General features: G+C 66.6%; 50 protein-coding genes. 49 read left to right on the top strand and 1 reads right to left on the bottom strand.

The genetic code is table 11. The features are described from left to right. Positions 1 to 37 precede the first annotated feature (37 nt). The 5 genes from MTBLM5_RS14220 (at position 38) to MTBLM5_RS14200 (ending at position 6129) form a co-directional block, all read left to right on the top strand. On the top strand, positions 38 to 1012 hold the full coding sequence (locus MTBLM5_RS14220) for a glycosyltransferase family 2 protein (protein WP_173976741.1): 975 nt from the start codon (positions 38 to 40) through the stop codon (positions 1010 to 1012). A gap of 21 nt (positions 1013 to 1033) precedes the next feature. Beyond that, positions 1034 to 2578 carry an MBOAT family protein gene (locus MTBLM5_RS14215; RefSeq protein WP_173976740.1) on the top strand — a complete coding sequence of 515 codons (1545 nt, stop codon included), beginning with the start codon at positions 1034 to 1036 and terminating at the stop codon, positions 2576 to 2578. Positions 2579 to 2588: 10 nt separating this feature from the next. Next, a complete protein-coding gene (locus MTBLM5_RS14210) occupies positions 2589 to 3518 on the top strand; it encodes a hypothetical protein (RefSeq protein WP_217425036.1) in 930 nt (309 codons plus the stop codon). Further along, a complete protein-coding gene (locus MTBLM5_RS14205) occupies positions 3407 to 4489 on the top strand; it encodes a lysylphosphatidylglycerol synthase transmembrane domain-containing protein (RefSeq protein WP_256367179.1) in 1083 nt (360 codons plus the stop codon). The genes MTBLM5_RS14210 and MTBLM5_RS14205 overlap by 112 nt, the downstream gene beginning before the upstream one ends. A gap of 122 nt (positions 4490 to 4611) precedes the next feature. Next, a complete protein-coding gene (locus MTBLM5_RS14200; RefSeq protein WP_173976737.1) occupies positions 4612 to 6129 on the top strand; it encodes a B12-binding domain-containing radical SAM protein in 1518 nt (505 codons plus the stop codon). 28 nt (positions 6130 to 6157) lie between these two features. Here MTBLM5_RS14200 and MTBLM5_RS14195 read toward each other — a convergent pair whose 3' ends face one another. Beyond that, complete coding sequence (locus MTBLM5_RS14195) at positions 6158 to 8257, bottom strand: hypothetical protein (RefSeq protein ID WP_173976736.1); 2100 nt, start codon at positions 8255 to 8257, stop codon at positions 6158 to 6160. 170 nt (positions 8258 to 8427) lie between these two features. Between MTBLM5_RS14195 and MTBLM5_RS14190 the strand changes: the two genes are divergently transcribed. From MTBLM5_RS14190 to MTBLM5_RS13975, 44 genes are all read left to right on the top strand, one after another. Next, on the top strand, positions 8428 to 9072 hold the full coding sequence (locus MTBLM5_RS14190) for a winged helix-turn-helix transcriptional regulator (protein WP_173976735.1): 645 nt from the start codon (positions 8428 to 8430) through the stop codon (positions 9070 to 9072). Then, on the top strand, positions 9069 to 10274 hold the full coding sequence (locus tag MTBLM5_RS14185) for a polysaccharide biosynthesis protein (protein WP_173976734.1): 1206 nt from the start codon (positions 9069 to 9071) through the stop codon (positions 10272 to 10274). The genes MTBLM5_RS14190 and MTBLM5_RS14185 overlap by 4 nt, the downstream gene beginning before the upstream one ends. Before the next feature lie 7 nt (positions 10275 to 10281). Then, on the top strand, positions 10282 to 11415 hold the full coding sequence (locus MTBLM5_RS14180; protein ID WP_173976733.1) for a DegT/DnrJ/EryC1/StrS family aminotransferase: 1134 nt from the start codon (positions 10282 to 10284) through the stop codon (positions 11413 to 11415). After that, positions 11412 to 12596, top strand: a complete 1185-nt coding sequence (gene neuC, locus MTBLM5_RS14175) for a UDP-N-acetylglucosamine 2-epimerase (RefSeq protein WP_173976732.1) — start codon at positions 11412 to 11414, stop codon at positions 12594 to 12596. The genes MTBLM5_RS14180 and neuC overlap by 4 nt, the downstream gene beginning before the upstream one ends. After that, positions 12587 to 13657 carry an N-acetylneuraminate synthase gene (neuB, locus tag MTBLM5_RS14170; protein ID WP_173976731.1) on the top strand — a complete coding sequence of 357 codons (1071 nt, stop codon included), beginning with the start codon at positions 12587 to 12589 and terminating at the stop codon, positions 13655 to 13657. Before neuC ends, neuB begins: the two co-directional genes overlap by 10 nt. Then, complete coding sequence (locus MTBLM5_RS14165; RefSeq protein WP_173976730.1) at positions 13654 to 14304, top strand: acetyltransferase; 651 nt, start codon at positions 13654 to 13656, stop codon at positions 14302 to 14304. Before neuB ends, MTBLM5_RS14165 begins: the two co-directional genes overlap by 4 nt. Further along, positions 14301 to 15350 (top strand): nucleotidyltransferase family protein, encoded by a 1050-nt coding sequence (locus MTBLM5_RS14160; protein ID WP_173976729.1) that lies wholly within the window; start codon positions 14301 to 14303, stop codon positions 15348 to 15350. Before MTBLM5_RS14165 ends, MTBLM5_RS14160 begins: the two co-directional genes overlap by 4 nt. Positions 15351 to 15367: 17 nt before the next feature. Continuing rightward, the gene (locus MTBLM5_RS14155) at positions 15368 to 16681 is read left to right on the top strand and encodes an N-acetyl sugar amidotransferase (RefSeq protein WP_173976728.1); all 1314 of its coding nucleotides are present in this window, start codon (positions 15368 to 15370) and stop codon (positions 16679 to 16681) included. A gap of 6 nt (positions 16682 to 16687) precedes the next feature. Beyond that, positions 16688 to 17449 (top strand): imidazole glycerol phosphate synthase subunit HisF, encoded by a 762-nt coding sequence (gene hisF, locus MTBLM5_RS14150; protein ID WP_173976727.1) that lies wholly within the window; start codon positions 16688 to 16690, stop codon positions 17447 to 17449. Then, positions 17446 to 18078, top strand: a complete 633-nt coding sequence (gene hisH, locus MTBLM5_RS14145; RefSeq protein WP_173976726.1) for an imidazole glycerol phosphate synthase subunit HisH — start codon at positions 17446 to 17448, stop codon at positions 18076 to 18078. The genes hisF and hisH overlap by 4 nt, the downstream gene beginning before the upstream one ends. 5 nt (positions 18079 to 18083) lie before the next feature. Further along, a complete protein-coding gene (locus tag MTBLM5_RS14140) occupies positions 18084 to 19985 on the top strand; it encodes a hypothetical protein (protein WP_173976725.1) in 1902 nt (633 codons plus the stop codon). 19 nt (positions 19986 to 20004) lie between these two features. Next, positions 20005 to 20985 carry a radical SAM/SPASM domain-containing protein gene (locus MTBLM5_RS14135; protein ID WP_217425035.1) on the top strand — a complete coding sequence of 327 codons (981 nt, stop codon included), beginning with the start codon at positions 20005 to 20007 and terminating at the stop codon, positions 20983 to 20985. A 2-nt stretch (positions 20986 to 20987) separates the two neighbouring features. After that, positions 20988 to 21674 carry a cytidylyltransferase domain-containing protein gene (locus tag MTBLM5_RS14130; protein ID WP_173976723.1) on the top strand — a complete coding sequence of 229 codons (687 nt, stop codon included), beginning with the start codon at positions 20988 to 20990 and terminating at the stop codon, positions 21672 to 21674. Continuing rightward, a complete protein-coding gene (locus tag MTBLM5_RS14125; protein WP_173976722.1) occupies positions 21671 to 22609 on the top strand; it encodes a polysaccharide deacetylase family protein in 939 nt (312 codons plus the stop codon). Before MTBLM5_RS14130 ends, MTBLM5_RS14125 begins: the two co-directional genes overlap by 4 nt. Next, the gene (locus MTBLM5_RS14120) at positions 22606 to 23400 is read left to right on the top strand and encodes a methionyl-tRNA formyltransferase (protein ID WP_173976721.1); all 795 of its coding nucleotides are present in this window, start codon (positions 22606 to 22608) and stop codon (positions 23398 to 23400) included. The genes MTBLM5_RS14125 and MTBLM5_RS14120 overlap by 4 nt, the downstream gene beginning before the upstream one ends. Beyond that, positions 23397 to 25460, top strand: a complete 2064-nt coding sequence (locus MTBLM5_RS14115) for a hypothetical protein (RefSeq protein WP_173976720.1) — start codon at positions 23397 to 23399, stop codon at positions 25458 to 25460. Before MTBLM5_RS14120 ends, MTBLM5_RS14115 begins: the two co-directional genes overlap by 4 nt. After that, complete coding sequence (locus tag MTBLM5_RS14110; RefSeq protein WP_173976719.1) at positions 25457 to 26512, top strand: N-acetylneuraminate synthase family protein; 1056 nt, start codon at positions 25457 to 25459, stop codon at positions 26510 to 26512. The genes MTBLM5_RS14115 and MTBLM5_RS14110 overlap by 4 nt, the downstream gene beginning before the upstream one ends. Next, positions 26512 to 27561, top strand: coding sequence for a phosphotransferase (locus MTBLM5_RS14105; RefSeq protein ID WP_254431072.1), 1050 nt, complete (start codon positions 26512 to 26514; stop codon positions 27559 to 27561). The genes MTBLM5_RS14110 and MTBLM5_RS14105 overlap by 1 nt, the downstream gene beginning before the upstream one ends. After that, positions 27545 to 28648 (top strand): hypothetical protein, encoded by a 1104-nt coding sequence (locus tag MTBLM5_RS14100; protein ID WP_173976717.1) that lies wholly within the window; start codon positions 27545 to 27547, stop codon positions 28646 to 28648. The genes MTBLM5_RS14105 and MTBLM5_RS14100 overlap by 17 nt, the downstream gene beginning before the upstream one ends. Beyond that, complete coding sequence (locus tag MTBLM5_RS14095) at positions 28645 to 30447, top strand: ABC transporter ATP-binding protein (RefSeq protein WP_173976716.1); 1803 nt, start codon at positions 28645 to 28647, stop codon at positions 30445 to 30447. Before MTBLM5_RS14100 ends, MTBLM5_RS14095 begins: the two co-directional genes overlap by 4 nt. Before the next feature lie 87 nt (positions 30448 to 30534). Beyond that, entirely contained in the window at positions 30535 to 31626 is a 1092-nt protein-coding gene (locus MTBLM5_RS14090) for a histidinol-phosphate transaminase (protein ID WP_173976715.1), read from the top strand. Continuing rightward, positions 31623 to 32714 (top strand): Gfo/Idh/MocA family protein, encoded by a 1092-nt coding sequence (locus tag MTBLM5_RS14085; RefSeq protein WP_173976714.1) that lies wholly within the window; start codon positions 31623 to 31625, stop codon positions 32712 to 32714. Before MTBLM5_RS14090 ends, MTBLM5_RS14085 begins: the two co-directional genes overlap by 4 nt. After that, positions 32711 to 33754 (top strand): Gfo/Idh/MocA family protein, encoded by a 1044-nt coding sequence (locus MTBLM5_RS14080; protein WP_173976713.1) that lies wholly within the window; start codon positions 32711 to 32713, stop codon positions 33752 to 33754. The genes MTBLM5_RS14085 and MTBLM5_RS14080 overlap by 4 nt, the downstream gene beginning before the upstream one ends. After that, positions 33751 to 34521, top strand: a complete 771-nt coding sequence (locus MTBLM5_RS14075; RefSeq protein WP_173976712.1) for a 3-deoxy-manno-octulosonate cytidylyltransferase — start codon at positions 33751 to 33753, stop codon at positions 34519 to 34521. Before MTBLM5_RS14080 ends, MTBLM5_RS14075 begins: the two co-directional genes overlap by 4 nt. Beyond that, complete coding sequence (locus MTBLM5_RS14070; protein ID WP_173976711.1) at positions 34518 to 35594, top strand: class I SAM-dependent methyltransferase; 1077 nt, start codon at positions 34518 to 34520, stop codon at positions 35592 to 35594. Before MTBLM5_RS14075 ends, MTBLM5_RS14070 begins: the two co-directional genes overlap by 4 nt. Then, complete coding sequence (locus MTBLM5_RS14065; protein ID WP_173976710.1) at positions 35591 to 36310, top strand: SDR family NAD(P)-dependent oxidoreductase; 720 nt, start codon at positions 35591 to 35593, stop codon at positions 36308 to 36310. Before MTBLM5_RS14070 ends, MTBLM5_RS14065 begins: the two co-directional genes overlap by 4 nt. Continuing rightward, a complete protein-coding gene (locus MTBLM5_RS14060; protein ID WP_254431057.1) occupies positions 36303 to 37382 on the top strand; it encodes an AroB-related putative sugar phosphate phospholyase (cyclizing) in 1080 nt (359 codons plus the stop codon). Before MTBLM5_RS14065 ends, MTBLM5_RS14060 begins: the two co-directional genes overlap by 8 nt. Next, on the top strand, positions 37372 to 38334 hold the full coding sequence (locus tag MTBLM5_RS14055; protein WP_173976709.1) for a phosphoglycerate dehydrogenase: 963 nt from the start codon (positions 37372 to 37374) through the stop codon (positions 38332 to 38334). Before MTBLM5_RS14060 ends, MTBLM5_RS14055 begins: the two co-directional genes overlap by 11 nt. Further along, a complete protein-coding gene (locus MTBLM5_RS14050; RefSeq protein WP_173976708.1) occupies positions 38331 to 39008 on the top strand; it encodes a trans-aconitate 2-methyltransferase in 678 nt (225 codons plus the stop codon). The genes MTBLM5_RS14055 and MTBLM5_RS14050 overlap by 4 nt, the downstream gene beginning before the upstream one ends. Then, a complete protein-coding gene (locus tag MTBLM5_RS14045) occupies positions 39005 to 39874 on the top strand; it encodes a methyltransferase domain-containing protein (protein ID WP_173976707.1) in 870 nt (289 codons plus the stop codon). Before MTBLM5_RS14050 ends, MTBLM5_RS14045 begins: the two co-directional genes overlap by 4 nt. Before the next feature lie 7 nt (positions 39875 to 39881). Then, entirely contained in the window at positions 39882 to 40019 is a 138-nt protein-coding gene (locus tag MTBLM5_RS14040) for a hypothetical protein (RefSeq protein ID WP_173976706.1), read from the top strand. Positions 40020 to 40021: 2 nt separating this feature from the next. Beyond that, entirely contained in the window at positions 40022 to 41929 is a 1908-nt protein-coding gene (locus tag MTBLM5_RS14035; protein ID WP_173976705.1) for a glycosyltransferase family 39 protein, read from the top strand. Between the two features lie 105 nt (positions 41930 to 42034). Beyond that, positions 42035 to 43939: a hypothetical protein gene (locus tag MTBLM5_RS14030; protein WP_173976704.1), complete on the top strand. Its 1905-nt coding sequence runs from the start codon at positions 42035 to 42037 to the stop codon at positions 43937 to 43939. Beyond that, the gene (locus tag MTBLM5_RS14025; RefSeq protein ID WP_173976703.1) at positions 43939 to 45501 is read left to right on the top strand and encodes a hypothetical protein; all 1563 of its coding nucleotides are present in this window, start codon (positions 43939 to 43941) and stop codon (positions 45499 to 45501) included. Before MTBLM5_RS14030 ends, MTBLM5_RS14025 begins: the two co-directional genes overlap by 1 nt. Then, the gene (locus MTBLM5_RS14020; protein ID WP_173976702.1) at positions 45498 to 47192 is read left to right on the top strand and encodes a heparinase II/III family protein; all 1695 of its coding nucleotides are present in this window, start codon (positions 45498 to 45500) and stop codon (positions 47190 to 47192) included. The genes MTBLM5_RS14025 and MTBLM5_RS14020 overlap by 4 nt, the downstream gene beginning before the upstream one ends. After that, entirely contained in the window at positions 47192 to 49066 is a 1875-nt protein-coding gene (gene asnB / locus MTBLM5_RS14015) for an asparagine synthase (glutamine-hydrolyzing) (protein WP_173976701.1), read from the top strand. The genes MTBLM5_RS14020 and asnB overlap by 1 nt, the downstream gene beginning before the upstream one ends. After that, on the top strand, positions 49063 to 49947 hold the full coding sequence (locus MTBLM5_RS14010) for a glycosyltransferase family A protein (protein ID WP_173976700.1): 885 nt from the start codon (positions 49063 to 49065) through the stop codon (positions 49945 to 49947). The genes asnB and MTBLM5_RS14010 overlap by 4 nt, the downstream gene beginning before the upstream one ends. Before the next feature lie 32 nt (positions 49948 to 49979). Continuing rightward, positions 49980 to 51110 carry an SGNH/GDSL hydrolase family protein gene (locus MTBLM5_RS14005; RefSeq protein WP_173976699.1) on the top strand — a complete coding sequence of 377 codons (1131 nt, stop codon included), beginning with the start codon at positions 49980 to 49982 and terminating at the stop codon, positions 51108 to 51110. Further along, positions 51107 to 52372: an O-antigen ligase gene (locus MTBLM5_RS14000; RefSeq protein WP_173976698.1), complete on the top strand. Its 1266-nt coding sequence runs from the start codon at positions 51107 to 51109 to the stop codon at positions 52370 to 52372. Before MTBLM5_RS14005 ends, MTBLM5_RS14000 begins: the two co-directional genes overlap by 4 nt. Positions 52373 to 52409: 37 nt before the next feature. Then, positions 52410 to 53888: a hypothetical protein gene (locus tag MTBLM5_RS13995; RefSeq protein ID WP_173976697.1), complete on the top strand. Its 1479-nt coding sequence runs from the start codon at positions 52410 to 52412 to the stop codon at positions 53886 to 53888. A 12-nt stretch (positions 53889 to 53900) separates the two neighbouring features. Continuing rightward, the gene (locus MTBLM5_RS13990) at positions 53901 to 54890 is read left to right on the top strand and encodes an NAD(P)-dependent oxidoreductase (RefSeq protein WP_173976696.1); all 990 of its coding nucleotides are present in this window, start codon (positions 53901 to 53903) and stop codon (positions 54888 to 54890) included. A 5-nt stretch (positions 54891 to 54895) separates the two neighbouring features. Further along, on the top strand, positions 54896 to 56140 hold the full coding sequence (locus MTBLM5_RS13985; protein ID WP_173976695.1) for a class I SAM-dependent methyltransferase: 1245 nt from the start codon (positions 54896 to 54898) through the stop codon (positions 56138 to 56140). Between the two features lie 2 nt (positions 56141 to 56142). Then, entirely contained in the window at positions 56143 to 56925 is a 783-nt protein-coding gene (locus MTBLM5_RS13980) for an NAD-dependent epimerase/dehydratase family protein (RefSeq protein ID WP_254431071.1), read from the top strand. A gap of 1 nt (position 56926) precedes the next feature. Beyond that, positions 56927 to 57671 (top strand): glycosyltransferase family 2 protein (locus MTBLM5_RS13975; protein ID WP_173976693.1); only part of this gene is annotated, 745 nt, incomplete at its 3' end.

Below are 57671 nucleotides of genomic sequence, written 5' to 3'. Positions count from 1 at the left end.
CCGCGGTGGCTCGCTTTTCTCAGGGCATGGAGGTGGCGTGACCGACAGCAGCGACACTCTGGATATCAGTATCGTCGTTCCCGCTTATAACGAACGCGAGACGCTGGCCGCGCTGGTGGCGGGGGTGCGTGCGAGTCTGCAGCCGTTGTCCGGCCGAACCTGGGAAATCCTGTTTATCGACGATGGCAGCCATGACGGCAGCTGGGACGAGATGACCCGTCTGGCTGCCGAGGATGGCGCCGTGCGCGCCATTCGGATGCGGCGCAATTTCGGCAAGGCGATGGCTCTGTCGGTTGGGTTCCGGGCGGCGCGCGGCCGGACGATCGTGACGATGGACGCCGATCTGCAAGATGACCCGCAGGAGATCCCGCGTTTTCTCGACAAGCTCGATGAAGGCTACGACCTTGTGTCCGGCTGGAAGGAGCGCCGTCAGGACCCGCTGGACAAGACCTTGCCGTCGCGACTGTTCAACGCGGTAACGTCGAAGGTGTCCGGCGTAAGGCTGCGGGACTTCAATTGCGGTTTCAAGGCTTACCGGGCCGGCGTAGTGCGCAACATTCGGCTGTATGGCGAGCTGCACCGTTATATTCCGGTTCTGGCCCACGCCCAGGGCTTCCGGATCGGCGAGATTCCCGTTCAGCACCATCCCCGTCGCTTTGGTATCTCCAAATACGGGCTGGAACGCTATGTCCGCGGTCTGCTGGATTTGCTGACCGTGGTGGCGCTGACCCGCTACTCGACCAGGCCGGGCCATTTGTTTGGCGGTATTGGTGTGGCGTTGGGCTTGGTCAGCGCCGCGGCTCTGACGTGGTTGACCGGCGTTTGGTTGTTCACCGACAGCGCCATCGGGCACCGGCCGCTGCTGTCTTTCGGGGTCATGACCGGGGTGATCGCCGTGCAATTGGTCTGTTTCGGCATGTTGGCCGAGTTGATCGTCGCCAAGGGTGAACTTGTCGATCCCGCCTGTCTGGTGGCGGAGACCAGCCGAAATGAACCATCCGGCGGCAACTGAGACGACACGGCGGACGGCGCGATGCTGTTCAACTCATTCGAGTTTCTCTTCCTTTTCCTGCCGCTGACGCTGGCGGTGTTCTTCGCCCTGGGGCGGGCCGGCCGCACCGTCGCCGCCGAAACGTGGCTTCTGGTCGTCTCGGTGCTGTTTTATGCCTGGTGGGACTGGCGCAATCTGCCCATCCTGACGCTGTCCATCGCCGTCAACTTCCTGATCGGCCGCCGCCTGGCCCTGTTCGCCGCGGTCGATTCGCCGGCCTTGCGGCGGCTGTGGCTGACGGCGGGAATAGGCGTCAACCTGACGGCCCTGGCTTATTTCAAGTACGCCGCATTTCTGGCCGACAGCTTGGTGCCGCTGGTCGACATGCGCGCTCAGGTCGCCGGCATCGAGCTGCCGTTGGGCATATCGTTCTTCACCTTCACCCAGACCGCCTTCTTGATCGATGCCTACCGTCGTCAGGTTTGCGAGGCCAATCCCCTGCATTACGGCCTGTTCGTCACCTATTTCCCGCATCTGATCGCCGGCCCGATCCTGCACCACAAAGACATGATGCCGCAGTTCGCCGAGCCGGAAACCTATCGGATACGGCCACACGACCTGGCGGTCGGCCTGACGGTCTTCACCATCGGTCTGTTCAAGAAGGTGGGGCTGGCCGACCATGTGGCACCCACCGCCAGCGCGGTGTTCGACGCCGCACGGGACGGGACGGCGCTGACCCTGGCCGACGCTTGGCTGGGGGCGCTGTGTTACACCCTGCAGATTTATTTCGATTTCTCCGGCTATTCGGACATGGCCGTGGGGCTGGCCCGGATGATCGGTGTCCGGTTTCCGTTGAACTTCAATTCGCCGTACCAAGCGTTGTCGATCATCGATTTTTGGCGGCGCTGGCATATGACCCTGTCGCGCTTCTTGCGCGACTACCTGTATTTTCCATTGGGCGGCAACCGCCGGGGCAGCGCCCGGCGCCACGTCAATCTGATGCTGACCATGCTGCTGGGCGGGTTGTGGCATGGGGCCAACTGGACCTTCGTGGTCTGGGGCGGGCTGCACGGAATCTATCTGATGGTCAACCATGCCTGGCATGGGCTGCAGGACCGGATGGGGCGCCGCCTGCTGCCCGGAGCCGGCGGGCGGCTGGTTGCCGGCACCTTGACCTTCGTGGCGGTGATGGTGGCCTGGGTGTTTTTCCGGGCCGACTCGGTGGTTTCGGCGGGGCGTGTCCTGTCGGCGATGGCCGGGCTGGACCAGTTGCGGCTGCCGCGCCGGCTGGCCGACCTGCCTGGAGCTGGCTGGCTGGAGGCGCACGGTGTAGAATTCGGCACGGTGTTTAGCGAGCAGATCGTGACCACGCCGATCGAGACGTCCGGGCTTGCCGCGCTGCTGCTGCTGATTTGCTGGCGGATGCCCAACACCCAGCGGATCGTGCCCGAGATTGCCGGAGAACCGCGCCATGATTCCTGGCGGTGGCGGCCGATTCCATCCTGGGCGGTGGCGGTCGGCTTGATTCTGGCAGTGGGAATCCTGGGAATGTCGCAGGTCAGCGAATTCATCTACTTCAATTTCTGAGCAGGTCGCGGTGATGCAGACTCCCTCTTCCGCCGGTTACCTGCGGATCGCCCTGTCGGTCACTGCCGCGGTATGCGCGGCGGCCGCGGTGCTGACGGCCGTGGTCGATCCGTTCGGACGGCTGGGCCGCGCGCCGTGGGGGCTTTACGCGTCCACCGAGCGCGACGCCAAGCCGCATCTGGCCCGACTGGGTCGCCATGACGCCCTGATCATCGGTTCGAGCAAGACTGCCATCATCGACCCGGCGACGCTGCCGGCAAGCTGGCGCTTCCTCAACGCGTCGTTTGCCTCGGCGGTGCCCGAGGAGATCGCGGACTTTCTCGACAGCTACGCGGGCCAGACGCGGTTGGTTCTGATCGGGCTTGATTTTTACATGATGAACGAACAGGGCTTTCCGGCCAGCCGGGGCGCCTTTGCCGCGCGCGGGGGACAGGCGGTCGCCAGCTACCTGCTCAGCGGTTCGGCCGCCATCGCGAGCCTGGACACGCTGTGGCGGGCCGTGGTCAAGGGCGAACCGCCGGGCGTGGCCGTTCCCGCCGGTAACCGGGTGAAGGCCGACGACGCGCCGGGGGCGCAGATCGACGACCGGGCGACCTTGGCCATGTTGCGGGCCCGCCATTACCGCAACGTCCGTTACGCCGAATGGCGGTTGGCCCGCCTGGCGGAAACTGTCGAGCGCCTGCAAGCGCGCGGCGTTACCGTCAAGGTGTTCATCAATCCGCTGACACCGGTGATCTATCACCTGCTGCAATCCTTGCCGGCCTGGCAGGATTTCCTGCGGTTCCGTGCCGATGTGGCGCGATACTTCCCGGGCTCGAAGGATCTGTCGTGGTCGGACCTGTCAGACCGGAACGGTTTTTATGCAGCCGATCCGTTCCATTACAAACCCGAGGTCGGTCGCCGACTGGTTGCCGCCGTCTTGGGCGAGGTGGCACCGTGAAGGCCCCGGGATCGTTGAGCCGGAACGTCTGGCTGCGGTTGGTCGTAGCGGTGGTTATCACCGCCGGTATGACCGCCCTGATCGCCGCGAAGGTCGATGTTGGCGCCATGGGTGGGTACCTCGCCGCCGCCCGACCGGGGTGGTTGGCGGCGGCAGCGTTGTTGGTGCCGGTGATCAGCCTGCTGCGCGGAATACGCCTGGCTATCGTTGTCCGGCGTCCGCCGACTCCGCCGCTGCTGGCCATTTCGGTGCTGCATAATTTCATCGCCTCGGTCGCACCGATGCGGTCGGGGGAGCTGGCCTTGCCGTTGCTGCTGCGGCGGCTGGGCATCGACACCTGGCATTCGGCCGGGCTGTTGCTGGCCCTGCGCGGGTACGATCTGCTGGCGGTGCTATTCTTCGGCGGCGTCGCCACCGCCTGGCTGGGGCCGATGATCCCGGCATTGGACCCGTTGGTTCCGGCCGCGGTGGCGCTGGCCATCGGCGCCACCTTGGCGGCGTTGTTGTTGCCGCGCGTGGTGGCCGCCCTGCACCGCCTGGTGGCGTCATTTGCCGAGCGTCCATGGATGGCCCGCCTGGATCGGCCGCTGTGCGGCATCCTGAGCGGCGTCGATCGGCGTCGCGGATTGTGGGTTCTGTATCTGGTCAGCCTGCTGACGTTCGCGGTCAATTTCACCTTCTTCCATTGGTGCGCCATCGCCCTTGGCGCCGACCAGCACCCGATGGTGACGATGTTTTGCGGCTGCGCCGCGGTTCTGGCCTTCGTGCTACCCATCAATGGGCTGGCCAGTTTCGGCCCGATACAGGGGGCGTGGACCGCGACGGCGGTGCTGGCCGGCGTGCCGGCGGAACTGGCCTTTGCCACGAGCGTTCTGATGCATGCCCTGTTTCTGGCGGCCTCGGGGGGGCTGGCCCTGATTTCGCTCGTGCTGTTGCCGCGTCCCGAGCAATCCGGGCCGGGCGGCCCTTGAGATGGTCGTGCTGCAAAGCCGGTTGACGCAAATTTCAGCAGTTTCCGGCGGCCCACCGCCGCGATGACCCCACACAGGATGTGGTGGATTTGTGGTTCGCTGCCATGCAATACTCCGCCCCCATGAAAATACTCTTCGTCACATCCCACCTGTTCTATTCCGAGCCCTTGGGCGTCATGCTGTTGTCGGCGATTGCCAAGCGCAAGGGCCACCAGACGCGGCTATGCGTCCTGACCCGCCAGCCGATGGAAGAGGCGTTGCGCGAGTTCGAACCCGACGTGATCGGCTATTCGACGATTACCGCCAACGAGCAGTTCTTCATCGATGGCGACAATGAGGTGAAGGACTATATGCGCCAAACCGGGCGCAAGGTCTGGCGCGTCATGGGGGGGCCGCATCCGACCTATTTCCCGGAAGTCCTCGACAAGATGGGCCTCGACGCCATTGTCGTCGGGCATGGCGACAACGCCTTGCCGGCGATTTTGGACCGGATCGAAGCCGGGCAGGATTTTTCCGGCATCCCCAACGTGTTGCAATCCTCGACCGACACCTTGATCAAGGAAGTGATCGAGGATTTGGACTCGCTGCCGTTCCTCGACCGCTCGCTGATCTATGACTTCGATCCCAACCTGCAGCGCGTCGGCATCCGGTCGTTCCAGACCCAGCGGGGCTGCCCCTACAAGTGCACCTATTGCTTCAACCATGCTTTCAACCGCATGTTCAAGGGCGACGGCCGCAAGCTGTTCGTCCGCCGGTCGGTGGATCACCTGCTGGCCGAAATCAAGCATGTCCGTGAGACCTATCCGGAATTGCGGTTCATTCGCTTTTCCGACGACGTGTTCGCGATTCGCGCCGATGCCTGGCTGGAAGAATTCGCCGAACGCTATTCGGCGGAGATCGGTCTGCCGTTTTATTGCCTGATCCGCGCCGACGGGTTGACCGACGATGTCGGCCGGCTGTTGAAGAAGGCCGGCTGCTGTTCGGTGTCGATGTCCATCGAGACCGGGGTTCTTGAGGCCCGGATGACCGTGCTCAAGCGCAACATGCCGGACAAGGTGATGCTGGACGCCTACGAGGTGTCGCGCAAATACGGCATCTACACCCATTCCAACACCATGCTGGGGCTGCCCGGGACGACGTTGGAAGACGATTTCACCTCGATCAGCTTTGCTCGCAAGGCGGCGCCGACGGCGACGACCTTCAGCGTGTTCTGCCCGTTCCCGAAGACGGAACTGACCGAATACGCCAAGCTGAAGAATGTTCTTCCGGACGATTTCGACTATAACAATACGTATAGAAACGAGTCCGTCCTGACCAACTACACCCCGATCGAGCGCCGGATTCAGGTCAACCTGGTATATCTTGGGCCGATCTTCTGCAATCTTCCGGACTTCATGCAGCCGCTACTGAAGCCACTGGCCAGTTTGCCGATCACCAGCGTCTATAATTTCATCGGTTCCATCTTCAATACGTATCTGCTGAGCTTCCGGATTTTCCGGGGTGCGCAGCCGTCCGATCCGGTCAGCTGGATCAAGGCGGCTTGGCGGGCGGTCTATTACTACTTCTTCAGCGGCCAGAAGCAGAAGCGGCGCAACAAGACCGCTTCGGTGGCGACCGCCGCGACGGACGCCGCGTCGTAATCTCGGGACCGGATCGAGAGCTGGGGCTTCAGTGGAGCCCCAGTTTTTCCCGCAGCATGGGTCGATGATAGCGAAGTTCGACCGAACGGGTGCCGGCCGGAATGGCCGCGGCCATCTGTGAGCCGTTGACCGGCTGGAGAACCGCCGGACTTCCGTCGGCCTTGGCGCTCCAGTACGGCGAGAACGGAATCGACACGACGACCACGCCACCATCCGGGGCATCGACCTGGGCGACAATTCCGTCCGTAATCAGATCGAACCGCGCCACCGACAGGCTATTGGTCGGCCGCAGGCTGGCCAGGGTGTCCTGGGGGGCGACGATGCCGCCGTCTGGGCCGTGCTGGCGGACCAGTTCGTAGAATTCGGGATGACGATCGTTCTCGGGACTGACGACGGCACGGCGCGCGGGATACAGCCGAGGCGCTGGATTGCCGATGGCATAGACCCGAATCCGCGGAGCCGACACCATTTCGCGCAGATAGCCGATGACGCGCTGGCGGACGGGATCGGTGCGGCGACTGGGAAGGTCCTGGTCCGGCGGCGGTCCCCAGACCTGCCGGACATCGGCCCCTGTCAACGGCAGGGCGCTCAGGACATAGCCGACATTGACCAAGCGCAGCATGGACAGATCGGCATGCACAGTCAGGTCGATGCTTGCGCAACACTTCATGTCCAACGCCGCAGTCTCCAGCGTGATATAGCTGGATTCAGCGTCGCCGGGATGCTTCAGGACGGCATGCAGCCAGAAATACGAATAGTTGGTCAGGTTCAGGTTGAACATTCCGTCGAAACTGCTTAACCCGGCGGCGGCGGCCAGGTTGTTCGGCATGCGGTAGGGCAAGGTCACGACCCGAACCGGTTCGGCGGTGGGCAACCGGATGGCGGCAACATTTTCCAGCCCGGCGACGTCGTTGGCCAGACCGCCCAGGCTGATCCAGGTGCTGAGATTATAGGCCTTGCACCAAACCAGGTTGGCGACGGCCAATCCGCCGACGGCGGCAAATACGGCATGGCTGGCGCGTCGACGGCCGGCAGCCGCCAGGGCGGCGGCTCCAAGGCAGACGGTCATCAGGGCCAGGACGTCCAGGGACAGCCGGACCCGGTCCCAGTTGAGGCTGGCCAGCGGCTTCAGCTTTCCCAAGTTGGCCCAAGGCAGGTTCTGGATGACCAGCCCGCCGACGGCGCTGATCAGCAGCACCACCGCCATCCTTCGCCAACGTGGCGACCGGGCCAGCCCGAGCGCGGCTAGGCTCACCCAGAGGCAGGCGATACGGTGGTCGGCAAGGTCGGTGATCTGAATCGTCGCGTGAACCAGAGTGTCGACCGGGGCGAGAGCGAGAACGGTTTCCGCCGAGCGGAAGGCGTAGGGCGACAGTTGCGCCTTGGCCCAAAGGGATTCGTGCCAATTCAGGATCAGCAGGCCGCCCAGGGCGCCGATCCCCATCATGCTTTTCAGTGGCCGGCAGCGTGGCACGATTGCGAGTGACAGGACCAGGGCGCCGAAGGCCGCCATTCCGCTGTGGGTGGGCGTGCTGGAAATGGCGTGCAGCAGGCCGATTCCAACGAGCGGCGGCCAATAGTTCTTGCGCGCCGAGCGTCCCACCGCCACGTGGATCAACAGCGGGATCAGGGCAAATCCCAGGCCGTGAACCCAGGTCAGCTTGACGAAATACTGGTTGCTCAGGGTGTAGACCGCCGCCGCGGCCAGTGCCATCAGCCGGTCGGCGCCCAACGATCGGCGCGCGAGCAGGTACATGCCGACCAGGGCCACCCCTTCCTGGGCGATGCGTAAGATCGCGCTTGTCGCCCACAGGGGCAGCGCGGACAGCAGCAAGCGGTCGAGCGCCACATACTGCCCGGTGAACAAGCCCAGGGCGGCGACATCGTTTCCGCCGGCGAAGGCATGGGCGAACTGTCCGCCCGGATGCTGGGCGACCAGATAGGTCTGCACCAGCGGGGTGAAATCCAGATCGGCATAGGTGGCAAGATAAGAGGATGGTCCGAATATCCAGAATTCCAGGCTCACCAGGGCGGTCCAGCCGATCATCAGGGCACGCGCGCCTTGTCGGGACGGCTCGGCCGGCGGGTGACGGAACAGTCCGGCGAAGGTCAGCGCCAGAGCTACCAAGGCGACAGCCGCAAGCGTTAGACCGTAAGAGGTCGTGGGAAGGGTGGGGAACATACCGGCCTTCATGCCGTATCGGCGGCCAGGGCGGCAAGACCAAAATGCGGCCGGAGCGGCGGATTGACGTTCATGGGATGAACATGGTATGGCTGGGCATCCTCGCAGGGGTACCCATGCCAGAAACCGTCGACAAGGCGCTTACCGGGGACGAACCCGGGCTTCTGTTGAAGCTGCTCTCCACCATCGAAAGCAACAGCCGGGTCACCCAAAGGACCATTGCCCGCGATCTCGGGATCGCCCTGGGCTTGGCCAACGCCTATCTCAAAAGGTGCGTCAAGACCGGCCTGATCAAGGTGGCGATGGCCCCGGCCAATCGCTACGCCTATTATCTGACGCCGACCGGCCTGGCCGAGAAGGGGCGCCTGACCGCCGAATTCCTGCGACAATCCTTTTATCTGGTCCGGGCCGCGCGCCAGGAATACGGCGATATCTTCGCCGCCTGCACCGGTCGCGGCTGGAAGCGGGTGGTGTTGTGGGGGGCGTCCGAGATCGGCGAGATGGCGGTGCTGGCGGCCTTGGATCATCCCGTCGAGATTTTGGGATTCGTCGATGACGCGGCCGAGAGGGAACGGTGCGTCGCGCTGGCCGTCCAGCGCTCGGCCAAGGCGTTTCCCACCGCCGAGGCGGCGATCATCACCGATCTCAAGGCGCCGCAGGCCACCTTCGACCGCGCCAAGGCCTGCATGGGACCCGAGCGCGTTTTCGCTCCCCGCCTTCTTGGCATTTCCGTCCGCTCTGGCGTCGAGGATCGTCCGTGACCCATTTTCATACCGCCGACCCGTTGATGTCTCGCATTCTTCGGCGCACCCGCGCCCTGTTCGCCGACGATATCGACGCCCATTCCCCGGCGCTGCGGGCAGCCATTGACGGCAAGCGCCTGCTGGTGGTCGGCGCCGCCGGCTCGATCGGCGGGGCGTTCGTCAAACAGGTGGTCCGCTTCCGGCCGGCCAGCCTGCATCTGGTGGACGTCAACGAAAATACCCTGGTGGAAATCGTCCGCGACCTGCGCTCGTCCTCGGACCTTGCGCTGCCCGAGGATTTCAAGACCGTCAGCGTCGATTTCGGCACCGACGAGTTCCTGCGCTTCGCCGCCGATCACGGCCCTTACGACGCCTTCGTCAACTTCTCGGCCGTCAAGCATGTGCGGTCCGAACGCGACGTCTACAGCCTGTTGCGCATGGTCGATGTCAATGTCGGGGCGCTGTCGCGTTTCCTGGATCACCCGTCGGCCCGGGGGCTGTCGCGAATCTTTTCGGTCTCGACCGACAAGTCGGTGCGCCCGGTCAACCTGATGGGGGCCACCAAGAACCTGATGGAAAAGGTGCTGTTCGAGCAGGCCGGCCAAGCCGTGGCCAGCTCGGCCCGTTTCGCCAACGTCGCCTTTTCCGCCGGCAGTCTGCTCGAGGGCTTCGAAAGCCGCCTGGCCAAGGGACAGCCGCTGGCGGCACCGTCCGATGTGCGCCGCTATTTCATCTCGCACGAGGAATCCGGGCAGCTGTGCCTGCTGGCGGCCTTCCTGGGGCGGGCCAACGAAGTGTTCTTTCCGCGCTTCGACCCCGACAGCGACCTAATGACCTTTTCCGACATCGCCGTGGCCTTCTTGCGCCATCATGGTCTCGAGCCGATCCTGTGCGCCAGCGAGGACGAGGCCCGGGCGATGACCGCCATTCCCAAGGGCAGCTGGCCGTGCTGGTTCGCCCCGTCCGACACGACCGGCGAGAAGCCGTTCGAGGAATTCCACCGGACCGGTGACCGCATCGACACCTCGCGCTTCACCGCCCTGGGCGTGGTGGTCGAGACGCCGCCGCCGGCCGGGACCGTGGCGGCCTTCCTGAAGGATATCGCGGCGATCCGGGACTCGGCGCACTGGGCCAAGGACGAGGTGGTGGCCGCGGTGCGTCGCGCCGTCCCCGAGTTGGTCCACGAGGAGCGGCATAAAAGCCTGGAACAGAAGATGTGAGGGGCCAATGATTCCGTTGTGCGTACCGAATCTGGGCGGGAACGAGGCGGCCTATCTGCAGGAATGCATCACCTCGACCTTCGTGTCGTCGGTGGGGCCGTTCGTCGATCGCCTGGCCAGCCTGACCGCCGAAGCGGCCGGTGCCGCCCATGCCGTTCCCACCTCCAGCGGTACGACAGGGCTGCAATTGGCCCTGGTGGCGGCGGGAGTGGGCCTTGGCGATCTGGTGGTGCTGCCCAGCTTCACCTTCATCGCCAGCGCCAACGCCATCAGCCATTGCGGCGCGCGGCCCTGGCTGATGGATGTCGATGCCGGGTCCTGGACCCTGGACCCGGTCCTGCTGCGCCGGATGCTGGAAACCCAGGCCGAACGGCGCGGCGGGGCCCTGCGCCACAAGGCCACCGGGGCACGGGTCGCCGCGATCATGCCGGTCTACACCCTGGGTCAGCCGGCCGACATGGATGCCATCGGCGCCATCGCCCGCGATTTCGGCCTGCCGGTGGTGGCCGATGCCGCCGCCGCCTTGGGTGCCCGCTACAAGGGGCGGCCGGTGGGGGCGATGGGGGCCGACCTGTCGGTGTTTTCCTTCAACGGCAACAAGACGGTGACCTCGGGCGGCGGTGGCGCGGTGCTGGGCAACGATCCGGTCCAGATGGCGCTGGTCGGCCATCTCAGCACCACCGCCCGGGTGGGCTCGGCCTATGACCACGATCGGGTCGGCTTCAATTTCCGGATGACCAATATTCAGGCCGCGGTCGGGGTGGCGCAGTTGGAGCGGGCCGACGCCCTGGTTGCCGCCAAGCGGCGGATTTCGGCGACCTATGACCAGGCCTTCGCCGGCCTGGCCGGGGTCGGGCGCTTTCCGGTCCCCGAGTGGGCCGAAAGTGCGTGCTGGTTCTCGGGCCTGGTGCTGTCGTCGAGCGTCGCCGATTTGTGCCAGAAGCTGAGGGCCAAGGGCATCGAGGCCCGGCCGTTCTGGAAGCCGATCCACCTGCAGGAGCCCTACCGGGTCGCGCCGGCCACCGACATGGCGGTCGCCGACGGGGTGTGGGATCGCGTGGTGACGCTGCCCTGCTCGACGCATCTGACCGACGCCGAACAGTCGCGCGTCATCGACGCCGTGCGGGAGGCGCTGTCGTGACATCAACCCGGCATGTGGCGGTGGTGACCGGCGCTCGTGCCGATTACGGGCTGCTGCGCCCGGTGATGGATGCCGTGCGCGCGCATCCAGGCCTCGACCTGTCGGTGATCGCCACCGGTGCGCATTTGGACCATCGGTTCGGCCACACCGTCGATCAGATCACGGCTGACGGTTTCAGCGTGACCTCGGTGCCCATGCTGGAACCCGACGACAGTGTGCTGGCGATGGCCCGCGCGGTCGGACGCGGCACCATCGGCATGGCCGAGGCGCTGGCGGCGCTGCGGCCCGATCTGGTGGTGGTCCTGGGCGACCGCTTCGAGATCCTGGCGGCCGCCCAGGCGGCGCTGCTGCTGGCGATTCCGCTGGCTCACCTGCACGGTGGCGAGGTGACCGAGGGAGCGGTGGACGAATCCATCCGCCACGCCATCACCAAGATGGCATCGCTGCATTTCGCCGCCGCCGAGCCCTATGCCCGCCGCATCCGGCAGATGGGGGAAAATCCGGCCTTCATCTTCACCGTCGGCGCCCCCGGGGTCGATAGCGCGCTGGCCCTGGACCCGCTGCCCGATGCGGTGCTGGACCAGGATCTCGGCGTGGCGCTCCGTTCGCCGACCTTTCTGGTCACCTACCATCCGGTGACCCGCCGCGACGGCGACGAGGGCGCGGCCATCGACCATCTGCTGGCGGCGCTGGATGGCTTTCCCCAGGCCCGGATCGTCATCACCGGGGTCAATGCCGATGCCGGCCACCAGGTGGTCTCGCGGCGCCTGGCGGCCTTCGCCGCCGCCCGGCCCGAGCGGGTCAGTCTGCACGATACCCTGGGGCAGCGACGCTATCTTTCGGTGATGCGCCGCGCTTCGCTGGTGATCGGCAATTCCTCGAGCGGCCTGATCGAGGCGCCGGCCCTGAAGGTGCCCACCATCGATATCGGCGATCGCCAGGCCGGCCGGCTGCGGGCGCAATCGGTGATCCATTGCGATGATCTGGACGCCACCGCCATCGCCGCCGCCATCGAACAAGGCCTGAGCCCGGCCTTTCGCGCCACCCTGGACGCCATGCAGCCCCCCTACGGCGGCGGCGATGTCGGCCGGACGGTAGCCGATATCCTGGCCGGCATCGATATCGCCCAGCTCAGGCGCAAGCCCTTCTTCGACCTGCCGGAGACATCGTCATGGCCGTGACCATCATCGCCGAGGCCGGCGTCAATCACGACGGCAAGCTGGAGCAGGCGCTGGCGCTGGTGGATGCCGCCGCCGAAGCCGGTGCCGACATCGTCAAGTTCCAGACCTTCCGCGCCACCGAGATCGCCGCCATCGACGCGCCCAAGGCCGATTACCAGAAGCGCACCACCGGAACCGTCGAAAGCCAGTTCGAGATGCTGCGCCGGCTGGAATTGTCGGACGAGGCGCACCACGTCCTGCGGCGCCGTTGCGCCGAGCGGGGCATCGAATTCCTGTCGACGCCGTTCGATCTGCCGTCCTTGCGCTTCCTGACCCAGGAATTGCGATTGCCGCGCCTGAAGCTGCCATCGGGCGAGATCACCAACGCCCCCCTGCTGCACGCCGCCGCCGCGACCGGGGTTCCGGTCATCTTGTCCACCGGCATGTGCACCCTGGCCGATGTCGAGGATGCCCTGGGCGTTCTGGCGCACGGCTATCTGGGGCTGGGCGATCCGTCGTCGTCGGCCTTCGCGGCGGCTTTCGCCTCGGCGGCCGGGCGGGCCGCACTGGCGGCCAACGTCACCTTGCTCCATTGCACCACCGAATATCCGGCCCCGCCGGCCGAGGTCAATCTGCGGGCGATGGGCACATTGTCGCGGGCCTTCGGGTTGCCGGTAGGGTTCTCGGACCATACCGAGGGCCTCGAGGCGGCGGTGGCCGCGACCGCCCTGGGGGCGGTGGTCATCGAGAAGCACATGACCCTGGACCGTTCGCTGCCCGGGCCGGACCACAAGGCATCGCTGGAGCCGGCCGCCTTGGCCCAGATGGTGCGCAGCATCCGGGCCGTCGAGACCATGCTGGGCGAGGCCGACAAGCGCCCGACCGCGACGGAAAGCCGCAACATGATGGTGGCGCGCAAAAGTCTGGTGGCGACCGGCGACATCGCCGCCGGCGATCCCTTCACCATGGCCAATCTGGGGGTCAAGCGGCCGGGCGACGGATTGTCGCCGGCCCGCTACTGGGACCTGCTGGGGCGGCCGGCCGGCCGGGCCTATCGGGCGGGCGAAAGGATCGAGCCGTGACCAAGCAGGTTTTCGTCATCGGGGCCGGCGGTCATGCCAAGGTGGTCATCGACGCCCTGCGCCGCGCCGGAACGATGGTCGATGGTCTGGTCGATGCCGATCCCGGCCGGGTCGGCTCGACGGTTCTGGGGGTGCCGGTTCTGGGCGGCGACGAGGCGCTGGAGCGCTGCGACCGCGACCGGACCCGGGTGGTCAACGGGATCGGGGCCGTCGGTCCGGCCGATTTGCGCGCCAAGGTGTACGCCGCCTATCGGGCACGGGGTTTCGTCTTCGCCACACTGGTCGATCCCTCGGCGGTGGTCGGCGGCGACGTGGTGCTGGACCAGGGCGCCCAGATCCTGGCCGGTGCGGTGGTGCAAACCGGCTGTCGCGTCGGATGCGACGCCATCGTCAACACCCGCGCCGCCATCGATCATGATTGTCAGGTCGGTGCCCATGCGCATATAGCTCCGGGGGCGGTTCTGTCCGGCGACGTCAGGATCGGCGAACGGACGCTGGTCGGGACCGGTGCGACGGTGATACAGGGAATAAGAATCGGCGCGGGCGCTTTGGTCGCGGCCGGTGCCGTGGTGATTCGCGATGTCGCGGATGGCGCAAGGGTAGCGGGAAATCCCGCCCGACCGATCGGAGACGAGGTTTGCCGATGAGCTGGCATAAAACACTGATCGGGCCGGACACCCCCATCGGGTCGGCCATCGCCGTCCTGGACGAAGCCGGGCTGCAAATCTGCCTGGTGGTGGACGAAGAACGCCATCTGCTGGGAACGGTGACCGACGGCGACGTCCGGCGCGGCATCCTGCGCGGCACCGGGCTCGAGGCCCCGGTTCAGGCCATCATGAACACCCGGTTCCGGTTCGGCCGGCCCAGCGACAGCCCGGCGCATCTGCTGGACATCCTTAGCAGCGCGGTGATCCACCAATTGCCGATCGTCGCCCCCGATGGCCGCGTCGTCGATCTGGTTCTCGACACCGAACTGCATCGTCGCCACGAAGCCCGGCCCAATTGGGTGGTGCTGATGGCCGGCGGGTTGGGCAATCGCCTGCGCCCGCTGACCGACGACACGCCCAAGCCGCTGCTGAAGGTCGGCCGCAAGCCGCTGTTGGAAACCATCGTCGATAATTTCGTGGCGATGGATTTCCGGCGTTTCTACATCTCGGTCAATTACCGGGCCGATCAGGTCAAGGATCATTTCGGCGACGGCTCGGCCTTCGGCTGCGAGATCCGCTATCTCGAAGAGAAGGACCGGCTGGGCACGGCTGGGGCGCTGTCGCTGATGCCGGAACGGCCCGAGGCTCCGTTCGTGGTGATGAACGGCGACGTCCTGACCAAGGTCAACTTCGCCAGCCTGCTCAAGTTTCACGACGAACAGGGCGCCGAGGCGACCATGTGCGTGCGCGAATACGACTTCCAGGTTCCCTATGGCGTGGTCAACCTGGATGGCGACCGCATCGCCAGCGTGGTCGAAAAGCCGGTGCAATCGTTTTTCGTCAATGCGGGCATTTACACGATTTCGCCCTCGGCACTGGACCTTGTGCCGAAAGGGCGCTATTTCGACATGCCAGAGCTGTTTTCCACCCTGATCGCCGGGCAAAGATTGACGTCGGCCTTTCCGGTGCGGGAATACTGGATCGACATCGGTCGTCTAGACGACTTCGAACGTGCGAACGGCGAGTTCGCATCCATCTTCGGCTGATTTGCAAGGGCACCCCCATGTTCAGATTTCCTCGTCATGTTGAGATCGATTTCGCTCCCTTCCAGCGTGATGGGGATTTGCCGACCAAGTATGGCCTGCCCGCCGACGTGCGCTTCTGCCGGTCTTGCGTGATCTCGAACCAGCGGCCCAACTCGACCGCCGAGTACAAGCACACCAAGGAAAGCGTCAAGCAGACCATCAATTTCGACGAGCACGGGGTTTGCGACGCCTGCCGGACCGCCCAGACCAAGGCGGCGATCGACTGGGACGAGCGCGACCGCCAGCTGCGCGACCTGTGCGACCGCTTCCGCCGCACCGACGGGCGCTATGATTGCGTGGTCCCGGGCTCGGGCGGCAAGGACAGCTTCTACGCCGCCCACCTGCTCAAGCACAAATACGGCATGCATCCGCTGACGGTGACCTGGGCGCCGCACATCTACACCGACTGGGGTTGGAAGAACTTCCAGGCATGGATCCATGCGGGGTTCGACAACAATCTGGTCACCCCCAACGGCCGGGTCCACCGCCTGCTGACCCGCCTGTCGGTCGAGACCATCTACCACCCGTTCCAGGCCTTCATCATCGGCCAGAAGGCCCTGGCCCCGAAGATGAGCGTGCTTTACGACATCCCGCTGGTGTTCTACGGCGAGAACGAGGCCGAGTACGGCAATCCCATCGCCGACAACGACAAGGCCCTGCGCGACTGGCGCTATTTCACCGCGCCCGACAAGTCGCAGATTTATCTGGGCGGCGTCTCGGTGGCCGACCTGATCGGCGATTTCGGTGTGGACGAGAGCGATCTGCAGCCCTATCTGCCGGCCAATCCGGAAGATCTGAAGCGGGTCGGAACCGAGGTCCATTATCTGGGCTACTACACCAAGTGGCACCCGCAGAGCTGTTACTACTACTCGGTCGAGCATGGCGGCTTCCAGGCCTCGCCCGAGCGGACGCCCGGCACCTATTCCAAGTACAACAGCATCGACGACCGCATCGACGATCTGCATTATTTCACCACCAACATCAAGTTCGGCATCGGCCGGGCCACCTATGACGCCGCGCAGGAAATCCGCTCGGGCGACATCACCCGCGACGAGGGCGTCGCCCTGGTCAAGCGCTATGACGGCGAATTCCCCGAACGCTTCATCGACGAACTGCTGAGCTATCTGTCGCTGCCCGAAACGGAATTCCCCGAGGCGGCGCGCCTGTTCGAGCAGCCGATCATGGATCGCGACTACTTCCTTCACCTCGCCGACCGTTTCCGCTCGCCCCATCTGTGGCGTCTGGATAAGGGCGAATGGAAGCTGCGCAACACGGTCTGGCAGGGTAACTAAGCGATCATGGCCAATCTTCGTCTGATCGCCCGGCTGGACATCAAGGGTCCGAACCTGATCAAGGGGATTCAGCTGGAAGGCGTGCGGGTGGTCGGCGATCCGCAGACCTTCGCCCGCCGCTATTACCAGCAGGGCGCCGACGAGATCTTGTACATGGACGCGGTGGCCAGCTTGTACAACCGCGACACCTTGACCAACATCGTGCGGCGCACGGCGGAAGAGGTGTTCGTGCCGATCACCGTCGGCGGCGGGCTGCGTTCGGTCGATGACGTGCGCGACATGTTGCGGGCGGGCGCCGACAAGGTGGCGATCAATTCCGCCGCCACCTTGCGCCCCGAGCTGATCTCGGAAGTCGCCGAGCGGTTCGGCTCGCAATGCATGGTGTTGCAGATCGACGCCAAGCGCAGCGGCCCCGGCCGGTGGGAGGCCTATCGCGATTGCGGCCGCGAGCATACTGACCTGGACGTGGTCGAATGGGCGCGGCGCGGTCAGGAATTGGGGGCGGGGGAAATCCTGCTGACCTCGGTCGACCGCGAGGGCACCCGCAAGGGTTTCGACTGGGAACTGGTCAAGGCGGTCAACGACGCCGTCACCATTCCGGTCATCGCCTCGGGCGGCATGGGGACATTCGACCATCTGCCCGAGGTGGTCGAGAAGGGCGGCGCCGACGCCGTCGCCATCGCCTACATGCTGCATTACGACAAACTGACCTTGCCGGCCATCCGCGAGAAGTCGCTGGCCCGCAACCTGCCGGTGCGCAAGCTATGACCGCCAAAGTAACCATCGTCGATTTCGGGGCGGGGAATCTTTTGTCCGTCGCCCGGGCCTTCCGTCATTGCGGAGCCACCGTCGAACTGGCCGAAACCGCCGAGCAGGTGACGCGGGCCGACCGTCTGGTCCTGCCCGGGGTCGGCGCCTTCGCCGATTCCATGACCGGGGTGCAATCGCGCGGCCTGGTCGAACCGTTGAAGGCCTATGCCGCCACCGGCCGCCCGTTCCTGGGGGTTTGCGTCGGCATGCAGATGTTGTTCGACGGCAGCGAGGAATTCGGCCATCACCCGGGCCTGGGTCTGGTTCCCGGCATGGTGCGGCGCATTCCCGCCACCGGGATCGACGGCCGCCCGGTCAAGGTACCGCATATCGGCTGGAACCAGCTGATCACCGACCATTGGGGTCAGGGGCTGCTGACCGGATTGTCCGACCCGGCCAGCGTCTATTTCGTCCATTCCTTCGCCGGTCAGCCCGACGACCGCGCCGATATCTTGGCCGAATGCGCCTATGGCGGTCGTCGGGTCCTGGCGGCGGTGCGGCGCGGCAACCTGATCGGGTGCCAGTTCCACCCGGAAAAGAGCGGTGAAACCGGTCTGACGATGATCAGGAACTTCCTGGTCCTGTGACGGCAGTGTCGGCCCCCCCCCGCGATCTTTCGGTCGCCATCGTCGATTCCCGGCTGGATCGGGTGTTTCCACGGCTGATGCTGGTCTCGCATCGCCGTCACGTCGCCGGCTTGGCCGTCGATCCCGAAACCCTGGTGGTCAGCACCGACTGGCTGGCCTGGCGCGATTGCCTGGATCGCGGCCAGCCGGCCATCCATTTCGAAGCCATGCTGACGGATTGGCCGGCCGAACGGGGCGCGCCCCATCTGTGCCATCAGCGTCATTGCCAGTGGGTGTTCCTCGACGGGCACGACGCGTCGCGGTTCGACGGGGTGTCGCTGGGCAAGCTGTTCGTCCGCGACGTCAGCCTGGCCGGCAACGCCTTCGAGCGCCTGGCGTGCGCGCTGGATCGCGCCTGCACCCGGTTTCGCCCGCGCGAGATGGTCTTGCTGGACATGCGGGCCGAGCTGGATCTGGTCGATGCGATCCAGAAGCGCCAGATCGCCGCCGAAGCCTGTGCGCGGCACGGTATCTTGCTGATCGACCGGCTGGATGCCCCCGCACCCGGCGACAAGGGTTTTTCCGAACGCCTTGACGGCTATGGCGCCCCGCTGCCTGATCCGTGGTCGCGGCGGGTGATGCGCGGCCTCTACACCGAGGCGCTGGACCTGGCCGGGCGGGTCCTGGCGTTGGTCCGGCGGCGCAAGTCATCGACGGTGCTGATCTTGTCCAACTGGGCCACGGTGCGCACCCTGACCCAGGATTTCCCGGCCGGGGTGGCTCCGGCCATCATGGCCGGCATCATGCCGAAGCGGCCGAAATTGTTGTGGCGCTGGCTGACCGACGGGGTCGTCCCGGTCAGCTTGCCCGCCGTCACCCTGACCGGCGCCGAAAAGGCACAAATCCGCGCCATCATCGATGCCTACGAGCAGGCCTGGGCGGCCCGGCCGGCCACCGGGGTCGAACTGGGGCTGCGCAATTTCATCCGCCAGCGCATTTTCGCCACCGGCTGGATCGAGGACATGGCCCGCCAGGTCAAGAGCCACCGCCGTCTGTTCCGCCGCCATCGCTTTTCCCGGGTCGTGCTGGGCGATTCCACCAACGCGGTGTGCCGGATCATCGCCGAGGTGGCGCGGGGCGAAGGGGTCGGCGTCGATGAGTTGCTGAACGGAATGTTCCTGACCCGCCAGCGCTATGACAGCCGGTGCGGCGACGCCTATGGTCCGCCGGCGGTGGACCGGCTGCTGTCGTGGGGCCGTCAGAACGAGGAATGGGCCGCCTCGACCGGCGGCCCGGCGCGTGCGGTCCGCACCGGCTATCCCGCGCTGGAAATCCTGCGCCGTCCGGCGATGGCGCCGCTGGCCACCGGCCGGGCGCTGGTGCTGCCCATCTATGCCGATTGCGACGACACTCCGGCCTTCACCTCGAATATCTTCGCCAACATGGTGGAAACCGTGGCCGCCTTGCACCAAATGGGATGTGCGTCCATTCGGGTCAAACTCCATCCGGGGCCGCAGAACCTGGACTATTATGCCGAGGCGTTGCGGCGCTTCGGATTGGAGGCGGAGATCGTCAAGGATAGTGGTCTGGACCGGCATCTGGCCTGGGCCGACTTCGTGGTCGGGCCGATCAATTCCGGCGCCTTCGTCGAGACCCTGGCGGCCGGCAAGCCCTATTATCCGGTCTGCCCGGTGCCGTCGCTGATCGATCGCGCGCTGCTGGGTCCGACCCCGGTCATCAGCGGCGCCGCCGATCTGGTGGCGATGCTGCGGGCCGGCAAGGTCATAGATCGCGATGCCGTTCTGGAGTATTTTTGCAGTTTCGGCAGCATCGGCAACGCTGCCCGACGTTTCTGGGAGGTGATGCTCCTCGAATCCCGCGGTTACGACGTCGACCCTGCGGGTGCGTCGTCTGATCGCCTTTCGTGAGTGCTTGGCGGACATGGACGTGACACGAGAAAATCCCTATCAGCCGATCTATGATTCCTGCAATCAGGGCAACTCGAAGCAGAAGCTGGCCAACCTGCCGGCTTTTCCCCGGCTGATCGATGTCGAACTGACCAACACCTGCAATTTCCGCTGCCTGATGTGTCCGACCGGGAACTTCTCGCAGAAGCGTGACAAGGGCTTCATGGCCGACGAGATCTTCCACAAGATCATCGCCGAGTGCCGCGAGCACCGGACCCCGCTGCGGTTCATCCGCTGGGGCGAGCCGCTGTCCCATCCCAAGGTGGTCGATTACATCGCCATGGCCCATGACGCCGGCATGCTGACCCATGTCAACACCAACGGCAGCAAGCTGGACGAGGCGATGATGGACGCCTTGTTGGCGATTCCGCTGGATTCCCTGAAGTTCTCGTTCCAGGGCGTCGATCGGAAAAGCTATGCCGAGATGCGCAACATCGATTTCTTCGACGGCCTGCTGGAAACGGTCAGGAAGCTGCATGCCAAGCGCGGCGACGCCGACAAGCCGTTCCTGCACCTGTCGACCACCATCACCTATGAAAGCCGCGAGCTGGTCCAGGCCTTCAAGGCGCTGGCCGCCGAATGCGCCGACCACGTCAATGTCGGACGCACCGTGCTGGAATATGTCGATGTCAACGCCGTCCGCCTGCGCCCGCACGAACTGGACGAGTTGAAGCGCCTGAAGGAAATGGAATCGGTCATCAAGGTCCATCCTGAATGCCCCGAAGTGTTCGACAAGCTGTCGATCAACTGGGACGGCAAGGTCACCGCCTGCTGCATGGATTCCGACAACATGATGCTGATCGGCGACCTGGCCACCCAGACCATCGCCGAAATCTGGCATTCCGACATCCTCAACCATTACCGGGTCATGCTGGCGGACATGCGCCACGACGAGCTGGCCCTGTGCAAGAGCTGCTACGATACGCATGGTCTGGTGGTGCCAGGGCTGCAGGACACTTAGGGATGATTGACGGAAAGTCGGTGCTGGCGGTGATCGCGGCGCGCGGCGGCTCGAAGGGGCTGCCGCGCAAGCATCTGCTTGATCTGGGCGGCCGCCCGGTGGTGGCGTGGAGCGTCGAGGCGGCCAAGGGCTCGGCCCTGATCGACCGCGTGGTGTTGTCCACCGACGACCAGGACATCGCTGACGCCGCCGCCTTGGCCGGCTGCGAGGTGCCGTTCCTGCGTCCTGCCGAATTGTCCACCGATACCGTGCCGCTGGGGCCGGTTCTGCTGCATGCCCTCGACAGTCTGGGGGCCTATGATTATCTGGTTTTGCTGCAGGCGACCTCGCCGTTGCGGCTGGCGTCCGACATCGACGCCTGTATCCGCCTGTGTCACGACAGCGGTGCGCCGGCGGCCATGTCGGTCTGCGTGGCGCCGAAATCACCGTTCTGGATGTCCACCCTGGACGGGGACGGCCGCATGTGCCCGCTGCTGGAGTCGCCCAGCGACGCCCAGCGCCAGCAATTGCCGACGGCCTACGTGCCCAACGGGGCGGTCTATGTGGCTCGGGTCGATGCCTTCCGCCGGCAGCTGGGGTTCGGTTTTCCCGACACCCGCGCCTACATCATGCCGGCCGAACGGTCGGTCGATATCGATTACCGCCTGGACCTCATGGTGGCCCGGGCTCTTGTGGCGGAGAAATCATGAGCGTGGCCTCGGTTCCGCACGGCGTCATGTTCCATCACTTCTGGGACCAGCGCCACCCCGCCGGCCAGGGAGCCATCAACGCCGACGATCTGGCGCGCATGTTGCGTCATCTGGGGCCCGAGCGCATCCTGAGCGCCGAGGCCTGGCTGGAGCGGGCGGTGGAGGGGCGGTTGGAACCGCACCATCTGTGCCTGACTTTCGACGACGCGCTGCTGTGCCAATACGAGGTCGCCGCGCCGGTCCTGGCCGATTTCGGCCTGACCGCCTTTTGGTTCATCTATTCCTCGGTTTTCGAGGGTCACCTGCGCAAGATGGAAGTCTACCGCTACTTGCGCACGGTGGCTTATCCGACCGTTGACGATTTCTACGACAATTTCGAACGGGCGCTGGCCCGGTCCCGTTATGCCGACATGGCGGCGAAGGCCACGGTCGATTTCGATCCGCGGCGTTACCTGGCCGAATTCCCTTTCTACACCGATGCCGACCGGCGCTTCCGCTTCCTCCGTGACCGGGTGCTGGGGCACGACCCGTTCGAGGAAATCATGGACAGCCTGGTCGAGCAGGCCGGACTGCGGGCCGAGGAGCTGCGCCACCTGCTGTGGATGGAAGACTCCCATCTCAAGGCGCTTGATGACCACGGCCATATCCTGGGGCTGCATTCCTATACGCATTTCACCACCCTGGGCGAGATGAGCTATGACGAGCAGAAGCGGGAATATCTGGCGAACCGCCGTCATCTGATGGCGCTGACCGGCCATGCCCCGCTGGCGATGGCGCACCCCTGCAACAGCTACAACCAGGACACCGTCGCCATTCTCGAGGAACTGGGGGTCAAGATCGGGTTCCGCTCGAACATGGAACGCCGACCGAGTTCGCGGTTCGAACTGCCGCGCCAGGATCATGCCCTTATCATGGCGGAATTGGAGGATCGATGAGCGTCGCCGTCTTTACCAGCAACCAGCCGCGACACCTATCGCTGATCCGTTCCCTGGCCCGGGTGTTCGACACCGTCTATGCGGTGATGGAATGTAACACGGTGTTTCCCGGCCAGGTCGCGGACTTCTTCCGCAAGTCCGAGGTCATGCAGGACTATTTCGGCCGAGTCATGGCGGCCGAGGACCGGGTCTTCGGGTCGGTGGACTTTCTGCCGGGCAATGTGCGGGTTTTGGCCCTGAAGATGGGCGACGCCAGTCAGGTTGCGCCGTCCGTCTTCGCTCCGGTATTCGAGGCCGACCATACGGTGGTTTTCGGGGCGAGCTACTTGAAGGGTGCCCTGTGCGAACGGCTGGTCGAGCGTGGGGCGTTGAACATCCATATGGGGGTCTCGCCTTATTACCGTGGCAGCTCGTGCAATTTCTGGGCGCTGGCCGATCGGCGGCCCGACATGGTGGGGGCGACCATTCACAAGCTCAGCAAGGGGCTGGATTCCGGGGCCATGTACTATCACGCCTTTCCGAAGCCGCAGGCCGCCGATCCTTTCTTGTGGGGGATGTTGTCGGTCAAGGCCGCCCACGATTCGCTGGTCGAGGCGATGGCGTCCGGAGCGCTTTCCGGCATGGAACCGGTCGAGCAGGATCGGACCCGCGAGATGCGTTACACCCGCAACGCGGACTTTACCGATGAGGTGGCGGCGGCCTATCTCAGCGACATGCCCACCGCCACCGATGTCATGTCCGCCGCGGAGAGTCGTGACACGTCCCTGTTTCTGAGGCCGATTTTCGCATGACCCGGCGCGGCGGCGGCGTTCATGTCTGGGCGCTGCGCCTGACGCCCGGATTGTTGGCCCTGGCCCTCTTGCGGCACGGCGCGGGCATTGTCCTGCACGTCGAATCGGTATCGCGTGGCGCACGGATATGTCTGGATTTCCTGGCCCGGTTCGGGGTGATGCCGGGCCTGCAGGTCCATGATGTCGGCTTGCCGGTGACCGACGAGCATGGCCGCGCCCTGAGTTTGCGGCTGGAATGGCGCCTGTTGACCCTGGCCGACGCGTTGCCGCTGGACGACGACGGCGAAAGCTGGATCCCCGACCGCTATCGTGGTGAGGCCGACGGCATCCGGCGGGCGATGCGGTCCTATTACTGCGCCTACAATCGCGAAGCCCTGATCCTGCCGGTGTTCGCCGAGTGCGCCTATCGGACCGGGCGGGTCGGTGGCGATGTCCGCTTGGTGGAATGCCTGGTTCGCTTTCCCTGTCTGGGGGACTGGACGGCGGCCCACCTGCCGTTTGATCCGGGTCCGGCCGCACGACTGGTCGCGCTGCCATCGACGCGGGCCGCTCTCTCTTTGCTGCGGGTCTTGCCGGAAAGCCCGCGCCAATGGATTCGCCGTCTGTTCCGGCGGGTGCCCCGGCCGGAAATCCAGCTCGATCCAGAGGCGCGTCGGCAAGGGGTCGTCTTGCAGCAGAACATCGCGTGGATATTCGAGCAATATCCGGCTGGCGGCCACCTTTACTGGCATGACGGCAGCGGGCTCGATCCCGCCCGCGTCGTGCTCTATTGCAACCGGCGCGATGCCCCACTGGACGACGCAACCCGCAAACGGGCCGGCACGATGGGTTTGGGCTGGGCCGACGCCGCGTTCCTGCCCGATCACCTGGCTCGCCCGCTGATCGACGGCGTCGGCTGTCTGGGACTGGCGGCGTCGGCGTTTCCGCGCCGCCTCGGCAAGGTTGCCCTGTGGCGTTGGACCACCCTGTGCCAGTTGACGGTGCTGATCGAATCCTACCGCGCCCTCATCCGGCAGGTGAACGCCAAGGCGGCCTATCAAAGCTGGGTGTTCCTGCCGCAGACGCTGGCCCTGGCCCTGGCCCTGCGGCTCGAAGGTGGCGTGTTCTTGTGGAACTTCTGGTCGATTCACCCATTGCCGGTGGCATTGCATCATTTCGGCATGGCCGATCTGGTCTTTTCCTGGGGGCCGTACCATCGCGGCTTCTACCACGTGCACCGGCTCGACTACCGCACCATGGTCGATGTCGGAATCGTGATGGGCGACGGGCATCAGGACGGCGACGCGCAACGGGCCGCCGGCTATCGCGCCGCCTTGGCGCCGCATGTACGGTTCGTGCTGACCGTCCTCGATACTTCGTACGGGCCGGAAGCCAGCAACTCCCTCGGGCATGTCGTGGATTTCTACCGCTCGGTGCTGGGGTTGCTGCGGGCGCATCCCGACTGGGGCTGCATCATCAAGTCGAAAAGCATCTATGACAGCCTGCCGCGGACGACGGGTCTGCAAGACGTGGTGGCGTCCCTGGAAGCCGAAGGGCGGTGCCTGCGGGTCCAGTTCGACGAACGGGTCAGCGTGGTGGCGCGGGCCGGCGACCTGGCGGTGTGTTCCTCGATCAATTCCGCCGGTTTCCTGGCGGCCGTCGCCGGCCGCCCGGCCCTGCACCTGGACCTTGCCGGGATCGACGTTCATCCCGTCGCCCGGGACGGCGGGGTGGGCCAGGTCATCTTCCGTGATGTCGCCGGCTTCGAGGCCGCCATTGAGGCGGTGGCCGGTGGCGATACCCGCCTAGGCGACCATTCGCCATGGCTTGATTTGATCGATCCATTTCGCGACGGCGAGGGGCGATCACGGGTCGCCGCCATCATCGGGGCATACATGCGGGGACGAGAGGACGGCAAGACCGCCGAGGCGGCCATTGCCGACGCCGTCGAGCCCTGGCGGTCGCGCACGGTGGTCTGTGACAATGGCATCCCGGCATCCGACAAGGGTGATGTATTGTGGCGCCAGGCATATGAACGGGGCCGGGAGGTCTCGATGGTGGAGCGGAGCCGAGGACCATGACAGAAGTGCGGATCGGAAGTTTCACGGTTGGCGATGGCCACCCTCCGGTGTTCATGGCCGAGGTGGGAACCTTCTTCAATCAATCCCTGGAGCAGGCGCGATCCTACGCACGGCGGATCGCCGCCGCCGGCCCGGTGGTATTCAAGACCGAAATCCTGCACGATCCCGAGATCTGCATGGCCGGAACCGGCATTCAGGCGGCCTATGCCCATGCGCACGGCCGCCGCGTCGAGGATTACCGCCAGCTGATCGAGCGCAAATGCAATCCGCTGTCGTTCTATGCCGACGTGGCCGGCCTGTGTCGCGAGCTGAAGGTGCCGTTCGTCGCCAGCGTCTATGACACCGTGGCGGTGGATTTCATGGTCGCCCAGGGCGGCGCGGCGCTCAAGATCGCCCGCAACAACGTCGATCATCTGCCGCTGATCCGCCATTGCGCCGGCTCGGGTCTGCCGATCATCTTCGACGCTGGCGGTCTGTATGTCTGGGAAATCGTCCGCGCGGTGGAAGAGGCGCGGCGGCACGGGGCGGCGGGGGTCATCGTCAACCATCATCCCGGCGCCAATCCGACCCCGGCCGAGCAGCATAATCTGGCGGCGATTCCCGCCTACAAGAGGCTGCTGGACTGCCCGGTCGGCCTGTCTTGCCATTATCGTGGCGAGCAGATGATGTATGCGGCGGTGGCGCTGGGGGCCAACCTGATCGAGAAAGGTGTCTGCGACGATCCGGACGAAGCGGAACAAGATGTCGTCACCGCCGCCCCGATCGGCCGGCTGCCCGACATGCTGCGGACAATCACCGAATGCTGGCAGGCGATCGGCTGCTTTCCGACGCTGCCGCGCGAGCCGCGTGACCTGGACACCCGCAGCGGCCTGGTCGCCCGCCGGGATCTGCGGCCGGGCGACGTCATCGATCGCGAGAATGTGGGCTTTGCCTGGCCGGCCGTGGGCATTCCGGTCGGCAGCTGGGATCTGGCCGCCGGTCGCCGTCTGGGCCGTGCCATCGCCGCCGGCCGGCCGATCGACTGGCATGCCCTCGAGGGGCCTTCGGCGTGATGGTGCCGTTCCGGATCACCTATGCCTGGGAAACCAGCGATTGCCCCGGCCGGATCACCTTTGCCACCGAACCGGCCGCGGACCTGGCGGCGGCGGTGATCCAGGCGGTTCGCCCGGTCCTGCCGGTCGAGGGGGCGCAATTGCGGGCCTTGTCACCGGCCGCGGCGGCGGGAACCGCCATCGGCGGCTATGCCCTGACCGGCCCGGAAGGCCGGTGGTTCCTGCGCGTCACCTCGCATATCGGCACGCCGGCCCTGGAAAAGGCGCTTGTCGATGGATTGCAGGCCGCCGGCGTTCCCGTCAACCCGATCCTGGCCGCCGGAATTCCCTTGGTGTGGCACGGCCATGAATTGCGCCTCGATATCAGACCGTTGGTGCAGGCGCGCCATTTCGACGGCTCGGACGGCGATCTGGTCGCGCTCGGACGGGCGATGGCGGCGGCACACCGGGCCTTGGCGGATACGGTCGTCGCCCCGTCGGTCCATCGTCTGGCGGCAACGCGCAACGACCGTCTGCTTGGCCACCGGGACCGGCTGGCCGGGATGATGTGCGAGCCGGGTGAGTTTCCTCGGTTGGGATTTCCGCCCGGTTGGGCCGAGCGCAATCGCGACTGGTTGCGGCGTTGGTGCGCCGAGTACCGCCCCGACTGGCATCAACAGCCGGGCGCCCAATGCCTGCATGGCGAAATTCATCAGGGGAACGTGCTCTACGACGGGGCGGGCACGGCCATGCTGGTGGATTTCGAGGAAAGCACCGACGTATTCGCGCCGCCGGTATGGGATCTTGCCTATGCCGTGCAGCGATTCTGCCTGTTCGATCAGCCCGAGCGCGAGGTCTTTCTCGTGCGCCTGGGCCACCTGACGGCCGGATACGGCAAACCGATCGACGGACTGGGCGACGGCATGCGCCAGATCGCCTATCATTGCATGGCGACGCTGCTGGATCTTTTCATCGAGCGGGGCTTGTCGTCGCCCGAAAGCGAGTTCGACAAGTTCGTGCAACTCGAGGGCCGCGCGGCCCGACTGGTACGCGATGCCTTTCTCTCCTGATTCGCCTTTCCACCTGTTGGTTTCCGCCCGCGATACCGGCGGGGCGGCGCATCTGCTGCCGGTTTTGCGGGCGGCGACCCGTCGTGCCGGTTGGCGGGTCACGGTCACCGCCGCCATGCCGGCCCTCGAGGTTCTGCGCACCGCCGGCATCGAGGTGGTGGCGGCGCCATCGGACGAGGGGGAGGTGCTGGCCTTCGCCGCCGATCTGGTGCGGTCCAGCCGGCCCGATGCCATTCTGTCCGGCCTTTCCGGTCAGGGGCGCGGCATCGACGAGGCCTTGGCCGCCGCGGCCGGCGCGATTCCCACCTTCGCGCTGCAGGATTATCCGGGCGACGTCAATCCGGGTTGGGGGCCGGTGGCCTCGACCTTCCTGGTCGGCGATGCCGAAAGCGCGCGTCTGACCCACAAGGAAGTGCCCGGCATTCAAACCCGGATCGTCGGCAATGTCCGTTTCGGCGCCCTGGCGGCGGCGGCCGATCCCATGGCCATGCGCGCCGCCGCCCGGGCTCGGCTGGGCGTCGCCGACGATCGCCTGGTGGTCGGATTCTATGGGCAGTTCCTGGAAATCGACGGATATTGGCGGACCTTGTCCACCCTGGGCGAAGCGTTGCGGGCCGCTCTTCCCGATGCCCTGGTGGTCTTGCGGCCGCATCCGAAGGAAGACGGCGCCCGCAGGTTGCGGGCGCTGGAATTGCTGGCCGGCGGGCTCGAGACCATCCTCGACCCCCTGGAGAGCGAGCAATCGGTCTGTGCCGCCGACATCGCCACCACCTGTTTTTCGACCAGCCTCAACATCCTCAACTACTTCAGCCGGGTCTCGCCCCGGCCGATGGGGGTGGGGCTCTATCTGTTCATGGATGCCGAGTTGGTGACATGGTATCACACCTACAATCGGCCCGACCGACCGCCCCTGGCCGAACTGGCGCTTGAATGCCGCGAGGCCCGGGCATTGCCCGACCTTCTGGCCAGGGCGGCCAGCGCCCACGAGGCGACCCGGCTGTGGACCGAGACCAACCGGGTGTTGGCCGCGCCGGCAGATGTCGCCGACAGCGTCTTGGATATCGTGGCGGCAGGGAGAAGGCCATGAAGGGGTTGATCCGCGCCGTTCGGGACTCCATCGGCTTGCTGCCCGACGGCTGTGCCCGACGGCTGTGGCTGCTGATCCCGCTGATGGGGGTATCGGCGGTGTTCGAAATGGTCGGTTTGGGCCTGATCCTGCCGCTGGTCAACGCCATCGCGGTGCCCGACCAACCGCTGCACCTGCCGTTCGCGCACCGTCTGGGCGTTCTTGGCGAAGTGAACGGCGAAGAGATCGTGCTGCCCCTGGCCGTCGCAGTCGCCCTTTTCTATCTGCTGAAGAACGGTCTGCTGCTGTTTGCGGCCTGGGTCGAGAACAGCATCATCATGGATGCGGTGGCCCGTGGTGCCAGCCAGCTGATGCGGACCTACATGACCGCGTCCTATGTGTTTCACCTCAAGCACAATTCCGCCGAGCTGATCCGCAACATCAACCTGGCCTGTGACGATGTCTTTCGCGGCGTGCTCAAGCCGTTCATGCGGCTTGTGGCCGAAGGGATGATCGTCGTGGGGATATTCACCGTGCTGGTGCTGACCGATCCGGTGGTCACCGTGGCGATGGGATTGTTCCTGGGGTCGGTACTGGCGTTCTTCTACGTCGTCACCCATCGCCGCATCACCAGCGGCGGCCGGCGGTCGCAGGCGCTGCACGCGGTCATCTTGCAGGGCCTCAATCAAAGCCTGGGCGGGTTCAAGGAAGTCCGGGTCCGGCGTTGCGAGCCGTTCTTCGTCGATGCTTTCGTCCGCCTGCGGCACGAGATGTCGCAGATCCAGGTCTTCAACCAGACCATCGTCGAGGTACCCCGCCTGACCATCGAAACCCTGCTGGTGTTCGCGTTCGTGGTGGCGGTGGTCATGGTCCGGGCCCGGGGGGGCGTCACCGTCGAAGTGCTGCCGCTGCTGGCGCTTTACGCCCTGGCCGGCTTCCGGCTGATGCCGACCTTCAACAAGCTGGTGCTTTATCTCAACACCATCCGCTTCAACATCCCGGCGATGAACAACGTCCTGGCGCACCATCGCGGCCTGGAGGCCGCCGCCCTGCCGTCGCCCGCGGGCGAGGGCCGGCTGGCGATGGAGCGCGAGGTGCGGGTGGATGGGCTCAGCTACACCTATCCCGGGGCCGAGCGGCCCTCGCTGGACCATGTCGACCTGACCATCGCGCGCGGCCAATCCATCGGCCTGGTCGGCGGCTCGGGCGCCGGCAAGACCACGCTGGCCGACATCATCCTGGGTCTGCTCGAGCCCCAATCGGGCCGGCTTTTGGTGGATGGCGCGCCGGTGACCGACATCGCCGCGTGGCAGCGCTCCCTGGGCTATGTCCCGCAATTCATCTATCTGCTGGACGACAGCGTCCGTCGCAACGTCGCCATCGGACTGGCCGACGATGCCATCGACGATGCCGCGGTGTGGCGGGCCCTGGAACAGTCGCGGCTGGCCGATTTCATCCGCAAATTGCCGCAAGGGCTGGACACCATGCTGGGCGAGAACGGCTCGCTGCTGTCGGGCGGGCAGCGGCAGCGAATCGGCATCGCGCGAGCACTTTACCACCAGCCGCAATTGCTGGTGCTCGACGAAGCGACCTCGGCTCTGGACAACGCCACCGAGCGCGAAGTGTCGGCCGCCATCGAGGAACTGACCGGCCAGGTGACCCTGGTCATCATCGCCCATCGCCTGAGCACCGTCCGCAAATGCGATGTCTTGTACCTGCTCGATCACGGGCGCGTGGTCGAGAGCGGCACGTTTTCGGAACTGTCGAGCCGCAGCCCGGCTTTCCGCGCCATGCTCGACCATGACCCGGCGGTGGTGTGAGAGCGGCGCACGGCTTGCCGTGGGCCGAGAAATAGCCGATAAGGTTTGGCGTCTCCGGTAAGAGCCCCCATGACCCGATCGCATCCGATGCCTGCGCCACGTACCGCCGTTGCCGACCCGACACTGACCCGTCCCGACTGGACCCGCGGAAGCCCGCGCGACCCGGCGCGGCTGTGGCTGGACAAGAACGAGAACTGGGACCCCGAGCTGAACCGGGTGGTGGCCGAGGTGATGCGCGCCCTGCCGGCCGAGGCCTATTGCACCTATCCCGAATCGGCGCAGCTTTACGCCAAGCTGGCCGCCTGGGTCGGCGTCGAGGCCAACAACCTGATGCTGGCCGCCGGTTCCGATGGGGTGATCCGCTCGGTGTTTGAGGCCTATGTCGAGCCCGGCGACACCGTCATCCATACCGTGCCGACCTTCGCCATGTATTCGGTCTACAGCCGCATGTACGGCGCCCGCGTCGTCGGCATCGAATACGAACGGGGTTCCGACGGCCCGGTCCTGCCGGTCGAGCGCCTGCTTCACGCCATCCGGACCGAAGGCCCCAAGCTGGTGTGCCTGCCCAATCCCGACAGCCCGACCGGTACGGTGGTCCCGCCCGAGCAGCTGGAGGTTATCATCGCGGCGGCCGGCGAGGCCGGGGCCTTGATGCTGGTGGACGAGGCCTATCACCCCTTCCATCCCGACAGCGTGGTGCCGGCGATCGCCCGCCATCCGCATCTGGTGGTGTGCCGTTCGACCGGCAAGGCCTGGGGCATGGCCGGGATCCGGATCGGCTATGGCGTGGCCTCGCCCGAGGTCGCCCGGGTGCTGCACAAGGTCCGTCCGATGTACGAGGTCGGCGCCGTCGCGGTCCACGCCTTCGAACGCATGCTGGACCACGCCGAGGCCATGCGGGCCTCGGTGGCCCGTCTCGAGGCCGGCAAGGCCCTGTTCCTGGCCGCGATGGAGGCCCTGGGCTTCCAGGTCCTGAAGGGCGCCGGCAATTTCTGTCATGTCGCCTTCGGCGCCCACGCCGCCGCCATTCACGCCGCCCTTGACGGCCGCGTCATGTATCGCAAGGATTTCGCCGAGCCGTGCCTGGCCGGCTTCTCGCGCTTTTCCGCCACCACCCCGGATCTGTTCGCTCCGGTCATCGCCCTGATTCGCGCCGCCGTGCAAGGAAATTCCGTATGAGCCCCAACGCCATCCAGGTCGCCGTCATCGGCTGCGGCCGTATCGCCGGCCACCATTGCCGCTCCATCGCCGCGACCGGCGGGGTGCGTCTGACGGCGGTGTGTGATCTGGCGGCCGACAAGGCCAAGGCCTATGGCGACGAATTCGGCGTGCCCTTCTATACCGACTATCGTGCCATGCTGCGCGACCATCCCGACATCCAGGTGGTGGCGGTGATCACGCCGTCGGGCATGCATGCCGAGCACGCCACCGAAGTCATGGAGCGCTGGGGCAAGCACGTCATCGTCGAGAAGCCGACCTTCATGACGCCGTCGCAGCTGAACGCCGCCTATGATCTGGCCGATCGCGTCGGCGTGCGCATCTTCCCGGTGTTCCAGAACCGCTACAACCTGGCGGTCCAGCGGGTCAAGCAGGCCATCGACAGCGGCGAACTGGGCGCCATCCGAATCATGTCGGTGCGCACCCGCTGGTGCCGGCCGCAACGCTATTATGACCTAGCGCCATGGCGGGGCACCTTCGCCCAGGATGGCGGCTGCCTGACCAACCAGGGCATCCACCATGTCGATCTGCTGCGCTATCTGGGCGGCGAGGTGGACAAGGTCAACGCCACCATGCGCACCCTGGGCGCCGACATCGAGGTGGAAGATTCGGTGGTCGCCACCTTGACCTATCCCGGCGGTGCTATCGGCAATCTGGAGGTGACCACGGCGGCCCGGCCCGACGATTTCGAGGCGTCCTTGTCCATCGTCGGCGAGAAGGGCCTGGCCCAGATCGGCGGCATCGCCGTCAACGAGTTGCAGGTCTTCACCCCCGACCCCGCCGCCTGCACCCAGGCCACCGAGGATTTCTCGCGCTGCGTCTATGGCTTCGGGCACGAGGCGATGTATCGCGATATCGCCGCCGATTTCCAGGCCGGCCGGCCCTATCCGGTGACCCGCGAGGATTGCCTGCGCACCATCAAGCTGTTGAACGCCTTCTACCGCTCGGACGAAGCCGGCGATTGGGTGGCGGTCGATGCGGATGGCGAATCCACCCGCCTGGGCCGGCCCGACGAGGCCCTGGCCGATCTGTATCGGACCCCGGCATGAGCACGCCCCTTCGCGTCGGCATCGCCGGCTTCGGCGTCGTCGGCAAGCGCCGGCGCCAATTCATCGACCTTCGTTCCGATATGAAAACAGTCGCGGTGTGCGACCGCACCTTCGAGTCCGAGGGAGCGTTCGCCGACGGCGTGCGCCATTACCGTACCCCCGAGGCGCTGCTGGCAGCCGAAAGCCTGGACGTCTTGTTCGTCTGCCTGACCAACGAGGTGGCGGCCGACGTCACCATCGCTGGCCTGGAAAAGGGCCTGCACGTCTTTTGCGAGAAGCCGCCCGGCCGCGACGTTTCCGATATCGAGCGGGTCATCGAAGCCGAGGCCCGCCACCCCGACCTGAAACTCAAATACGGCTTCAACCACCGCTATCATGATTCGGTCCGCGACGCGCTGGCCATCGTCGCCTCGGGCGAGATGGGCGATGTGCTGAACATGCGCGGCGTCTACGGCAAGTCACAATTCATCTCTTTCGGGGCGCATTCCGACTGGCGCACCCAGCGCGCCGTGGCCGGCGGCGGCATCCTGCTCGACCAGGGCATCCACATGGTCGATCTGATGCGCCTGTTCGGCGGCGAGTTCCGCGAGGTCACCAGCATCGTCTCGAACGATTTCTGGGGCCACGACATCGAGGACAATGCCTATGCCCTGATGCGTTCGGAAACCGGCTGCGTCGCCATGCTGCATTCCACCGCGACCCAATGGCGGCATCGTTTCAATCTCGAAATTACCTGCCGCAAGGGGGCCTTGATCCTGTCGGGCATCCTGTCGGGCTCGAAATCCTATGGCGCCGAGACGCTGACCTTGGTGTGGGCCGGGGAAGACGACCAGGGCGACCCCAAGGAACAGACCACCCGCTATAACCGCGATCCCAGCTGGGCCGACGAAATCGCCGAATTCGCCGACGCGGTGCTGCAGGGCGGGGCCATCGCCGCCGGCTCGTCGGCCGACGCCCTGGCCACCATGCAGCTGGTCTATCGCATCTATTGCGCCGATCCCCAGTGGAAGGCGCGCTGGAACCTGGAGTGCCCGTCATGAGCAAGATCATCGGCCTGATCCCGGCCCGCATGGCGGCCAGCCGTTTCCCCGGCAAGCCGCTGTTTCCCATCTTCGGCCGCCCGATGATCGAGCATGTGTTCGAGCGCGCCCGGCTGTTCCCGCGCTGGGACGTGCTGGCCATCTGCACCTGCGACGAGGAAATCAAGGCGTTCGGCGACTCCAAGGGCTATCCGGTGATCATGACCGCCGACACCCACACCCGGGCGCTGGACCGGGTCGCCGAGGCCGCCACCAAGTGCGGCGTGGATGTGGCCGACGACGACATCGTGCTCAACGTCCAGGGCGACGAGCCGATGATGCACCCGGACATGATCGCCGCCACCATCAAGCCGATGGAAGAGCGGCAGGCCGAGGTGCGCGGCACCATGCTGGCGATGGACATCGTCGACGAGGCGCAGTTCCGGAATCCGGATGCGCTGAAGATCATCCACGATCTGTCGGGCCGGGTGCTTTACACCTCGCGCCAGCCCATTCCGTATTGCAAACAATTCACGCCCGAGCTGGGGGCCAAGCGCATCTATGGCATCTTCGGCTTTCGCTGGGATTTCCTGAAATTGTTCACCAGCCTGGCGCCCAGTCCGCTGGAGATCAAGGAAGCCTGCGATTCCAACCGGCTTTACGATTACGGCCATCACCAGCACATCGCGCCCTATCCGTTCCAGCCCAGTTATTCGGTCGATAGCCCGCACGATATCGGCATCGTCGAGGCCGCGATGCAGGCCGATCCGCTGTGGGGGCGTTATTGACCGTCTGGACCGACCTGCTGGCGAGGGACGCCACCACCAATTTGCGTTGCCCCGCCTGCCGGGCGGCGGCGCTGGCGGTGGAGGCCGATTCCCTGGTCTGTTCATCGTGTGGGGCCCGCCATCCGCTGGATCGCGACCGCCAGGTGGCGGCCTTGTTCGCCGCTGCCTCCCATGGCGGGTTGAAGGACGATATCCGCGCCTGGTGGGGCGACTTGTACGAACAGCTTTACGGCCCGACCGACCGCTCGCTGAATCCTGAGCGGCTGGAAGCCATGCTGACCGACACCGAGGATCTGTTTCGCCGCCGCGAATTGCTGCCGGTGGTCGAGATGCCGTTGGCCGAGCTGGCCGGCAAGAGCGTGCTGGAGATCGGTCCCGGCGGCGGGGCGCATTCCTGCCTGTTCAAGCGCTATGGGGCCTCGGTGACGGCGGTCGACATCACGCCGGAACGGGCCATCTCGACCGCGCTGAAGTTGGGGCTGGTCAAGGGCGGCGAGGGCCGCGCCTATAATGCCGACGCCGAGAACCTGCCGTTCCAGGATGCCAGCTTCGACATCGTCTATTCCAACGGGGTATTGCACCATTCCGAGGACACCGACAAGACCATCGCCGAGGTGTTCCGGGTCCTGAAGCCGGGCGGCAAGGCGGTGCTGATGCTCTATGCCCGCCATTCCGCCATCTTCTGGGGCACCATCGTCCCGCTGGGTCTGGTCCGCGGCGAGATGTTCCGCTGGCCCGAGGCCCAATGGGTCGGCCGTGTCACCGAAGGCAAGCCCAAGCACGGCCAGACCAAGAACCCTTTCACCCGGGTTTATTCCGCATCAGAACTGGACCGCCTGTTGGCGGCCTTCCCCGGGCGCCGTTATCGCAAGAGCAGTTTTCAATGGGATAATTTCGCTATTCCGCGGCTGACCCAGATCCGCCGTAAGGTGCTGGGTTGGCTGGGGCACGCGGCGCACCCGGGCGGCATCTTGATTTACGGAAGCCCGTTCATTCCCGAAACCCGAACCGAACTGGCGCTGGGCCGCCATATCGGCTTTGCCTGGAACATCGTGGCGGAGAAGCCGGCATGACCCTTCCCCTATCCGGCAAATTGGCGGTGGTCACCGGCGGCACGCGCGGCATCGGCGCCGCCATCGCCGCGCGTCTGCTGGCCGATGGCGCCCGCGTGCTGGTCACCGGCACCAGGCCGGGCGGGCAGGGGCCGCAGGGCAGCGATTATTTCGCTGCCGACTTCGCCGATCCGACCCAGTTGGAAGGCTTCGCCACCCAGTTGGCCGGCCTGGGGGCCGACATCTTGGTCAACAATGCCGGCATCAACAAGGTCTCGCCCTTCTCCGAGATCGATCCGGCCGACTTCGCCCGCATCCAGCAGGTCAACGTCACCGCTCCGCTTCGCCTGATGCAGGCGGTGCTGCCCGGCATGCGGGCCAAGGGCTGGGGGCGGGTGGTCAATGTCGGCTCGATCTGGGGGGTGATCTCGAAGGCCGGTCGGGGCAGCTATTCGGCCGCCAAGTTCGCCCTGGACGGCCTGACGGCGGCGGCCGCCGCCGAAGTGGCCGCCGACGGCGTGCTGGTCAACGGGGTAGCGCCCGGCTTCATCGACACCGAGCTGACCCGCGCCGTGCTGGGCGAGGCCGGCATCGAGGACCTGGTGGCGCAGGTTCCGGCCAGGCGCCTGGGCCGGCCGGACGAGATCGCCGCCTTCGTCGCCTGGCTGGCCGGGCCGGACAATAGCTTCATCTCGGGCCAGACCATCGCCATCGACGGAGGATTCACCCGTGTCTGACGGTTTGACCATCCAGTCGCACAAGGGGCCGTACCGGGTTCATTTCGATGTCGATGCGCTGGAGCGGCTGAACGCGTCGGTGCCGGACGACGCCCATTTCCTGGTGGATGCCCGGGTCGCCGACCTGTACCGGGACCAGATGGGCAATGTCCTGGCCAGCCGAAGCGTACTCCTGATCGAGGCGACCGAGGCCGCCAAATCGCTGGAACGCTTCCCCGCCTATGTCGAGCATCTGGTGGCGAACGGCCTGCGCCGCGACCATGTGCTGGTCGCCATCGGCGGCGGCATCTTGCAAGACATCACCTGTTTCCTGTCGGCGACCATGCTGCGCGGCGTTGATTGGCGTTTCTATCCCACCACCTTGCTGGCCCAGTGCGATTCCTGCATCGGCTCGAAATCGTCCATCAATTGCGGCGACGCCAAGAACATCCTGGGCACCTTCACGCCGCCCCGCGACATCTTCCTGTCGACCCGCTTCCTTGCCACCTTGGACCCGCGCGAGATTCGGTCCGGCATCGGCGAGATGCTGAAGGTGCACATGATCGCCGGCCCCGCCGATTTCGCCGCCATCGCCGAATCCTACGAGTCCCTGTGGACCGATCCGGCGGTGATGGAGGCGACCATCCGCCGCGCGCTGGAGATCAAGCAAGGCTATATCGAGAAGGACGAGTTCGATACCGGCCCGCGCCTGGTCTTCAACCTGGGCCATTCCTTCGGCCACGCCATCGAGGCGGCCACCGACTTCGCCGTGCCGCATGGCATCGCCGTCACCATCGGCCTGGACATGGCCGGCTGGATGAGCTGGCGCCTGGGGTCTGGCCGCGAGGATTATTGGCGCACGGCGCGGCCGGTCCTGGCCAGGAATTATGCCGGCTATCAATCCGTGCCGGTGCCGCTGGATCGCTTCCTGGCCGCACTCGCCAAGGACAAGAAGAATGTCGGCCAGGGCTCGGCCACCCTGATCCTGCCTGGACCCGACGGCCGGGTGGCGCGTGGCGTCCACGCCGTCGACCAGCCCTTCCGCCATTTGTGCGCCGAATTCCTGGACGAGGTTCGCCCGCATGCCCCGTGACACCACCACCCGCGTTGCCGTCGCCTCGCGATCTTTCTCGCGCCACCCGATCCTGCGGGCCGAGCTGCTGGAACGTTACGAATGCGTGACGTTCAACGATGCGGGCGTGTCGCTGGCTGGCGAGGCCCTGATCGAGTTTCTGTCCGGCCACGACAAGGCGATCACCGCGCTGGAAAGGTTGGATGAGGCGACGTTGGCCCGCCTGCCGGAATTGAAGGTCGTCGGCAAGTACGGGGTCGGACTGGACATGATCGACCTGGCGGCGCTGGCGCGGCTGGGCAAGAAGCTGGGCTGGACCGGCGGCGTCAACAAGCGCTCGGTGTCGGAATTGGTGATTGCGGCGGCCATCGCCCTGTTGCGCCATGTCCCCCAGGGCAACGCCCTGGTGCTGGGCGGCGGCTGGAAGCAATTGATGGGACGGCAATTGTCCCAACGCACCGTCGGCATCGTCGGCTGCGGTCATGTCGGCAAGGATCTGGCGGTGCTGCTGAGGGCGTTCGGCTGCCGGGTGCTGGCGCACGACATCAAGACCTTCCCCGAATTCTACGCCACCCATGCAATCGAGCCGATGGGGTTGGACGCCTTGCTGGCCGAAGCCGACATCGTGACGCTGCATCTGCCGCTGGATTCCTCGACCCGGGACATCCTGCCGGCCGACAAGCTGGGCCTGATGCGCCGGGGGTCGATCTTGATCAACATGGCGCGCGGCGGCCTGGTGGACGAAGCCGCCGTCAAGGCGATGCTGGCCGACGGCCATCTGGCCGGGGCCGCCTTCGATGTCTTCGCCGAAGAGCCGCCGGTGGATTTCGACCTGCTGCGTCACCCCAACATGCTGGCTCTGCCCCATATCGGCGGTTCGGCGGAAGAGGCGGTGCTGGCCATGGGCCGTGCTGCCATCGCCGGGCTGGATAAGGGACGCGACCCGCTGGATTTCGTGGGCCAAGGCGGATGAGCGGCGACGAGCACAACGCGCGGGCCTGGGGCCACGTGGTCGATTTCTTCGACCACGAGCGGGCCACCAGCGCCCAGGTCTATGCCTCGGAATGGTTCTTCCTGAAGGACCTGCTGAAGGAAGGGATCAGCGTGCTGGATGTCGGCTGCGCGCAGGGCGGCTTCGCCGGGGTGATGGCCGAGAATCTGAAGGATTTCCGCTATACCGGCATCGATATCAGCGCCGAGATGATCGCCAAGGCCAAGGCTCGTCATCCGATGGCCGAATTCCACCATGTCGGCGAGTCCGACTGGTCCGCCATTGCTGGCCGCCGGTTCGATCTGGTGCTGGTGCTGGGCATCTTGCACCTGCACGAAAGCTGGCGCGACACCATCGCCCGGGCTTGGGCGCACACCGCCGGCACCTTGCTGCTGGATCTGCGCGAACATGAAGGCCCGACCATCGAGGACAAGGCGATATCGTCGTTTCGGATGGATTTCGGCGGTGACGAGGCCGGTGCCGCCGTGCGGCTGCCTTATGTTATCGTCAATGCCGCCGAGGCGCTGGCGGTGGTCCGCGGGTCCTGCGATCAGGTCTCGCGTCTCAGCCATTACGGCTATCTTCATCCGGTTTCGGGGGCGGCGGAGACGCCGGTGGACAAGGTCATGGCCAACGTGTGGTGTGCGCAGCGATGAATGTGATCGGACTGGCTAAAGCGGTCGGACTGGATACCCGGGCCCTCTATCAGCGGCTGTCGGCCGCCAGCGTTCGGGCTGCCGTGGCGGAACAGGGGCTTGCGGATGTCTATCGGCGGCTCGAGGCGGTCATCCCCGACATCGCCGACCAATATACCGGCGGCTTCGATCCCCAGGAATACCAGCGCTACTGGAAGATCAAGATGCGGGGCCTGCATGCCTGGCAGGTCAGCCTGATGCTGGATGCGGTCCGCCATCTGGGGCGGTCCGGTCTGGTCCTGGCCGATATCGGCGATTCGTCGGGCAACCATGCCCGCTATCTGCAGGCCTTGGCGCCAAAGGATGCGGTGGCGCGGGTGGTATCGGTCAACCTGGACCCGGTGGCGGTCGACAAGGTCACCGCCAAGGGCGGCGACGCCATCTTGTGCCGGGCCGAGGAGATGGACCTGGCCGGAATTCGTCCGGATCTTTTCATGACCTTCGAAATGGTCGAACACCTGACTGATCCCTTGCGTTTTCTGCATCGGCTGGCCGAAAGCGGCAGCGCCGACCATCTGCTGATGACGGTGCCGTGGCGGCGCGACAGCCGCTTCGGCGGCGCCGATTTGCGCATGTCCGACGACCGCATGGCCGCCCGCTGGACCGCCGAGGAACTGCATATCTTCGAGCTTTGCCCGGATGACTGGCTGCTGCTGGCGCGGTTGGCCGGCTGGCGGCCGGTTCTGACCCGGCTTTACCGGCAATATCCGGTGCGTTCGCCCTTGGTGGCGTTGCGGCCGCTGTGGCGGGCATTGGATTTCGAGGGATTCTGGGGCGTCTTGTTGTGCCGCGACCTGTCGGTCGCCAACCGCTATGACGCGTGGTGAGGACGCCATGAAGGTGCCGTCGCGATGGGTGGTGCCGCTGGCGGTGGTGTGGGTCGTCGCGGTCCAGGCGGCGTACTTCGTGTACAGCGCCGGCTATTACCGTGAAAAGATCGGCGTTTTCGGCCGTTTCCTGTTCGGGCCGTGACCATGATGGCGACCGTTCATATCCTGGCTTTCGCCCTGGTCTGCCTGGGATTGGGTTGGCCCCTGGTGGTCGGGCTCGATCGCCGGGGCGCCTTGACCGGCCCCGAGCGGCTGGGTGCGGCGTTTCTGGTCGGCGTGTTGCCGCTGTATTTCGGCGTGTTCGTCCTTGGTCCCTGGCGCTATGACGCCGTGTCGATGTGGGGCCTGTCGGCCGGCGCAGCCCTGCTGGCGTTGCCAGGCTGGCGGATGATGGGATGGAGCCGGGGCCTGGCGGCGGTCCGGCGGGAATTGGCGGTCGCCCGGCACGATCCGCTGCTGGCGGTCTTGTGGATCGCCCTGTTGGCCACCGCCCTGTCGGCGCTGCTGCAGGGAATGGCGCCCCCCAACGATTACGACAGCCTGATGTATCATCTGGCGGTTCCCCAGCTCGATCTCGAGCGCGGCCGGGTTCTGCCGGCATGGGATCGCGGCCTGCCGCATGTCTTCTTTCCGGAATTGACCGGGAATCTGATCCGCCTGACCCTGGCCACCGTCGGCGAGCCGTCGGTGCAGATGATCACCGCCCTGTTCGGGTTCGTCGCCGCCACCGGCGCGGCCGCCTTGGCCCGGCGCATGGGCGGCGGCGGCCGCGCGGTGATCGGGGCGGCGCTGATGGTTCTGGCCTGCCGGGTCATGGTGTGGGAGATGGCCACGCCCGAGGTCGAGGTGGCGCTGACCGCCTATGCCGTCCTGGCACTGGTGGCGTTTCTGGCGTGGCGCCAGGATTTCCGGCCGGGCTTGATGGTTCTGGCCGGGCTGATGCTGGGCGGCGGATTGCTGGTCAAGTTCCATGGCGGGGCGGTGGCCTTGGCGCTGGGCGTTCCGATGCTGCTGGCGATCCTTCGTCGCCCGGCGCTGGTGGGCCAGGTCGCGCTTGGGGCGATGTGCGGGGTGGCGCTGTTCGTGCCGCACGCCCTGCACATGGCCGGTCTGACCGGCAATCCGCTGTTTCCGATGTTCAATCAGCTGTTCACGCCCGGGGGCGTGGACTATTTCGCCGATCTGCGGAACCAGTATGGCACCGGCCGCTCGCTGGTGGATCTGGTGTTGGCGCCATGGTTCATGTCGGTCGCGCCGATGCAATATTTCGACGGGATGGTCCTGGGCGCGCCCTATCTGCTGGCCTTGGCCCCGCTGGCGGCCGCCGCGCGGCCGCGCCAGGGCGCCACCGTCGCCCTGATGTGCGCGGTCTATTTCGTCTTGTGGTTCTTCCTGCTGTCCCAGCAGGTCCGGTTCCTGATGCCGATCATCCCGATGCTGGCGGCGTTTTCGGCCATCGGTCTGGCGATGGTGGCGGGGGCCGCGCACGGTTGGTGGCGGCTGGCGGTTCTGGCGGCGGTGTTGCCGATGGTGGTGACGCAAGGGGCGTTCGTCGCCATCTACGGCGCGTTGCGGCTGCCGCCGGCCCTGGGCCTGGTCAGCGCCGCCGACTATCACCTGAAGACGCCGACCTTGACCGGGGCCTTCTATGCGCCCTGTCGCTGGCTGCATGACAACCTGAAACCGGGCGAGCGCTATTTGTCGCTGATGACCCCGCACAGCTATTATTGCCCGCAGGCCTCGGCGCAGTTGCGGCTGTTCGCCGACGAGGAAAAGTCGTGGTTGACCACGGGAAAGCCGCCGCCGATGCCGCGCGACGAATTCCTGCGACGCTTTCGCCAGGGCGGCTATCGGTGGATCATCGTCACCCGCGCCGCCGAATATCGCCGCACCGTCTCGGGTGCCCCCGAGATGCAACCGTTCGACCTGACCGCCGACCGCCTGGGAACCCATCTGGCCGATATCCTGGCCCGATTGCAGCCGGTGACGTCCGATCCCTATGTCGCGGTCTATGACGGACGCCAGGTCCTGGAGGCGCTGGATGGGCGCTAAGGGGCTGACGGTCGCGGCCTGGCTGTGGGTCGTCGCCGGCCTGGCGGCCTATCTCTGGCAGTTCCGGCCGCTGTTGGCGCCCTTGGCGGCCAAACTGGGGGTCGGATGATCGGCGTTCCGGCGGCCCTGCTGTTGAACCTGTCGGCCTGCTTCGGCGGCGGCGCCCTGTTGCTGCGGCTGTTGGGCGTGACTGCGGGGATGCCGGCCGCCCTGGCCGCCACCCTGGCCTTTCCGCTGGGATTGGGGTTGGTCGGCTGGCTGGTCTTCTTCCTGGCCTGGCAGGGCTGGCTTGACGCCGCGATCCTGATGTCGATGCTGCTTGGGCTGTCGGTGGGCCTGGTGGCGCTGCCGCGTCCGGTTCGGGTCGCGTCATTCACGGCGCCAGAGTGGCTGGTGGCGCTGGTCGTGCTGGTGGTGGTGGCCGTTTATGTCATCGTGGCGCTGGGGCCGCCGGCCGATGCCGACACGCTGGCCTATCACTTCGCCCGGCCCCGGCAGATCCTGGCCGACGGGCGGCTGATCCTGGTGCCGCGGGCCATCGACGGGGTCACCCAGCTTCTGGTGCAGATGGCCTATCTGCCGGCCCTGGCCCTGGGGGGCGAGCGGGCCCTGGCCCTGTGGGCCATGGTGACCGGCTTGATGCCGGTGGTGCTGGTGGCGGTGCTGGCCGGGGAATGGCTGCCGCGCGCCTGGTGCCTGGCCCTGGCCGCCGCTCTGCTGAGCATGCCGGCCTGGATGTTCGGCGCCTCGGGCGGGCAGGTCGAGACCCGGCTGGCCGGCTTCGCCGTGCTTGCCGCCTATGCGGTGGCCCGCGCCTGGCGCGAGCCCGGATGGCGATGGGAAGTGCTGGCGGGCCTGGGCGCGGGGTTCTATGCCGGCGGCAAGACCCTGGGATTGCTGCTGATCGCGGCCACCGGGCTGGTTCTGCTGGCCCGCAGGCGGTTGGCGCCTCGGGCGGTCCTGGGATATAGCGCGGCGGCGGCCCTGGCCGGCGGCCAGTGGTATCTGTGGAACTGGAGCCAGACCGGCGACCCGGTGTTTCCGATGCTGTTTCGCGCCCTGGGGCTGCCGGACGGCCCACTGTGGAGCGCCGCGCATCACGAGGTCTTTCGGACCCTGTTCTTCCCGGCGGAAAATCCCGAGACGCCCGGCCTTGGCCTGGCGCTCACTTATCCGGTCCGGGCGATTCTGGGGTGGGGTCCGGCGATGTGGGAGGCCGGCCGGTCCGGCCCCGGTCCGCTGTTGCTGATCCTGGCCCCCTTTGCCGTGGCCGGCCTGATCCGCCACCGCCACCGGCTGGCGACCAGCACCCTGACGCCGATGATCGCCATCGCCGTGCTGTTCTATCTGGCTTGGATCATGACGGCGTCGTCGCAGCGCATCCGCCACCTCGTACCGGTCCTGCCGCTGCTGGCCCTGGGGGTGATGGTGGCGGCCGAGCGCGGCGCCGGCTGGCTGGGGGTCAAGCGCCCCATGGTGGCGGGCCTGGCCCTGCTGGTGCTGATTCAAGTGGCCGGCCAGGGGGTGTTCGCCGCCGCCTATCTGCGCCATCTGGTGAGCGCCGAGAGCCGCGAGGACTTTCTGGAGCGGGCCGTCGCCGGCTATCCTCTGGCCCGCTGGCTGAACGAGCATCTGGGCCCCGGCGACAAGGTAATGCTGTCGGAACGTCAATTGTCCTATAACCTGGACGTGCCCTACTACATCGCCAGCGAGATTTTGCAGGCCCGCATCGACATGCGCCGCTCGGGCGCCGACCCCGCCGCGCGGTGGAGCCAGATGCGCGACCTGGGGATCACCCATATCGCCGGCGAGGAGGTTCCCGCCGACGGCCGGCCGGTTTCGGCCTGGCAGCAGCTGACCGCCGACCTGACCGCCAAGGGCTGCGCCCGCCGCGAGGCCGAGGTGACTTGGCGCTGGGTCTTTTCCCGGGCGCTGCCGGGCTTGGGATCGGCCGAGACCCGTACCCTGATCCTGGCCCTGACGCCAGCCAGCTGCTCCTACGGTCGCTGATGCCGGTCCTCTTGCACCATACCGGGGACATTCCCCCAAGCGGTTGGGACCAGTGGTGCGCCGTCGCCGGCTGCGATGCCGACCTTCCCGCCGGCCGGCCAACGGCTCGCGCCCTGGCCGAGGCCTATGATGCCGTCCTGCCGGAATGGTGGCGGTTGGCCGCCGAATTGGGCCGCCAGCCATCGGCGATCCTGTCCCACGCCTGTACCGCCGGCGGCAACGTTTCCGATCTCGGGTTGATGCTGGCCTGGTCCCGTCTGGTCGGCGGCTGGGCGGCCGGTGGCGATCGCGTTCTGTGCCTGTGCGACGATCCCTGGCTGTTTCGCCATCTGGCCACCTTGCCGGGGGTGACGGCGGGGGCGGCGCCGTCCCTGGTCGGAACCGCGCTGCGCCTGGGGCTGCGCGGCTGGCTGGCGCGGGCGCGGGTGGCGGTCCGCATGGCGCGGGCGGCCTGGCGGGGGCGCGGTGCCGCCCGCGCCGTTCCGCCGGGCCGGCCGGTGATGCTGGTCTATGGCCATCCGGCCAGCCGGCCCGATGGGTTCGACGCCTATTTCGGCCAGCTGGCCGAGGTTATTCCTGGGATGCAACGAATTCTGCACGTCGATTGCCCGCCGTCTCGCGCCGCCGAACTGGGGGTTGGCCTGCATGGCTGGGGCTCGATGGCCGCCGCGCTGGCCCTGGTGTTCCGCCGTTGGCGTCCGCAGGTGTCGGGGCCACTGGCCTGGCTGGTCCGTCGCGCCGCCGCCCACGAGGGCGCCACCGGGACTCCGGCGATGATCGCCTGGCAAATCCATTGTCAGCGGCGTTTCCTGACGGCGGCGCGGCCGGTTCTGGTGGCCTGGCCGTGGGAAAACCATGCCTGGGAACGCGATTTCGTCCGCCACGCCAGGGCCGGCGCCACCCGGACCCTGGGCTATCAGCATGCCACCATCGGCAACCTGGAAAGCAATTATGCGGCCCATTCCCTGCCGGACGGCGTGGCGGCCCTGCCCGACAGCATCGCTTGCGCCGGCCCGGGCAGCCGTGATCGGCTGGTCGCCTGGGGGGTGCCCGTCGACCGCCTGTGGATCGGCGGCGCCTGGCGTTTTCCCGCGCCCACGCCGTTGCCGTGGGCGGCCGACGGGGCGATCTTCCTGCCCCTTCCGGCCCAGATCGGGGTGGCACGGCAGATGGTGGCCGCGGCTCGGGCGGCGACGGCCCATGGCTGGCGCTTTCTGGTGCGCGAGCATCCGATGACTCCGGTCGGCTTTCACCCCGAGCCCGGCCTGGACCGCAGCCCAGGGCCGTTGTCCCAGGCCGGCCCGGTGCGCGCGGTGCTTTTTGCCGGCAGTTCCGTGGGGCTCGAGGCCCTGCTGGCGGGCTTGCCGGCAATCCGCTTTCTGCCGCAGGGAATGCTGGCCAACGATATCCTGCCGCCGGGGCTGGTGGTGCCGGCGGCGACGGCCGATGAAGTGCCCGACCGTCTGGCCGCCTGCGCCAGGCCCGAGCCGCTGGACGCCGCCAAGATCTTCGCCGAAATCGATCGCGCACTGTGGCGATGCCGGGTGGGAGAACCGCCATGATCGGGGCACTGGTTCGCAAGGCGCGCCAGCTGGTGGGCGATCCCGCCCTGCGGCGCTATCTGCTGGAACGGGCCATGGGCCGGACGGCGGCACCGAGGCGGTTTGTCCCGGGGCACCCGCCCTATCTTGCCGATCTCGCCCTGCCGCTGCCGTCGCGGCTGGCGCCATTCGCCGAATTGCCGGCGATGCCGCCGACGGCACCGCTGACCCTCAGCCTGCCCGGCGCCTGCGTCACCCTGTCGCCGCAGGCGCCGGGCGCCTTGTTCGACCAGGACTTTCCCGATATCGAGACCCGTCTCGCGGTTCACCGCTTCGCCTGGCTGCCGCTACAGGCCGACGGCCTGGACCCCGCCTGGGTGTGCGCCTTGTGGCAGGAATGGCGGTCGCGGTTCGGAAGTCCGGGTCCCGGCTGGGATTGGCACCCCTATACCGCCGCCGAGCGCCTGATCAACCTGCTGGATTTCGCCCGCCGCAGTGGCGGCCTGCCCGGGCCGGTCGCCGACACCGTCGCGGTCCTGGCCGCCCATGGTCCGGCCATCGCCGCCCGTCTGGAATATTCCGGCGACCATTATACCGGCAACCACCTGTCCAATAACGGCCGGGGCCTGTTCCTGCTGGGCTGTGCCCTGGGCTGGGACCGTTGTGCCGAGCTGGGGGCCGAGATCCTGCTGGCCGAGGCCGGGCGCATCTTCACCTCTTCGGGTCTTCTGCGGGAAGAATCCAGCCATTACCATTTATTGCTGACCCGGAACTATATCTCGGCCTGGCTGGCGGCGCGTCGCTTTTGCCGCCCGGAAAGCGAGGCCTTCGCTGGCATCGCCGCGCGCGCGCTGACGGCGGCGGCGATTTTCTCCCTGCCGGGGGGCTTGCCGCTGGTCGGCGACATATCGCCCGATTGCCCGCCGGCATTCCTGGCCGGGTTGCTGCCGGGCGGCACGGGGGGCTGGCTGGCCCTCTTGACCGATGACGAACGGCGGGAATTGGCGGCCTTGCCGCAGCCAGCCCTGGGCGATCCGGTTGCCGATGGCTGGGCCCGGGCCGATCAGGGCGATTGGGCGCTGCTGGTGCATGCCGGACCGCAGGGCTGGCCGTTCATCCCCGGCCACGGCCACCATGACCTGGGCGGTTTCGAACTGCACTGGCGCGGCCTGCCCCTGATCGTCGATCCCGGACGCGGCGCCTATGGCGACAGCGGTGAGGCCGCCTTGTACCGCTCGGCGGCGGTCCATAACGGCCTGACCATCGACGGCGCCGATCCCACGGCGGCCAACCGTCCCTATTATGGCGATGATTTCCGCCGCCGGGAAGGCGGCGAGCCGCCGGTCCTGCGCCGCCGGTCCGACGGGATCGATCTGGTGCACGGGGCGTTCCGGCGCCAAGGTGTCCGTTGGTGCGAGCGGAACTGGACAGTGACCGACATGGCGGCCATCATCGACGATCGGGTCGACGGACGGGGGCGCCGCCGTCTGGCGCGGATGCTGACGACGCCGTGGCCGGTCCGCATCGACGGCGATGTCGTGGTGATCGAAACGCCACGCGGACAGGTCCGGGTGGTGGCCGACGGTGCCGTGGTCCTGCGGCCGGTGACCCGCTGGATCGCCTATGGCCAGGGCGAGGCGGCGACCCAGATCGCCATCGAAGATGTTCGGGCCTTGCCTTGGTCCGGGCGGATTATTCTGGAGGCGGTCTGATGTGCGGCATGGCCGGCCTGTTCGTCCCACGGACGGTCGAACCCCCCAATGCGGATATGCCAGCCATGCTGGCGGCGATGCGTCACCGTGGTCCCGACGGTGTCGGCGACTGGACTGCACCCGACCGCCGCTATGCCTGCGGCTTCGCCCGTCTGGCCATCATCGACCTGGCTACCGGCGACCAGCCCATCGTCGAAGGGACCGGCGAGCGCGTGCTGATGGGCAATGGCGAAATCTACAATTACCTGGAACTGCGCGACGAATGCGCCGGCTATCCGTGGCGGACCCATGGCGACATGGAAGTGGTGCTGCCGCTGGCGACGCGCCTGGGCGCCGATTTTGTGCATCGGCTGAACGGGATGTATGGGCTGGCCCTTTACGAACGCGAGCCGCACCGTCTGACCCTGGTCCGCGACCGCCTGGGGATCAAGCCGGTCTATTGGGCGCGCACCGCCGCCGGCGCGGTGGTGTTCGCCTCGGAGGTCAAGGCCCTGTTCGCCAGCGGCCTGATCCGGCCCGAGGTGGACGAGGACGCGGTCGCCCAGTATCTGGCCCATGGCTGGGTTCCGGCACCGGCAACCTTGTGGAAGGGGGTGGCGAAGCTGCCGCCCGGCCACCTTCTGACCGCCGACGCCGACGGCACCGTCCACATCCAGCGCTATTGGAAGGCCCAGGCGGCGCCCGATCTGCCCGGCGACGGCGAAGGGATCCGGCGCCATCTGACCGATCTGCTGGACGACGCGGTCCGGCTGCAATTGCGATCCGACGTGCCGGTGGGGGCGTTGCTGTCGGGCGGCGTCGATTCCGGCCTGCTGGTGGCCCTGGCGGCTCGCCGTCTGGATCGGCCGCTCAACACCTACACGGTTCGTTTCGAAGGGGCAACGGTTGACGAAAGCCCGCTGGCCGCCCTGGTGGCGCGGCGCTACGGCACCCGTCATACCCTGTTCGAGCTTTCGATGGCCGACGTCGCCGACCATTTGCCGCGGCTGGCATGGTTCTGCGACGAGCCGCTGGCCGACGCCAGCCTGCTGCCCAACCAGTTGATCGAGGCGGTCCTGGGCCAAGAGGTGCGGGTGGCGCTGAACGGCACCGGTGGCGACGAGCTGTTCGCCGGCTACGGCCGGTATTTTCAGTTGCCGGTCGAATCCCGTTATCTCGGATTGCCGGCTTGGCTGCGCCGTGGCGCCATCGAGCCGCTGGTCGGTCTGGTCGATCCGATGACACGGTGGCGCCTGGCCCGGGCCGAGAAGTTCACCCATGATCGCGGCGGCTATCTGCACGATCATTCGACCTTCTTTCCCGCGCCGATCAAGGCGATGCTGGGGTGCCGCCTGCCGTCGCCTGTGCCGGCCCAGGCGCGGCATTTCGGCGATTTCGCGGGTGCGGCGCAAAGTGCCGGCCTGTATGCCGAGCTCAATACCTATCTGCCCGAGGATCTGCTGTTGCTGCTGGACCGCACCAGCATGGCCGCCTCGGTCGAGGGGCGGGTTCCCTTCCTGGATCATCGGCTGGTCGAGGCCGCCTTGGCGGTTGGGCCCGAATTGCGCACCCCCGGCGGCCGGCAGAAGGCCCTGGAGCGGGCAATGGCGGCGCCGTTCCTGCCCGACGAATTGCTGAACGCTCCCAAGCAGGGTTTCGCCTCGCCGGTGCCGGCTTGGATGCGGGGGCCGCTGGGCGGCCTGGCCGAACGGGTGCTGACCGCGCCCCATTGTCTGGCGCGGGGTTGGTGGAGCGCCGACGGCATCCGCAGGCTGCGCGCCGATCCCGGCCGCCACGGCCATCGCCTGTACGCCCTGCTGATGCTGGAACTGACCATTCGCGTCCATGGCGAAGGGGCGCCGACGGATCAGGGGCTGGAGGCGCTGGCACCATGAGCCTTGCCGACGTTTCGGTCATCATGCCGGCCTACAACAATGCCCAGACCATCGCGCGCGCCTTGGCCAGCGTCGCCGCCCAGACCCTGCCGCCGCGACAGGTGGTGGTGGTCGATGACGGTTCCATCGACGGCACCGCCGACCTGGCCGAATCGTGCCGTCCGCGCCTGGGCGCGACCGAACTGGTGGTGATTCGTCAGGTCAACCAGGGGGCGGGGGCGGCGCGGAATCGGGCTTTGGCCGCCGCCAGCGCGACCTTCGTCGCCTTCCTGGACGCCGACGACGAATGGCTGCCGGACAAGATTCGCGTCAGCCTGGATTTTCTCGCTGACCCCGAGATCGTCTATGTCTCCCATGACGTCCTGGTGCGCGAAGGCGACGGCCGCGAAACGGTGCGCGATTGCGCGCGCCATTTCGCCCAGGCCGGCGACCCGTTCCTGGCCTTGTCGGTCCGGGGATTCGTCGGCACCTCGACGGTGGTCGCTCGCCGTCAGGCGGTCCTGGATGCCGGCGGCTTCGAGCCGTCGTTGCGGGCGGCGCAGGACCACGATCTGTGGCTGCGGCTGGCCCGGACCGGGCGCTTTCGGGTGTTTCCGGGCGCCTTGATGCGCTACCACATCAATCCCAGCGGCATCACCGCCGATGTCGCCCGGCGGCGGCACTGTTCCTATGCCGTGTTGCGGCGGCACCTGCCGGCGATGCGGGCGCGGCCGGGCGGCTGGCGGGCGGCATTGACCCGCGCGGTGATCCTTCATGTCGAGGCGGCCGCCGCCTTTCGCCGGCAAGGGCGGTGGGGGAAGGCCCTGGGCGAATTGGTCCGGATCGGCCCGGCCTTGGCCTCGGTGGTGTGGTGGCTTGCCACGATGCGGGCGGACCATTAAGACAGTCCGATGAGGCTGAGCGGATTTCTGGCATGCGTGCGGTTCTAGGTTTGGTCGGATGGAATCTGGGGCTTCTGGCCGGTCTTTTGATCCTGGCCGAGCTGGTTTTCGGCGGCTGGCTGGGCGATACCGCGAATTCCGACCTGCGTCGTCTGTCGATCTACCGCGATGTGACCTGGCAATTGTCCGCGTCCGACAAGTATGGCCGTGCGGACACCGTGTCCTATCGCCGCGACTCGTTCGGATTTCGCGGCAAATACGGGACGCCCGCCGATGTGGCGATCCTGGCGGTGGGCGGCAGCACGACGGACGAGCGTTTCGTATCGGAAGGTGAGACCTGGACCGATGTGTTGTCGGCCTGCCTGACCGAACGCGGCGCGCCGACACCCATCGCCAACGCCGGGGTGGCCGGGCAATCGTCGCGGGGGCACATTCTGGATTTCGACATCTGGTTCCGTCATGTCCCGGCTTTGCGGCCGGCCGTGGTGCTGGTCTACCTGGGCATCAACGAAAAGGTCCTGGATGGCCGGGTGATCGAGGACGACGTCCGCCGCTACACCGAATCCGGCCGCCCGCCATGGGTCGAGCGCCTGCTGATGAAAAGCGCTTTGTATGGGTTGGTGACCACGGTGCGCGGCAATCTCGCCGCCTGGAAGGCCGGCTATCACGCGCTGTCGGCGACCGGCGGGGCCGAGCCACAGTCGCGGCGGGTCGATCGCCTGTGGCGCGAGGCGTCGGCCCAGCAGGTGACGGTGGGCACCGCCGACCATGACCGGCGCCGGCAGGCGGTGGCTATGCAACGCAAACCCGAGCTGGATGCCTATGCACAGCGCTTGCGGGTTCTGGCCGAGACCATTCAGGCCTTCGGCGCCGAACCGGTTTTCGCCACTCAGGCCGGCGGGTCCTATCGCCGTGTCGGCGAGAAGATCAGCGGCAATCTCGACGATTATTTCGAGTTGGCCGCGTTCAACGCCGTCACCTTGCAGACCTGCGGCCAACTCGGTCTGCGCTGCCTGGATGTCGGGGCCAAGCTGGAATTTTCCGATGGCGACCTGTGGGACGTGGTCCACACGACGCCCCAGGGATCGCGCAGGGTTGGCGCCGCGATGTGCGAATCCTTGCTGGCGGCCGGGATCGCGCCGGTTCCGGGGCGCCGGCCATGATGGCGCAGCGTCTGGCCGGCTATGGCTTCGTCACCGCAGCCTTTCTGATGCCCGTCCTGGGGGTGGTCGCTCCGCTGGGCATCGCCCCGCTGGGGGGCTTGCTCGCCCTGGCGACGGCGCCGCTGGTGGTGCGGACCGGGGCAATGCGGCGGTTGCCACGGGCGATAGTGATCCTGCCGGCGCTGCTGGTGGTCTGGGGCGCGATCAGTGCTTCGTGGGCCATCGACCCGCGCGAGGCGCTGGGAGGGGCGGCCAAGCTGGCTCTTTCCACCTTGGCCGGCCAGGTAACCGTCGCCGCCGCCCTGGAAGTCGAGGGTCACTGGCGTCGGCGGATCGGTCTGGCCCTGTTGGTGGCGGTGCTGCTGGCCGGGTGTGTCCTGATCGTCGAATATCTGACCGGAAACGGCGTCACCTATGTTCGGCAATTGTTGGCGCACGGCTCGATCTCGTTGCTCAGAAGCTCGCTGGGGCGCGGTGCGGTGATCGTCGCCATGGTCGCGCCGGCCGCCATCGTCCTGGGACTGTCCCACCGGTTCCGGTGGGGGCTGGGGGCTTTGGCGCTGGTGCTGGTCGGGTTGTTCCTGGGCGACAGCCTGTCGACCCGACTGGCGGTTGCCCTGGCCATCCTGGCGGCCGTGGTGTCCCTGCTGCGGCCGCCTGGGCTGTTGCGTGCGGTTGCCGTGGCGACGATTTTGCTGATCGTGGCAATTCCGATGGCGGCCCAACGCATGCCGGACCCGCACCACACCTTCCAGAACTGGCGGTGGCTGCCGATGTCGTCGCACCACCGCATGACCATCTGGGGATTCACCGGGCAGCACATCGCCGAAAAGCCGATCTGGGGATGGGGGATGGAGGCGTCGCGGAGCATTCCGGGCGCGGACGAGGAAATCCAGGTTTGGCGCTACGATCCCGACGGCACGCGCACCAACGTCGGACTGCGGGAACCCCTGCTGCCGCTTCATCCGCACAACGCGGTGCTGCAGGTATGGCTGGAACTGGGACTACCCGGCGCGGCATTGCTGGCGGCCTTTTTGCTGGCGGTGCTGCGGGTGTTGTCCCGGATCGATCCGGCGCGTCGGGTCGAGCGGGCCGCCGGCCTGGCGGCGTTCGTCGGGACCTTCGTCGTCGCCACCGTATCCTATGGCTTCTGGCAAAGTTGGTGGCAGGCGTCGATGTGGCTGGCGGCGGCCCTGTTGGCCTTGGCGAGCCGGCCTGCGGAGGTGGCGAACACGGTTGCAATTGACCGGGCCGCTGAGTAGGGTCCTGCCGACAAAAAGATTAAGAGCAGGCTGAGTGATGCGTTCGCGTGGCGCGACGGTGGTATGGATGGGCTGGGCGGCGGCGGCGTGTGCCCTGTTGCTGATGGCCGTGCGGGTGACCGACGCCCTGTCGCTGCGCCAGCCGATGCAGGCCATCACCAGCGGCGCCGAGTTCGAGGCGCTGTTCGCCATCTGGAAGTTCATCAACGGCGAGGCGGTCTATCAGGACCCTTACCGGATTCCCTTCGCCGCCAGCTACTATAACTGGCTGTTCTACGCCTTCTACGGCGCCTTCGCCGGACTGGGCCAGAAGCTTCTGGGCCTGAACGATTGGTGGCTGCCGACCTTGACCAAGGTGGCGACCTTGTCGTTGTGCGCCGCCGGCTCGGCGCTGCTGGCGCGGCTGCTGCGGCTGGTCGCCGGCGACAGCGGTTTTTGGCGCGATTTGGCCTGGCCGTTGTCGCTATGTTTCTTCTTCGGGCCGCTGATCGGCTATTGGGCCATCGCGGTGACCTGCGAACTGGGCGCGGTGGTGTCGGCGGTGGCCGCGCTTTTGGTGTTCCTGCGCTGGTACCCGACGCGGCCGACGGCAGCCACCGTGGCGGCCGCCCTGCTCGCCGCCGCCGCCTGGAGCTTCAAGCAGTCCAACATCTTCGTCGGCGCCACCTTGTTCCTGTTCCTGCTGGTCCGCCGGCAATGGCGGCTGGCGGCGCTGTCGCTGGCCATCCCGGTGGCGGTGGTGGGCTTCAGCGGCTGGATCGGCGGCCAGGCTTATCGCGACATGGCCTTCCTGAAGAAGCAGACGATGTTCTTCGCCTGGTGGCAACTGGGGCGCAACCTCGGCAATCTGCTGGTCAAGACCACCCCCTATCTGGCCATGGTGGCGCTGATCCCGGTCGCTCTGTCGCGGCTGCCGGGCGGTTTGCGCGCAGCCTGGCGCGACGACCGCCTGCTGCTGGCGCTGATCGGGCTGGGGGTTTCCGCCGTGCTGTCGATTCCCGCCAGCGCCAAGACGGCGGCGGCCGAGAACTATTATTTCGTCATGGTCGTCTTCATGATCTTCGCAGGCATCGCCACCCTGGCCCGCGTCGAGCCGATGCCGTGGACCCGTCGTCTGGTGGGCGCCGGCTTCGCGCTTTACGCCGTGGCCTGTCTGCTGGTGGTGGCCGGAGTAACCGGAGTGACCTCGGTGGCCGATTCGCATCGGCGCAATGTCGAGCAGGCGGCCTGCATCAAGGATGTCGCCCGGCCGCTCTATATCAACGACGTTCATCTCAGCCTGCCGTGGTTCGCCCTGGAAGGGCCGTACTTCGTGCTGGCGACCATCTATTGGGAAGACCGCCAGCTGGGCATGACGTTCGAACGCGACGGCGTCGGCGGGCTGATCCGCGACGGCGCCTTCGCGACCATCGCCATCGGTGTCGGCGCCGAGCCGGTATGGGATGGCCAACATTTCGACCGCTACCAAAAGACCTCTAGCTGCGGCGGTCTCGATCTTTACTCCAGACAGAATTAAGGGGAGCGCCTCGTGGCCAAGAAAATCCTGGTTACCGGCGGCACCGGCTTCATCGGTGCGGGCATCGTCAAGCGTCTGCTGGCCGATGGCCACACCGTCCGCGTGCTCGACAACAACAGCCGGGGCGCCGACCGTCGTCTGAAGGACGTCCATGGCCAGTTCGAGATGATCGAGGCCGACATCCGCGACCCGGCCAAGGTGTCCGATGCGGTCAAGGGCATGGATTGCGTCGCCCACCTGGCCTATGTCAACGGCACCGAGTTCTTCTACACCAAGCCCGATCTGGTGCTGGATGTCGGCGTCAAGGGCATGACCAACGTCATCGATGCCTGCATCGCCCACGGGGTCGGCGATTTCGTGCTGGCGTCCAGCTCCGAGGTCTATCAGACGCCCCCGGTGGTCCCCACCCCCGAGACCGTGCCGCTGGTGGTGCCCGATCCCTTGAATCCGCGCTATTCCTATGGCGGCGGCAAGATCATCTGCGAATTGATGGCGCTCAATTACGGCCGCAAGCATTTCCAGCGCATGACCATCTTCCGCCCGCACAACGTCTATGGCCCCGACATGGGCTGGGAACACGTGCTGCCGCAATTCGTGTTGCGCATGAAGGATGTCCACGCCGCCACCCCGGCCGGCCGGCCGGTGAGCTTCCCCATCCAGGGCAGCGGCCAGGAAACCCGGTCGTTCGTCTATATCGACGATTTCGTCGATGGGCTGGCCCTGATGATGGACAAGGCCGAACATATGAGCATCTATCACATCGGCACCATGGACGAGGTGTCGGTGGCCGATGTCGCCCGTCAGGTCGGCGCCTTCTTCGGCCGCGAGGTCGAGCTGGTCCCCGGCACCCTGCAGCCGGGCGGCACCATGCGCCGCTGCCCCGACATCGGCAAGCTGGCGGCGCTGGGCTATGCCCCGAAGGTTTCGCTGGCCCAGGGCGTGCCCCTGCTGGCCCAGTGGTATGTGGACAATGCCGGCCTGATGCCGGCCAATAAGGATTGATCGCCATGACCATGCGCATGCGTGTCCGGACCACCTGCCGCATCTGCGGCGGATCGCATCTGGTCCGCACCCTGGATCTGGGGGCGCAGCCGCCGTCCAATTCCTTCCTGGCCCCGGCCGACATCGCCGCCGAGCAGGCCTTTCCGCTGGAAATGCATCTGTGCACCGATTGCGGCCTGTCGCAGTTGGTCCACATCGTCTATTCCGAGGACATCTTCGACGATTACCTCTACCTCTCGTCGACGTCACGGGCGCTGTGTCAGCATTATCAGGGACTGATCGACGGCGCCCTGGCCCGGTTCGAGCCGCCGGCCGGCGCGCTGGCCGTCGATATCGGCTGCAATGACGGCATCATGCTGCGCCGCTATCCGGACGGGCGCTGCCGCCTGTTGGGTATCGAGCCCTCGTCGGCCGGCAAGTACGCCCGCGAGGCCGGGTTCGAGGTCATCGACCAATTCTTCGAATCCGGCTTGGCCGAACGCCTGGCCGCCAGCCACGGCCGCGCCGCCCTGATCACCGCCACCAACGTCTTCGCCCATGTCGACGACATCACCTCGTTCGCCGCCGGGGTGCGGACCCTGCTGGCCGATGATGGCGTCTTCATCATCGAGTTCCCCTATCTGGTCGATATGGTCGAGCGGCTGTATTTCGACACCATCTACCACGAGCATCTGTGCTATCTGGCGCTGACCCCGCTGGATCATCTTTTCGCCAAGGTCGGCCTGCGCGCCTTCCGGTTCGAGCGGACCGAGGTCGGCGCCTCGGGGCCGGCGCTGCGGTTGTTCGTGTGCCGGGCCGAATCGGGGCGCGCCACCGAAGACAGCATCACCGCCATGCGCGCCGACGAGCAGGCCTGGGGCATCACCGACCCGGCCCGGTACCGCGATTTCGCCGCCCGGGTGGAACAGATCCGCGACCGCATCCTGGCCCTGATCGCCGAGGTCAAGGCCAAGGGCGGCCGGGTCGGCGCCTATGGCGCCCCGGCCAAGGGCAACACCTTGCTGAACTATTTGAAGCTGGGTCCCGCCGATATCGAGGTGGTGGCGGAAAACAATGCGCTGAAGGTCGGCAAGGTGACGCCGGGCAGCCACATCCCCATCGTCGGCGACGATTCCTTCCTGGCCAGCGGCATCGACACCGCCTTGCTGTTGACCTGGAACTACCTGGATTTCTTCCTGGCCAATTCCGAGTTCATCAAGAAGGGTGGCAAGTTCATCGTCCCGCTGCCCGACGTCAAGATCGTCCCGTGAGCATGGGGCCGATCGTCGTCATCGGAGCCGGCGGTTTCCTGGGCGGCTTTCTCGCTGCCCGCTGGGAACAAGCCGGGCGGACGGTGATCCGTGTCGGCCGCGACGATTCCTTGCCGGCCGAGGCCGATATGGTGGTCGATTGCAACGGCGACGGCCGGCGCTTCTGGGCCAACCAGAATCCGGCCGCCAGCTTCGCCGCCAATGTCGCCCCGGTGATGGCGCGCACCGCCTCGATCCGCCATCGTCTTTATGTCCTGGCCTCGACGGTGGATATCTACGGCCGCGGGCGGGAAAGCCAGGCCACCAGCGCCGAGACGGCGACCATCGACCCGGCCGGGCTGGACGTCTATGGCTTCCACAAATACCTGGCCGAACAACTGGTGGCCCACCACGCCGAATCCTTCCTGATCCTGCGGCTGGGGACCCTGATCGGGCCGGGCCTGCGCAAGAATCCGGTGTTCGACGCCCTGAACGGCCAGCCGATCCGCCAGACCCTGGACAGCAGCTTGCATCTGTTGCATCTGGACGTGCTGGGCGAGCGCCTGGACGCCATCCTGGCGGCGGGTGGACAAGGCCTCTTCAACATCTCGGCGTCGGCCCCCATCACGGTCGGCCGCCTGCTGGAGATGGTGGCGGCCCGGCAAGGCCGGACCATCCAGGATTTCACCATGCATCCCGAATTGATCACCACCCGCTACGACGTCAATATCGACAAGGTCGCGGCCCTGGGAATGGTTCCCACCTCCGAGGCCATGCTGACCGCCTATCTTGACGGAGCCCCCTGAGATGGCCGTTGCGCCCCTGCTCGACATCGTCATCCCGGTCTATAACGAGGGAAGCAACATCATCCCGGTGCTCGACGCCTTTCGGCGCGAGGTCAAGACGCCGTTCCGGGTGCTGATCTGCTACGATTTCGCCGAGGACAACACGCTTCCGGCCATCGCCGCCTATCCCCAGGATGGGATGGACATCGCGCTGGTGAAGAACCCCGAGCGCGGCCCCCATGCCGCCGTGCGGGCCGGCCTGGCCGCCTCGACGGCGCCGGCGGTCTTGGTCTACATGGCCGACGACGATTACAACGCCGGCATCATCGACCGCATGGTGGCCAAGATGAATTCCGGCTGCGACGTCGTCGCCGCCAGCCGGTTCGTCAAGGGCGGCTGTTTCGAGGGCTGCCATTGGCTGAAGAAGCTGATCACCGTCACCGGCTCGCTGGCGCTGCATCATATCGGCGGCATCCCGGTCCATGACGGCACCAATGCCTTCCGGATGTTCTCGCGCCGGCTGCTGGATACGGTCGAGCTGGAATCCCGCCTGGGCTTCACCTTCGCCATCGAACTGATGGCCAAGGCGGTGCGGCTGGGCTGGAAGGTCGACGAGGAAGCCGCCCGCTGGTTTGAGCGCGCCGACAAGCCGTCACGCTTCCGGGTGATGGCGTGGTTGCCGGCTTATCTGTTCTGGCTGCGCTATTCTGTGGCGACCGCCTGGCTGCGGCGCGGGCCCGAGACGGTCAGGATCAAGTCCCCCGCTT

It is taken from the genome of Magnetospirillum sp. LM-5 (assembly GCF_902729445.1).
In the GTDB taxonomy this organism is placed as follows: domain Bacteria; phylum Pseudomonadota; class Alphaproteobacteria; order Rhodospirillales; family Magnetospirillaceae; genus Magnetospirillum.
The sequence above is the reverse complement of the archived record's forward strand: the minus strand, read 5'-3'. Positions and strand labels throughout refer to the sequence as shown.

Excerpts from the sequence above, each read along its gene's own strand:
- MTBLM5_RS14190 (WP_173976735.1), top strand. The coding sequence starts at position 8,428 with ATGCCAGAAACCGTCGACAAGGCGCTTACCGGGGACGAACCCGGGCTT.
- MTBLM5_RS14130 (WP_173976723.1), top strand. The coding sequence starts at position 20,988 with ATGATTGACGGAAAGTCGGTGCTGGCGGTGATCGCGGCGCGCGGCGGC.
- MTBLM5_RS13985 (WP_173976695.1), top strand. The coding sequence starts at position 54,896 with ATGACCATGCGCATGCGTGTCCGGACCACCTGCCGCATCTGCGGCGGA.
- MTBLM5_RS14215 (WP_173976740.1), top strand. The coding sequence starts at position 1,034 with ATGCTGTTCAACTCATTCGAGTTTCTCTTCCTTTTCCTGCCGCTGACG.
- MTBLM5_RS13980 (WP_254431071.1), top strand. The coding sequence starts at position 56,143 with ATGGGGCCGATCGTCGTCATCGGAGCCGGCGGTTTCCTGGGCGGCTTT.
- hisF (WP_173976727.1), top strand. The coding sequence starts at position 16,688 with ATGGCCAATCTTCGTCTGATCGCCCGGCTGGACATCAAGGGTCCGAAC.
- MTBLM5_RS14095 (WP_173976716.1), top strand. The coding sequence starts at position 28,645 with ATGAAGGGGTTGATCCGCGCCGTTCGGGACTCCATCGGCTTGCTGCCC.
- MTBLM5_RS14085 (WP_173976714.1), top strand. The coding sequence starts at position 31,623 with ATGAGCCCCAACGCCATCCAGGTCGCCGTCATCGGCTGCGGCCGTATC.
- MTBLM5_RS14055 (WP_173976709.1), top strand. The coding sequence starts at position 37,372 with ATGCCCCGTGACACCACCACCCGCGTTGCCGTCGCCTCGCGATCTTTC.
- MTBLM5_RS14005 (WP_173976699.1), top strand. The coding sequence starts at position 49,980 with ATGCGTGCGGTTCTAGGTTTGGTCGGATGGAATCTGGGGCTTCTGGCC.
- MTBLM5_RS14010 (WP_173976700.1), top strand. The coding sequence starts at position 49,063 with ATGAGCCTTGCCGACGTTTCGGTCATCATGCCGGCCTACAACAATGCC.
- MTBLM5_RS14000 (WP_173976698.1), top strand. The coding sequence starts at position 51,107 with ATGATGGCGCAGCGTCTGGCCGGCTATGGCTTCGTCACCGCAGCCTTT.
- MTBLM5_RS14125 (WP_173976722.1), top strand. The coding sequence starts at position 21,671 with ATGAGCGTGGCCTCGGTTCCGCACGGCGTCATGTTCCATCACTTCTGG.
- MTBLM5_RS14200 (WP_173976737.1), top strand. The coding sequence starts at position 4,612 with ATGAAAATACTCTTCGTCACATCCCACCTGTTCTATTCCGAGCCCTTG.
- MTBLM5_RS14040 (WP_173976706.1), top strand. The coding sequence starts at position 39,882 with ATGAAGGTGCCGTCGCGATGGGTGGTGCCGCTGGCGGTGGTGTGGGTC.
- MTBLM5_RS14080 (WP_173976713.1), top strand. The coding sequence starts at position 32,711 with ATGAGCACGCCCCTTCGCGTCGGCATCGCCGGCTTCGGCGTCGTCGGC.
- MTBLM5_RS14105 (WP_254431072.1), top strand. The coding sequence starts at position 26,512 with ATGGTGCCGTTCCGGATCACCTATGCCTGGGAAACCAGCGATTGCCCC.
- MTBLM5_RS14075 (WP_173976712.1), top strand. The coding sequence starts at position 33,751 with ATGAGCAAGATCATCGGCCTGATCCCGGCCCGCATGGCGGCCAGCCGT.
- MTBLM5_RS14090 (WP_173976715.1), top strand. The coding sequence starts at position 30,535 with ATGCCTGCGCCACGTACCGCCGTTGCCGACCCGACACTGACCCGTCCC.
- MTBLM5_RS14110 (WP_173976719.1), top strand. The coding sequence starts at position 25,457 with ATGACAGAAGTGCGGATCGGAAGTTTCACGGTTGGCGATGGCCACCCT.
- MTBLM5_RS14050 (WP_173976708.1), top strand. The coding sequence starts at position 38,331 with ATGAGCGGCGACGAGCACAACGCGCGGGCCTGGGGCCACGTGGTCGAT.
- MTBLM5_RS14180 (WP_173976733.1), top strand. The coding sequence starts at position 10,282 with ATGATTCCGTTGTGCGTACCGAATCTGGGCGGGAACGAGGCGGCCTAT.
- MTBLM5_RS14065 (WP_173976710.1), top strand. The coding sequence starts at position 35,591 with ATGACCCTTCCCCTATCCGGCAAATTGGCGGTGGTCACCGGCGGCACG.
- MTBLM5_RS14160 (WP_173976729.1), top strand. The coding sequence starts at position 14,301 with ATGAGCTGGCATAAAACACTGATCGGGCCGGACACCCCCATCGGGTCG.
- MTBLM5_RS14155 (WP_173976728.1), top strand. The coding sequence starts at position 15,368 with ATGTTCAGATTTCCTCGTCATGTTGAGATCGATTTCGCTCCCTTCCAG.
- MTBLM5_RS14120 (WP_173976721.1), top strand. The coding sequence starts at position 22,606 with ATGAGCGTCGCCGTCTTTACCAGCAACCAGCCGCGACACCTATCGCTG.
- MTBLM5_RS14020 (WP_173976702.1), top strand. The coding sequence starts at position 45,498 with ATGATCGGGGCACTGGTTCGCAAGGCGCGCCAGCTGGTGGGCGATCCC.
- asnB (WP_173976701.1), top strand. The coding sequence starts at position 47,192 with ATGTGCGGCATGGCCGGCCTGTTCGTCCCACGGACGGTCGAACCCCCC.
- MTBLM5_RS14045 (WP_173976707.1), top strand. The coding sequence starts at position 39,005 with ATGAATGTGATCGGACTGGCTAAAGCGGTCGGACTGGATACCCGGGCC.
- MTBLM5_RS14025 (WP_173976703.1), top strand. The coding sequence starts at position 43,939 with ATGCCGGTCCTCTTGCACCATACCGGGGACATTCCCCCAAGCGGTTGG.
- MTBLM5_RS14100 (WP_173976717.1), top strand. The coding sequence starts at position 27,545 with ATGCCTTTCTCTCCTGATTCGCCTTTCCACCTGTTGGTTTCCGCCCGC.
- MTBLM5_RS14030 (WP_173976704.1), top strand. The coding sequence starts at position 42,035 with ATGATCGGCGTTCCGGCGGCCCTGCTGTTGAACCTGTCGGCCTGCTTC.
- MTBLM5_RS14115 (WP_173976720.1), top strand. The coding sequence starts at position 23,397 with ATGACCCGGCGCGGCGGCGGCGTTCATGTCTGGGCGCTGCGCCTGACG.
- neuB (WP_173976731.1), top strand. The coding sequence starts at position 12,587 with ATGGCCGTGACCATCATCGCCGAGGCCGGCGTCAATCACGACGGCAAG.
- MTBLM5_RS14035 (WP_173976705.1), top strand. The coding sequence starts at position 40,022 with ATGATGGCGACCGTTCATATCCTGGCTTTCGCCCTGGTCTGCCTGGGA.
- hisH (WP_173976726.1), top strand. The coding sequence starts at position 17,446 with ATGACCGCCAAAGTAACCATCGTCGATTTCGGGGCGGGGAATCTTTTG.
- MTBLM5_RS13995 (WP_173976697.1), top strand. The coding sequence starts at position 52,410 with ATGCGTTCGCGTGGCGCGACGGTGGTATGGATGGGCTGGGCGGCGGCG.